The 53,233-nt window shown below is 49.1% G+C and carries 36 protein-coding genes; 17 read left to right on the top strand and 19 right to left on the bottom strand.

Annotation, left to right across the window (positions count from 1 at the left end):
* Nucleotides 1-1,271: 1,271 nt before the first annotated feature.
* From AS151_RS10480 to AS151_RS10470, 3 genes are all read left to right on the top strand, one after another.
* Entirely contained in the window at nucleotides 1,272-1,472 is a 201-nt protein-coding gene (locus tag AS151_RS10480) for a hypothetical protein (RefSeq protein ID WP_071517000.1), read from the top strand.
* Between the two features lie 579 nt (nucleotides 1,473-2,051).
* Entirely contained in the window at nucleotides 2,052-4,355 is a 2,304-nt protein-coding gene (locus tag AS151_RS10475; protein ID WP_071516999.1) for an adenylate/guanylate cyclase domain-containing protein, read from the top strand.
* Between the two features lie 3 nt (nucleotides 4,356-4,358).
* On the top strand, nucleotides 4,359-5,180 hold the full coding sequence (locus AS151_RS10470) for an MBL fold metallo-hydrolase (RefSeq protein WP_071516998.1): 822 nt from the start codon (nucleotides 4,359-4,361) through the stop codon (nucleotides 5,178-5,180).
* A gap of 26 nt (nucleotides 5,181-5,206) precedes the next feature.
* Here the strand turns inward: AS151_RS10470 and AS151_RS10465 are convergent, their stop codons facing one another.
* Nucleotides 5,207-6,175 carry a GNAT family N-acetyltransferase gene (locus AS151_RS10465; RefSeq protein WP_071516997.1) on the bottom strand — a complete coding sequence of 323 codons (969 nt, stop codon included), beginning with the start codon at nucleotides 6,173-6,175 and terminating at the stop codon, nucleotides 5,207-5,209.
* A 344-nt stretch (nucleotides 6,176-6,519) separates the two neighbouring features.
* Here AS151_RS10465 and AS151_RS21515 point away from each other — a divergent pair, with 344 nt between their 5' ends.
* A complete protein-coding gene (locus tag AS151_RS21515) occupies nucleotides 6,520-6,756 on the top strand; it encodes a hypothetical protein (protein WP_139240609.1) in 237 nt (78 codons plus the stop codon).
* Between the two features lie 564 nt (nucleotides 6,757-7,320).
* On the opposite strand, the gene AS151_RS10460 is transcribed toward AS151_RS21515, so the two are convergent.
* Nucleotides 7,321-7,629 carry an RNA-binding protein gene (locus AS151_RS10460; protein ID WP_071517006.1) on the bottom strand — a complete coding sequence of 103 codons (309 nt, stop codon included), beginning with the start codon at nucleotides 7,627-7,629 and terminating at the stop codon, nucleotides 7,321-7,323.
* Between the two features lie 255 nt (nucleotides 7,630-7,884).
* Nucleotides 7,885-9,393, bottom strand: a complete 1,509-nt coding sequence (gene crtD / locus AS151_RS10455; RefSeq protein ID WP_071516996.1) for a C-3',4' desaturase CrtD — start codon at nucleotides 9,391-9,393, stop codon at nucleotides 7,885-7,887.
* 403 nt (nucleotides 9,394-9,796) lie between these two features.
* Between crtD and AS151_RS10450 the strand changes: the two genes are divergently transcribed.
* From AS151_RS10450 to lnt, 6 genes are all read left to right on the top strand, one after another.
* Nucleotides 9,797-11,176 (top strand): hypothetical protein, encoded by a 1,380-nt coding sequence (locus AS151_RS10450; protein ID WP_139240608.1) that lies wholly within the window; start codon nucleotides 9,797-9,799, stop codon nucleotides 11,174-11,176.
* 150 nt (nucleotides 11,177-11,326) lie between these two features.
* Nucleotides 11,327-12,697 carry an NAD-dependent succinate-semialdehyde dehydrogenase gene (locus AS151_RS10445; protein WP_071517005.1) on the top strand — a complete coding sequence of 457 codons (1,371 nt, stop codon included), beginning with the start codon at nucleotides 11,327-11,329 and terminating at the stop codon, nucleotides 12,695-12,697.
* Between the two features lie 53 nt (nucleotides 12,698-12,750).
* A complete protein-coding gene (locus AS151_RS10440; RefSeq protein WP_071516994.1) occupies nucleotides 12,751-14,388 on the top strand; it encodes an acetolactate synthase large subunit in 1,638 nt (545 codons plus the stop codon).
* Nucleotides 14,389-14,463: 75 nt separating this feature from the next.
* Entirely contained in the window at nucleotides 14,464-15,249 is a 786-nt protein-coding gene (gene xth, locus AS151_RS10435; RefSeq protein WP_071516993.1) for an exodeoxyribonuclease III, read from the top strand.
* Nucleotides 15,250-15,306: 57 nt separating this feature from the next.
* Nucleotides 15,307-16,191 (top strand): SDR family oxidoreductase, encoded by an 885-nt coding sequence (locus AS151_RS10430; protein WP_071516992.1) that lies wholly within the window; start codon nucleotides 15,307-15,309, stop codon nucleotides 16,189-16,191.
* 16 nt (nucleotides 16,192-16,207) lie between these two features.
* Complete coding sequence (gene lnt, locus AS151_RS10425; protein ID WP_244532970.1) at nucleotides 16,208-17,884, top strand: apolipoprotein N-acyltransferase; 1,677 nt, start codon at nucleotides 16,208-16,210, stop codon at nucleotides 17,882-17,884.
* On the opposite strand, the gene AS151_RS10420 is transcribed toward lnt, so the two are convergent.
* Nucleotides 17,841-18,593 carry an FkbM family methyltransferase gene (locus tag AS151_RS10420; RefSeq protein ID WP_170861367.1) on the bottom strand — a complete coding sequence of 251 codons (753 nt, stop codon included), beginning with the start codon at nucleotides 18,591-18,593 and terminating at the stop codon, nucleotides 17,841-17,843. The two genes, lnt and AS151_RS10420, sit on opposite strands and share 44 nt — an antisense overlap.
* A 197-nt stretch (nucleotides 18,594-18,790) precedes the next feature.
* Here AS151_RS10420 and AS151_RS10415 point away from each other — a divergent pair, with 197 nt between their 5' ends.
* Nucleotides 18,791-19,744, top strand: coding sequence for a hypothetical protein (locus AS151_RS10415; RefSeq protein WP_211517570.1), 954 nt, complete (start codon nucleotides 18,791-18,793; stop codon nucleotides 19,742-19,744).
* Between the two features lie 145 nt (nucleotides 19,745-19,889).
* Nucleotides 19,890-20,951, top strand: coding sequence for a M28 family peptidase (locus AS151_RS10410; RefSeq protein ID WP_071516990.1), 1,062 nt, complete (start codon nucleotides 19,890-19,892; stop codon nucleotides 20,949-20,951).
* 55 nt (nucleotides 20,952-21,006) lie between these two features.
* On the opposite strand, the gene AS151_RS10405 is transcribed toward AS151_RS10410, so the two are convergent.
* The 4 genes from AS151_RS10405 to AS151_RS23080 form a co-directional block, all read right to left on the bottom strand.
* On the bottom strand, nucleotides 21,007-22,017 hold the full coding sequence (locus AS151_RS10405) for a hypothetical protein (protein ID WP_071516989.1): 1,011 nt from the start codon (nucleotides 22,015-22,017) through the stop codon (nucleotides 21,007-21,009).
* Between the two features lie 18 nt (nucleotides 22,018-22,035).
* Nucleotides 22,036-22,806 (bottom strand): hypothetical protein, encoded by a 771-nt coding sequence (locus tag AS151_RS10400; RefSeq protein WP_139240606.1) that lies wholly within the window; start codon nucleotides 22,804-22,806, stop codon nucleotides 22,036-22,038.
* 363 nt (nucleotides 22,807-23,169) lie between these two features.
* Nucleotides 23,170-23,832, bottom strand: a complete 663-nt coding sequence (locus AS151_RS10395) for a hypothetical protein (RefSeq protein WP_071516987.1) — start codon at nucleotides 23,830-23,832, stop codon at nucleotides 23,170-23,172.
* 40 nt (nucleotides 23,833-23,872) lie between these two features.
* Nucleotides 23,873-24,007, bottom strand: coding sequence for a hypothetical protein (locus AS151_RS23080; RefSeq protein ID WP_275527984.1), 135 nt, complete (start codon nucleotides 24,005-24,007; stop codon nucleotides 23,873-23,875).
* A gap of 22 nt (nucleotides 24,008-24,029) precedes the next feature.
* Between AS151_RS23080 and AS151_RS10390 the strand changes: the two genes are divergently transcribed.
* Nucleotides 24,030-24,293: a hypothetical protein gene (locus tag AS151_RS10390; protein ID WP_071516986.1), complete on the top strand. Its 264-nt coding sequence runs from the start codon at nucleotides 24,030-24,032 to the stop codon at nucleotides 24,291-24,293.
* An 11-nt stretch (nucleotides 24,294-24,304) separates the two neighbouring features.
* Here the strand turns inward: AS151_RS10390 and recF are convergent, their stop codons facing one another.
* From recF to lipB, 3 genes are all read right to left on the bottom strand, one after another.
* Nucleotides 24,305-25,462, bottom strand: coding sequence for a DNA replication/repair protein RecF (gene recF, locus AS151_RS10385; protein ID WP_071516985.1), 1,158 nt, complete (start codon nucleotides 25,460-25,462; stop codon nucleotides 24,305-24,307).
* A gap of 87 nt (nucleotides 25,463-25,549) precedes the next feature.
* On the bottom strand, nucleotides 25,550-28,390 hold the full coding sequence (locus AS151_RS10380) for a cation-translocating P-type ATPase (RefSeq protein WP_071516984.1): 2,841 nt from the start codon (nucleotides 28,388-28,390) through the stop codon (nucleotides 25,550-25,552).
* A 171-nt stretch (nucleotides 28,391-28,561) separates the two neighbouring features.
* A complete protein-coding gene (gene lipB / locus AS151_RS10375) occupies nucleotides 28,562-29,224 on the bottom strand; it encodes a lipoyl(octanoyl) transferase LipB (RefSeq protein WP_071516983.1) in 663 nt (220 codons plus the stop codon).
* Between the two features lie 679 nt (nucleotides 29,225-29,903).
* On the opposite strand from lipB, the gene raiA reads away from it, so the two are divergent.
* Nucleotides 29,904-30,554, top strand: a complete 651-nt coding sequence (raiA, locus tag AS151_RS10370; RefSeq protein WP_071516982.1) for a ribosome-associated translation inhibitor RaiA — start codon at nucleotides 29,904-29,906, stop codon at nucleotides 30,552-30,554.
* A gap of 39 nt (nucleotides 30,555-30,593) precedes the next feature.
* Here the strand turns inward: raiA and AS151_RS10365 are convergent, their stop codons facing one another.
* Entirely contained in the window at nucleotides 30,594-31,475 is an 882-nt protein-coding gene (locus AS151_RS10365) for a DUF5895 domain-containing protein (RefSeq protein WP_071516981.1), read from the bottom strand.
* Between the two features lie 81 nt (nucleotides 31,476-31,556).
* Here AS151_RS10365 and AS151_RS10360 point away from each other — a divergent pair, with 81 nt between their 5' ends.
* Together AS151_RS10360 and AS151_RS10355 are read left to right on the top strand one after the other, a co-directional pair.
* Nucleotides 31,557-32,486: a WD40 repeat domain-containing protein gene (locus AS151_RS10360; protein WP_071516980.1), complete on the top strand. Its 930-nt coding sequence runs from the start codon at nucleotides 31,557-31,559 to the stop codon at nucleotides 32,484-32,486.
* Nucleotides 32,487-32,534: 48 nt separating this feature from the next.
* Nucleotides 32,535-32,927: a hypothetical protein gene (locus AS151_RS10355; RefSeq protein ID WP_071516979.1), complete on the top strand. Its 393-nt coding sequence runs from the start codon at nucleotides 32,535-32,537 to the stop codon at nucleotides 32,925-32,927.
* A gap of 6 nt (nucleotides 32,928-32,933) precedes the next feature.
* Here AS151_RS10355 and AS151_RS10350 read toward each other — a convergent pair whose 3' ends face one another.
* The 6 genes from AS151_RS10350 to nifJ all read right to left on the bottom strand — a co-directional run bounded on the left by AS151_RS10350 (nucleotide 32,934) and on the right by nifJ (nucleotide 45,861).
* Nucleotides 32,934-33,629 (bottom strand): A/G-specific adenine glycosylase, encoded by a 696-nt coding sequence (locus AS151_RS10350; RefSeq protein ID WP_071516978.1) that lies wholly within the window; start codon nucleotides 33,627-33,629, stop codon nucleotides 32,934-32,936.
* Between the two features lie 214 nt (nucleotides 33,630-33,843).
* A complete protein-coding gene (locus AS151_RS10345; protein ID WP_071516977.1) occupies nucleotides 33,844-36,174 on the bottom strand; it encodes a tetratricopeptide repeat protein in 2,331 nt (776 codons plus the stop codon).
* 79 nt (nucleotides 36,175-36,253) lie between these two features.
* Nucleotides 36,254-39,499 carry an efflux RND transporter permease subunit gene (locus AS151_RS10340; protein WP_244532968.1) on the bottom strand — a complete coding sequence of 1,082 codons (3,246 nt, stop codon included), beginning with the start codon at nucleotides 39,497-39,499 and terminating at the stop codon, nucleotides 36,254-36,256.
* A complete protein-coding gene (locus tag AS151_RS10335; RefSeq protein WP_211517569.1) occupies nucleotides 39,496-40,764 on the bottom strand; it encodes an efflux RND transporter periplasmic adaptor subunit in 1,269 nt (422 codons plus the stop codon). Before AS151_RS10335 ends, AS151_RS10340 begins: the two co-directional genes overlap by 4 nt.
* A gap of 314 nt (nucleotides 40,765-41,078) precedes the next feature.
* Nucleotides 41,079-42,098: a dihydroorotate dehydrogenase-like protein gene (locus AS151_RS10325; RefSeq protein WP_071517001.1), complete on the bottom strand. Its 1,020-nt coding sequence runs from the start codon at nucleotides 42,096-42,098 to the stop codon at nucleotides 41,079-41,081.
* A gap of 127 nt (nucleotides 42,099-42,225) precedes the next feature.
* Nucleotides 42,226-45,861: a pyruvate:ferredoxin (flavodoxin) oxidoreductase gene (gene nifJ / locus AS151_RS10320; RefSeq protein WP_071516974.1), complete on the bottom strand. Its 3,636-nt coding sequence runs from the start codon at nucleotides 45,859-45,861 to the stop codon at nucleotides 42,226-42,228.
* 1,969 nt (nucleotides 45,862-47,830) lie between these two features.
* Between nifJ and adhE the strand changes: the two genes are divergently transcribed.
* Nucleotides 47,831-50,521: a bifunctional acetaldehyde-CoA/alcohol dehydrogenase gene (gene adhE / locus AS151_RS10310; protein WP_071516972.1), complete on the top strand. Its 2,691-nt coding sequence runs from the start codon at nucleotides 47,831-47,833 to the stop codon at nucleotides 50,519-50,521.
* Nucleotides 50,522-50,608: 87 nt separating this feature from the next.
* Here the strand turns inward: adhE and AS151_RS10305 are convergent, their stop codons facing one another.
* Nucleotides 50,609-52,885, bottom strand: a complete 2,277-nt coding sequence (locus tag AS151_RS10305; RefSeq protein ID WP_071516971.1) for an amino acid permease — start codon at nucleotides 52,883-52,885, stop codon at nucleotides 50,609-50,611.
* Nucleotides 52,886-53,233: the final 348 nt, after the last annotated feature.

The raw sequence follows: 53,233 nt of genomic DNA, 5'->3' as shown, positions 1-53,233 counted from the left end.
AAATGGGGCTAAAGCCCCACGAGGCGCTTTTCCTCCCCGCGCTAAAGCGACGGGGATTCCAAGCTACCGAAAGTTTTACTTGAGCCGCTTCGGACGAGAAGCGGAGAAGAGCAACCAGGAAAATGGCACCGGTGGGATTTCCTGGTAGAGGAGCTATCCTGGGGGATAGGAGTCGCTATTTGGCCGCCCAATTTCCCGCTGCAAGAGCAAATGGGAAATCTTGTTGCCGTTTAAAGACCCTCTCAGTTGCCCATCCATTTCTGAAAAACAATGCTTTTCTGGCATTGGCCAATTTTCCGGTTAAATTTGTCTCGCGATGTGCTCTACAAAGATATCCTAATTATTTCTTGCAAATTTTTAAAGAAATGCTCCGAACTCCCCCTCGCTGCCATTGACCGTAGATTGACTAAGATTATAGCTAGGGGGGCTTGATTTTATCGGTAAAGAGCCTGGGAATTTGTTCAATTCCGTGTTATATTAAATGTCAGAGACATTCCTACAACTGCATAACCGAAAGTGGGTTCGAGGAGCGGGTTCCCAAAGAGCCGCGCACTTGCCCTAACTTCGCATAGCTTTGTAACGATTCTCTTAGGGAGAAACTTGTTCGGTCCCTCAGAGGAACTTCTCACCACCTCATCTAGGTAGCTTTGCTAGAGCAGCCAAACGACCTTGGCGAAGAGAATAATACAGTTCTGAGCTCGCCTCGGTTCGTCAGCTTTCCCATGGGGGTTTGGCTCAGCTTCTCCGCATCTGGGTCCCTACTTCGATTTTGCTTCGCTGTTTGTCCGCTCTTACATACAAAATCTAGCTGACTTATGACATATACACATATGCACCTCATGATCCCAGTCTTAGCCACTGCCTATCTACTTACCGTTTATTTGTTGCTGACCCTGGCTCGGCGTCGGAATACCAAAGATTCGTCTACGGTATAGGGCTTTTCGCAATTCTCCTAGCGAGAACGTCGCGCCACCTGCAACAGCTTGGCATAGCTTCCCGATCGCGGATTTTCCGAAAAGGGGAGCTATTTGTTTGGGCGACTGGTCAACTCGTGCCCAGAAGCTACATCAAGGGTACGGAATGGGAAGGATGATTCGTGGCTGCCGCGCCCATGTCCGGAAACTCTTGTGCCAGGGGAATTGCTTAAGAAAAATATTAAGTTTTATAAAAAAAGTACGTTTCGTAACATCAGATACAGAATATTTTTGATATATTATTCCTAGAGATAGAAAAAAACCATAAAATCTCAAGCAATACGGAGGATATTTACCATGTCTGCTGAAGAACGCTCTCGCGCTTTAATGACCCGTCACCATCACATGATTAAAAACCGCCAGCAATCTATGTTGCGTCGTACCACTGCTTCCATGGGCATGCCTATGGAGGAAGAAGAGCACTGGAATACCATCCAAGGCAAACCCTATGCAGACAGCTCCCGTGCTTACGATCGCAGCCGTTCGGCTATGAGCTAGGTAGGGCAATTGCAGCTATTGTCACCAAGCGATCGCTGCGTAGCTGTTCCAGGGAAACACGCAGAATTTTAGAATTTCGACTTCAGGTAGATTTGAGGGATAGCTCCCTAAGGGAGCTTCCCTTTTTTTTTAGATAGAAATGGCGAGCATGAGGTTTGCAAACAGACTCCTATATCATGCCCACCTGGGAAGCATCGTTCAATGACCCCCACTTACTTCGTGAGGTGGGGGAGTATTGCTTGGCCTGGTTTGCTGCTTGGGGTTGCTAATAGGAGCAACAATCGGCCCGTAGGTAGCAGGATGTAGAATAGCTAGCAAAATGGATGCTAGATTAGGTAGAGGAAGTAGCAGACCCACGGTCGAGCAACAAAAGTTCTCCTTTTGTCCGGTTGCAAAACCAAGTCTTTCTTGTCACCCTCTCAATCCATATCCAAATTTCCTTATAAAAGGTATCTTTAACAATAGCTCAGTAAAATTCCTAATTTGGGATGCGGGGACCATCCCATCCATCGGCACCAAAATGGTTCCTGCAACGCCAAAAACCCCGTAAAGTTCAGCATATCTCGCCAGCGCCTTTGAATGTGGAAATGGAAGCAGATCGATAGGTTTGGTCGTCGTCAAATTGGTATTTGGCTGACAGCACCTAGCATAGCTGCCGTCGTTATTGGTTTGCGTGCAACTGGATTGTTACAGTCTTGGGAGTGGGCTGCTTACGATCGCTACATGCACTGGCAACCCATCCCCAGCAACGTTCGGGAGACCTTGCCCGAAGACAATCGCAGTCGCGTAGCCATTGTGGGCATTGGCGAACAGGATATTCAGCGTTTGGGGCAATCCATTCTTTCCGATCGCACTTACGCCAAAGTATTGCGCCGGCTAAAAGAACAAAATCCCCGTGCCATTGGCTTGGATATTTACCGAGATGTCCCCGTTCCTCCCGGTCACGAAGAGCTGACCGAGGTTTTCCAAAACACAGACAATCTCATTGGCATTCAAAAAGTCGTTGGCGATCGCCAAACCGAAGCCGTCGCTCCACCGCCTATCTTAAAAGAAAAAGAACAAGTGGGTGCCAACGATTTAATTATCGATGCTGACGACCGAGTGCGTCGGGGGTTGCTATACTTACGCGACAGCGAAGGCAACATGGTGTACAGCTTTGCCCTCTACCTAGCCTTGATGTATCTCCAAGAAGATAACATTCAACCAGAACCCATCCAGGGGACCCAAAAGTGGCGGCTGGGCCAAGAAACCTTTCAACCCTTGCAACCCAACGACGGCGGTTACGTACGTGCCGATACCGGTGGCTATCAAATTTTAATCAAATACCGCGGTTCTACGGAATTTTTCGATACCGTTTCCCTCACCGATGTTTTGGAAGGTCGGATTCCTGACGATTGGGCAAGCGATCGCATTGTCTTAATCGGTCGCGTGGGCGAAAGCTTCCAAGACGCCTTTTTTACTCCCCTCAGCAGCGGTTTGCTGACTTTATCCGAACGTATGTCAGGAGTGGAAATCCACGCCAACCTAACCAGTCAGATCGTCAGTGCTGCCCTCGACGACCGTCCCCTCATCCAAACTTGGTCGGAACCGGTGGAGTGGCTGTGGATTCTGCTGTGGTCGGGAATTGGTGCAACCTTAGCTTGGACGGGGCGGCTGTCTCCGCAAAAACGTTGGATCTCCCTGGTGCGACTTGCCGGCAGCTTGCTGGCTGGGGGGAGTTTGCTGGTGGGTACCTATGTCGCTTTGGTAGGGGGGTGGTGGATTCCTGTGGTGCCACCTTTTCTGGCTTTGGTGGGTTCTGGTATCGCCATTACCGGATACATGGCTCATCAGGCGAAGGAAATCCGCAAAACCTTCGGACGCTATCTCAGCGATGAGGTGGTGGCCACCTTGCTAGAAGACCCAGAGAAAAGGAAACTGGGAGGACAACGCCGTCGGGTCACCATTTTAACCTCCGATTTGCGCGGGTTTACTATGCTTGCCGAACGTCTTTCGCCAGAGCAAGCCATCCAAGTCTTAAATCTTTATTTATCTTGCATGGCTGATGTTATTTCTGAGTATCAAGGCACCATTGATGAGTTTATGGGAGATGGCATCTTGGTGATGTTTGGGGCTCCTACCAGCCGCCACGACGATACCGAACGGGCGATCGCTTGTGCGTTACAAATGCAATTAGCCATGGAAAAAGTGAATACGCAAATGCAAGCTTGGGGGCTGCCCAGCTTGGAAATGGGCATTGGTATGAACACCGGCGAGGTGGTGGTGGGCAATATTGGTTCCGAAAAACGGACCAAATACGGCATTGTGGGCAGTCAGGTCAATTTGGCTTTTCGGATCGAATCCTATACAGTAGGCGGCCAGATTTTAATTTCCGAATCGACCTGGGAAGAAGTGGCAGATCGAGTGAAAGTACGGCGCATGGAAGAAGTTTATCTCAAAGGAGTACAAACCCCCGTTACTGTATATGAAGTTAATGCCATCCAAGGAAAATATAATACATCGTTACTCAAAGAACAAGAGAAGTTATATTGGATTCGCGAAGCCATTCCTTTACAGTATTCCATTTTAGATGGCAAGCATGTCAACAATACTTGTTATTGGGGTAGCTTGGTCAAACTATCAGTCAAGGAAGCAGAAATTGCGGTAGACAATGGCTTTCAAGCTTGCATTCCATCACCTTTAAAAAACATCAAAATTAATTTCTTTTTTGCTAATGATGGAGAAACCCCCAGATACGATGTCTATGCCAAAGTTTTAGCTTGTAACACCCAACTAGCCACCGAAGCGAACCATGCTTCTAGATTCCACGTTCGCTTTACTGCCAAACCCCAAGAAATTCATACCAAGTTAATGGCTTTATATCAATCTGTTCGGAAAGATTAACGAATGAAACTACTATTTTTAGGTTCTGGTTCGGCTTTTACCGTCGGCGACAATAATTTTCAAGCCAATTTACTATTAATCGACGATAGCAATAATAAGTTATTGCTCGATTGCGGCAGCGATATTCGTTGGTCGCTCCATGCCAACGGATACTCCTATCGCGAGATCACGGATATTTATATTAGCCATTTACACGCCGATCATGTGGGCGGTTTGGAATATATTGGCTTTAATACCAAGTTTGATTCCCAATGCATTCGCCCGCGACTGTATCTGAGCAAAGATTTGGCTGGTCAACTGTGGGAAAATACCCTATCCGGAGGCATGCGTGCCCTTCATGGAAACGTTGCCGATTTGCATACATTTTTTGATGTCTGCGAAGTTCCCCAGCAGGGATATTTTACCTGGTCGGATATTTGGTTTCAGTTGGTACGGGTCATCCATGTGGATACGGGATATTTTATTATGCCCAGTTACGGGTTGTTTTTCCAGATACGAGGAACCAAGATTTTTCTAACCACAGACACGCAATTGCATTTAGAATCTTTGGAAAAATTCTACGACCGAGCGGATATTATTTTTCACGACTGCGAAACTTCTCGCTCGCCTTCTCCTGTTCACGCCCACTATCGCCATTTACGAAAACTTCCTCAAAAATACAAGCAAAAAATGTGGCTGTACGGCTACCAGCCAGGACCGGTTCCCGATGCGAAGGCAGATGGGTTTTTGGGGTTTGTCAAACCGGGGCAGATATTTGACTTTCCCCTTGCCAGTAGGGATGCTGAAAGGTTGGTTTGGGAAAAAGATGGGGAGATGGGAGGATAATGGGTGTTTTTCCATCTCCCGTATTTTTATAGATATAAAGCGTTCGTATAGGAAATCCAGGTTTCTAAAGGTTGGAAGCCAACGGATTGATACAAGCTCATGGCTTTGGTGGAACTGTCAGCATCCACGCTTAGTTTTACGGCTTCGACGCCTTTGCTGTAGAGTTGCCGCATGGTGGCTAGCAGCATGGTTTTGCCCAAGCCACGGCGGCGGAAGTTGCGTCGGGTTCCCAACCACTTAATCCAGCCGACGTTTTCCCCCGTGCGAGCGTTTTCTTCTGGGTTAATATATCCGTATCCCAAAGCGGCGAAATCTCCTCGAGAGGAAACTGCAATCAGGTTGAGATCGGATTGGTTGTGGGGGTTAGAAAGCCAGCGTTGTAGGGTCGCTTCGTCGATGTCGTGGTGGTTCCAATGATCGCAAAAAGATTGGTTGAACAAATCCACCCAGGCTTTGATGTCGGCTTGGTTTTGGGATACGGAACGTAGGGTAAAGCCTTCCGGCATGGGTCGCGATTCTAGGGTATTGGGGGTGTCGTGTTTCATGGTTACGAAGGCCCGATCGCGATGGAAGCCGTGGCGTTCTACCCAAGCTTGGCGGCTGAGGGTATCGTCACGAACGTCAGTATGCAAAACTGCGGGCAGTTGCTGTTCGCGACCCAACCACCGCATGCGACGTTCTGCCCAATCGATGATTTCCGATTCCAAGCCATCGCCACTTACTTGTGGGTGGGTAAAGAAAATCAACCAGCCATCAACGGTTTCTGGGGTATGAAAAACCAGCAGTTGTCCGAATCCTACGAGGTTGCCGTTGGCGTCTTCCCACAAGCGAATGTTGCGAGAGTTGTCCGATTCGGGTTCTGCGAGCATGGCTGGCAGTTCGCAGACGGAGGTGTCTCCGTCGAGATATCCGGTGGGGTTGGAAACTTCTACTAAATTGGTAATTTTACTTAAATCTTTGGCACCTAAATACGGGCGCGTCATTATCGTAGCCATAAAGATCGCACTCCCACTTTCGGAAGTGTTCCTCCTAAAATCTCAGCAAACTTGAATCTTCGACAGCTTGCGGTTGGCATGGAAAGTTTGCCGAACCACATCGGTTGGTGGAATTTACAGAAGCGATCGCTTTCTAACGGTAAGCAAACGATCGCGTTATGTCAATCCCGAGCAACCAAACAGGAAAATCTGGCTTTCCGGTGCAATTAAAAGTTTCCCAATGGGTTGTTCGAGTTTTTTTTTACTGGAAATCTGTTCCTGCCCTGGCATCTCTCAGGGCACGACCAAGCTGCGATGACAAAATTTCGGAACGGTCATAATTCTTGGTTTGCTATTGGTTTAATATGACTCCGGTCTCAAACTGGTACGGCCATTCCCGCCAAGCGATCGCGCTGCTGGCAACCTACGACACCGAAGTCCAGATGGGGTCGGCGACTCTCTGCATAGAAACGTATCCTGTAGGTTTCCCCCGACGGGGAAATCGCTCCTGCATACAAATGGGAATGAATGTTTGGCGACCGTTACTAGATTGTGTGGAAAAGCTTTGCTACGTCCAGGTGATAAAATTCACCCCCAATTAAGCGGTAGTATCTCTTTGACGCTCTCACGAATAGAATTTGTGAGATTCTCGCTTCGTTGGGTGTGCCTAGATGGACTCGCGAAAAGAGCTAGCCCATCCCCGGCGAACAGGGACCCTCAGCGAGCGTTTTCCGCCCTGCGGTGGACGTACTTTAATGCAAGTGTAGCACATTTTGACGGCGGCGGGGCCGCACGGGTTGCTTTTCATCCCTGCTGGGAAAGAGGCAGGGCCTTCAAGCGCCCATTTTTTTTTTCGTAACTGCTTGAAGTTTCCGTGTATGCGTACCTTGTTTCCCTATCCCAATCCATTGTACCAGAATCCACACCAAAGATCCGTAGCTCCAAGGATTGGTGGAATACATCCGGGTCAAACCAGGTCGCTGTTGTGTATCAATAATGGTAGTGTAGCAAAGGAATGTCTGCTTAGCTGTTTGTTTAGCAAAATTTTCAAATTTTGGGTTTTCCCGGTTGGGGGCCTAAAAAAAACCTCCGAGAAACCAACAGCTGGTTGCTTCTCGAAGGTTGTGCGATCGCAGGATTGCCAAGATAGGGATCCCCTCTAGAGATTAAAAGCGATCGCGATAGCCACCGCGGTTGTTGCGGCGACCGCCACCAAAGTTGGATTTGCGTTCTTCTCTTGGGCGGGCTTTGTTCACCCGCAGCTGCCTGCCCATCCACTCTGCTTCGTTGAGGGCTTCAATGGCCTTGTCTTCGGCGTCCACTTCCCACATTTCCACAAAAGCGAATCCCCGCGGACGGCCGCTTTCCCGATCGACGGGAATGGAAATATTTTTAATCCTGCCATAATCGGAAAAGACGGATTCCAGGTCAGCTTCGGTTGCCTGGTAAGATAAATTGCCAATGTAAATCGTCAAAGTTCTAGCCTCTTGCAAATACAAAAAATACGAAGAAATTTCTCTGTAGCTAGGGAAGTAGGTTGAGTACCTTCTTTCAAACCGCGCCGTTACCCGGAATGAACTTCCGTCTTTTCCTCAATGGAAACTTAGAACCTTTGCACCAGCGTTGTTGCGAAGAAATTCTTCCTAAATCGCCATAGCTATTGAGCCTATAGTTTTACATTAAAGCCTCCCAGACGCAAAGCTGTCAAGTCTCAAAGCGCAATCTTGCTACTAGGATTGTTCGATTTGGCGTACGGCAGTGAGGGCAGAATAGCTGACACCAGCGGTTCCTTCGCCGGGATGGGTAGAATCGCCCACCAGCCACAGGTCGGCTATGGGGGTTCTGGTTGCCAGAGCAAACGGACCGAAGGTGGATACCCGCTGCCCCACCCCACCGACCATGCCGTCTTCGCGGGCGGTAAAGCGTTGGAAGGTACGCGGGGTGGCTGCTTCTACGTGAACGACGGTCTCTTGATTGAGATGGAAATAGCGTTGCAAACGGGCGATCGCATCTTCGGTGTAGCGTTGTTTCAGTTGGCGGTACTCCTTGCATCGACGCCAGTTACGTACGTCGGTAAACGAAGAAGCGGTAATGGTGGCTTGACCCGTGGGGGCGCGACCGTCGCCTGGGTGGCTGACCGAGACGAACAGGGAATTGTTTTCCGCTACTTCCCGGTTGCCGTCATCCAAAAATTGCAAGTGGGAAGGGCAACCGGGGGGAATGGCGTCTTGGGTAACTCCCAGATAAACCACAAAAGCGCCAGAAGCCAGGGGCAACTTATCGATGCGTCGTCGGTAGCCGGCAGGGGCTTGTTCTCCCAATAGTTTGACCAAATTGGGGGCGGTAACGTTGGCGACGATGTGTTGGGCTTCGATTCGGTGGGTTTGGCCGGTTTTTTGATGGCATACGGTAACGGCAGTGGCTTTTTTTTGGTTTAGATGAATGCGTTCTGCAGTATGGCGCATGTAAAGCTGGCCGCCGTAGCGTTTCAAAGCGGTTACCAAGCGATCGCTGAGGGTTTGCATGCTACCGTGGAGGTGATACAGGCCGTAGGGTTCTTGGGACAATCCCAAAGCTGTAGCGGCGTACAGCAAAGCCGTTTCTTCGCTGTCTACCTGGGAATACAGTTTCAACTGCATATCTAAAAACGTTTTTAACCGGCGATCGCTTGCCAAACCGTATCCCCGCAACGCATCGGCGACGGAAAGAAACGTATAGGGCAAGGCGATCGAGGTTCGGGGTCGTATAGCTTGCAGCAGCTGCCACAAATCCCATCCATTGCGCGGCGGCAAAACCGGGTCGCGTCTTTGAAAGTCCAAACTGGCATCAAACAGGGTTTGGATGAGTTTCCAGAAGGGTTCGCTGCCGGGGAATTGTCTTTGGCGTTCCGCCTGCCATTGGGACCGTTGCCGCCACACGTTGATGGGTTGGCTTTCCTGGGGCAAGTAAACGCTGCAAGCGGGGTCGATGGGGGTGGCTGGGGGCAGTTCGGTTTCTAGTTCCGAGAAAATGCGGTGGTGGATGCCTCCTGGTTCCAAGCCGGCGACTTGAGTGGCCCCAACGTCAAAGGTGAACCCCCGACGCTTGAAGGTGGAGGCGCATCCTCCCGGTACGAAGGCTTGGTCGAAAACCAGAACGCGATACCCCCGTTTGGCTAGCAAGGCAGCTGCGGTCAAACCACCGATGCCAGCACCGATAACGACAATTTGAGTTTGGGTGGGATGGGTAAGAACAGTCACGGTCGGAAAATTTTTACATTTCTTAATATATTAATTTTATGGTAACGCGATGGCGCGATCGGTGGCAATGCTTGTCATATCGGGATTTTTGGCCGCCATCGTTCTCAAAAAGAGCTACTGACAGTTTTGGCGGTCGTGGGCCAAAATAAAAGCAACCCAATCCCAGATTGGCTAGAGAAAAAATATCAAACAAAAGGGGCATCCTGGCACTGGGAGAAAACGCTCTGTTTTTTAGGAAATTCCTAGAAAAAATATCCAGCAATGGCGATCCTAAAGAATTGCTAAAGATATGTTTCTCATTAGTTTTTTTTTAGGTTTGCGATCGCCCTTCCCGCATACCCAAGCATCAAACAGCCATATAATTAAGCGAATCCATCAATCCCCCTATTTTTTCGGTTTCATTATGATTTGGCACTCTCTAGGTGAAGGGATTTTCCGGGCAACTTGCTTGCCAGATTGGTATCAAAAGTCTTGGTGGGCTTTCACCGCCATCGGTAGTATTCTCCTGGCAACCACTGCCCAGGCAGGAGAACTAGACGCAGACAACAATTTAGAATTTCAACTCCAATTACAAACGGACGATTGGCAGCCAACACTGCAACTGGACTATCGCCGTGGCAATACCAATTACGGTAGCAATATTCACATTAACGATCGCGGCAATTTAAATTTTGGTTTTGATATTGAAAGGGTGCAAGAAAATATTCGCTACGGCGGGAAAATTGGTATTGATGTAGAAGGCAATTGGCAGGTAAAAACCAAATTTGGCGAAGAAGCAGAAGAACTTGCTTACGAAACTGTTTTATTGCTAGAAACGGGCGAAAATACGGCGGGATTTTTAAATTTAAACAACCTACAATGGAGTTTTGATGTAGAAAGTACTTGGCGCGGCGAAAACCACGAGTTTATCTGGAATAGCAGCCTCAACCATCAAGGGCAAGTAGACGGCAGTTGGGAAGCAGAATACAGCGACGAAACCGCGCGTTTTAGCGGTACGTTAAATGGCGATCGCTTTCAAGGAACTTGGGAAAGTGTGGAAGAAAACCGGGAATACAGCGGTGAATTGGTTGTGGATTTTGGCGATAGTTGGAAGTTACAAACCAACTTAGAAGGAACGGAGGATAATCTTAGCTACAGCGGCAGTTTTATCCTCAGCAGCGGTAGCGATCGCCAGGTGGCTTGGCAGCTAAGCTGGGAAGGAGAATATCAAGAAGTTCACGGAGAAGCAGAAGATAGAAATACGCGCTTGCACTGGACCACAGATTTGGGCAATGCCGCTGGATTTACCAGCGAATTTTTAGCAGAATATACGGCTCCCTACTCTAGTATAGAAGGAAGTTTTCACTTGCACAGTGCCGATTGGAAAATGAAGGGAAAAACGCAATTGGTTCGGGAAGAAAATACGACCGTTCGTTTAGGAGGAGAAGTAGGCAGCCAGCGGGGATACCAACTCCAAGCCAGAGGTTTGCGGGAAGATAGCAGAAACAAACTGGAAAGTACCATCCAACTAACCAACGGAGAGTGGGCAATTGAAAAACAAATTACCTACGCGGATCAAGATACCAACATTGATTTTCTTGCCAATTTAGAAGCAGCGGGTTCTTGGGAAGTGAAACTGGAACGGGAAGCCGATAAAGAATATCCCGATTTTCCGGGTACTTTTGCTTACGAAGCCAGTCAAGAAGCTGGCAACCAACAGGGGTTTACCATGGATACGGATTGGGAAATTCCGGCAGCTATGGGTCATTTTTCTCCCCTTTCTCCTAGCATTTCCAGCGAATAACAACAAGAACTTCTCCTTGGCAAAAAGAGTGATGGTATGGAGAGATACAGGGAGATGGCTGGCGAAAATGCATTTTTCACGGCCCTAAAGACTGGAGAAATTTTGCTATTTTGGATGGGAAAACAATTGCTACCACCAGGAAATTTGTTTATGGCGATCGCAAGCATCAATCCCACCACCGGCGAAACTCTGCAAACCTTTACCCCCCACAGCGATGCCGACATTGAAGACAAGCTAGCCGCGGCGCAAACGGCTTTTGAACGGTATCGTCGCACATCACTCGATCGACGCGCCCAGTGGATGCGTGCTGCTGCCGATCTGTTAGAGTCAGATAGTGGCAAATTTGCCCGTCTCATGGCTTTGGAAATGGGCAAACCCATCCAAGCTGCCGTGGGGGAAATTAAAAAATGTGCTTGGGTGTGTCGCTACTATGCAGATGAAGCCCCCAATTTTCTCACGGATGTATCCATCGATACAGACGCCCGTCACAGTTTTGTGCGCTACCAGCCTTTGGGGGCAATTTTGGCAGTGATGCCGTGGAATTTTCCTTTTTGGCAGGTGTTTCGATTTGCTGCCCCTGCCCTGATGGCGGGCAATGTGGCGGTTCTCAAACATGCTTCCAACGTTCCCCAGTGCGCGGTCACAATTGAGAAAATTTTTCAAGAAGTGGGCATGCCGGCAGGGGTCTTTCAAACCTTACTCGTAGAAAGCGATCGCGTGGAAAAAATCGTTGCCGACTCCCGCATTCAAGCGGCAACCCTCACCGGTAGCGAAGCCGCCGGCAGCAGTTTGGCAGCCACCGCTGGCAAGCATATCAAAAAGACGGTTTTGGAGTTAGGGGGTAGCGACCCCTTTATTATCATGTCCAGCGCTGATTTAGACAAGGCGATCGAGACCGGAATTCAAGCTAGAATGCTCAATAACGGGCAATCCTGCATTGCTGCCAAACGGTTTTTGGTAGCCGATGCCTGCGCCGATGAATTTCAACAAAAATTCCTGGAAAAATTTCAGACCATACAAATGGGCGATCCCCTGCTCGAAGATACGCAACTCGGTCCGCTTGCCACGCCGCAAATTCTCCAAGATTTGCACTGGCAAGTCCGAGAATCGGTGGAAAAAGGAGCCAAAATTTTATGCGGTGGCAGCCCCCCAAATGACAGCCAAGGCAATTTTTACCCGCCTACTATTTTAACCGATATTCCGATAGATAGTCCCGCCTATCGAGAAGAATTTTTCGGGCCGGTGGCTTTGTTTTTCCGCATACCGGATATCGACACCGCGATCGCAGTGGCAAACAGCAGTCCTTACGGTTTGGGGGCAAGCGTTTGGACCCAAGAAGAAACGGAAATCGAACGCTTTATTAACGAATTATCAAGCGGGTCCGTTTTTGTCAATGGCATGGTGAAATCCGACCCGAGATTGCCTTTTGGCGGTGTCAAACTTTCTGGATACGGCAGGGAGTTGGGCAGGGAAGGCATTTGGGAATTTGTTAATATAAAAACTGTCTGGATAGGCGAGTAAATACCCAGAATAGATTGCTAACTGTTTGAACGAAAACACAGGAGAGTTCAATCGTGAATACTGCCGAACTTTTAATTCAATGCCTAGAAAACGAAGGAGTGCAATATGTTTTTGGACTCCCCGGAGAAGAAAACCTGCACATTCTAGAAGCCATTAGAAAATCTCGGATTCAATTTGTTACCACCCGCCACGAACAAGGGGCAGCCTTTATGGCAGATGTATACGGTAGGCTAACAGGAAAAGCCGGGGTTTGTTTGTCCACATTAGGTCCTGGCGCGACCAATTTAATGACCGGCGTTGCCGATGCGAATTTAGATGGGGCACCCTTGGTAGCCATTACCGGTCAAGTGGGAACCGATCGCATGCATATTGAATCCCATCAATATTTGGATTTGGTGGCTATGTTTGCCACAGTTACCAAATGGAATGTGCGATTGGTTCGTCCTAGTATTGTGACAGAAGTGGTCCGCAAAGGATTTAAAATTGCCCAAAAAGAAAAACCCGGTGCCGTACACATCGATTTGCCAGAAAATATCGCCGCCATGGAAGCTAAGGGCAAACCGTTAAAACGGGATAAAAAAGAGAAAAATTATGCTTCCTACGAAAGTTTAAACGAAGCAGCAGCAGCAATTTCCCATGCTAAAAATCCTTTAATTTTAGTGGGCAATGGTGCTATTCGCAGCGATGCCAGTTCTGCCGTGACCGAACTAGCAACGCGGTTGAATATTCCGGTGGCAAATACCTTTATGGGGAAAGGCGCTATTCCCTATACTCATCCTTTGGCTTTGTGGTCGGTGGGATTACAAGATAGGGATTATATTAGTTGCGGTTTTGACCGTACGGATTTGGTAATTGCGATTGGCTACGATTTGATTGAATACGGTCCCAAAAAATGGAATCCCGACGGTACAATTCCTATCGTTCATATTGGCGCGACTCCGGCAGAAATTGACAGCAGTTATATTCCTACGGTAGAAGTTGTGGGAGATATTTCCGATTCTTTGACGGAAATTTTGCGCCGCTGCGATCGCCAAGGGAAACCAGACCCCTATGCAATTGGTTTGCGTTCGGAAATTCGTTCCGATTACGAAGAATATATTAACGATGAAAGTTTTCCCATCAAACCACAAAAATTAATTTACGATTTGCGTCAAGTTATGGGACCGGATGATATTACCATTTCCGATGTGGGGGCGCATAAAATGTGGATCGCGCGTCACTACCATTGCGATCGCCCCAATACTTGTTTGATTTCCAATGGATTTGCGGCGATGGGATTTTCTATTCCTGGCGCGATCGCGGCCAAATTGGTATATCCAGAACGCAAGGTAGTAGCGGCAACGGGAGATGGCGGTTTTATGATGAACTGTCAGGAATTAGAGACGGCTTTGCGCATGGGAACGCCTTTTGTTACTTTAATTTTTAACGATGGTGGCTATGGCTTGATTGAGTGGAAGCAAAAACATCAATTTGGCGATGCTTCCTTCGTTCATTTTGGCAATCCCGATTTTGTGAAGATGGCAGAAAGTATGGGATTGAAAGGCTATCGTATTGAGAAAACTAGCGATTTGGTTCCCATATTAGAAGAGGCGTTGGTTCAAGAAGTTCCGGCAGTAATTGATTGCCCCATTGACTATCGGGAAAATTTATTTTTAAGCGAAAAAGCTCAAAATATTCACTGTCAAACTTGAAATTGATGTACAATAAGACTATGGGTGGGCAGTACCCACCCGACAAATTCTGAAGGGATAAGCTTTTTCGTTTTTATGCAAATTGCCACTTGGAATGTGAACTCAATTCGCACGCGCAAAGAACAAGTTTTGCAGTGGTTGCAATCCCATCCTGTGGATATTCTATGCTTGCAGGAAACCAAAGTTACCGACGATTTGTTTCCGCGATCGCCTTTTGAAGAGCTAGGATATTATGTATACGTTTCCGGACAAAAAAGCTACAACGGCGTAGCCATTTTGAGTCGTTCGCCGCTGGAGAATGTAGCTACGGGGTTTGCCAATTTTTTAGGAGAATCGGTTGCCGAGTTTGACCGTCAAAAACGATTTTTAACCGGAACCCTAGACAACATGCGCATTGTGAATTTATACGTTCCCAACGGCGGCGAAATTGATAGCGAGAAATACGACTATAAACTCAAATGGCTGGCGGTTTTGTACGATACTTTACAAAAATGGCTGCAGGCGGAAAGCAATATTTTGGTTTGCGGGGATTTTAATATTGTATTGGAAGCGAGAGACGTACACGACCCGGATGTGATTGGCAAGCGAATTATGGCCTCGGATGCGGAACGAAAAGCATTGCAGCAATTGCTAGATTTGGGGATGGCAGATGCGTTTCGTAAATTTACCAGCGAGGGAGGTCATTACAGTTGGTGGGATTATCGTGGTGGCAGTTTTCGCCGCAACCGGGGATGGCGGATTGACCACCACTACCTCACCCCCAGTTTGCACGAACGGGCAACGGCTTGTTCCATCGATATCGAACCCAGGCGGCAGGAGAAACCTAGCGATCACGTTCCAGTAACTGTGGAAATTTCCTAGCAAAACACCTACAATGAAAGCGAATATGAGGAATCGTTTCTCTATTTTGACAGATATATGTTTTTAGTGACTGGAGCTACTGGAGGACTGGGTCGTCGGATTGTCCGCCAACTACGCGATCGCGAGTTACCCGTAAGAGCTTTCGTACGCCTCACTTCCAACTATAGCGAATTGGAACAACGCGGCGCTGAAATTTTTATCGGCGATTTAACCCGAGAACGGGACTTGCAAAGGGCCTGCCGCGGGGTAAAATATATTATCAGTGCCCACGGTTCCAACGAAGCCAGCGGCGGCGCAGCGGAATTGGACTATCGCGCCAACATAGACCTGATTGATTTTGCTAAGGAAGCATCGGTGGAACATTTTGTTTTTATATCGGTTTTAGGCGCGGACCGCAACTTTGAAGACTCGCCAGTTTTCAAAGCCAAGCGGGAAGTGGAAAAATACCTACAAGCCAGCGGTTTGCCATATACCATTTTGCGACCTTCTGGTTTTGCTTCCAATTTACTTCCTTTAGCAGAAAGACAAAGGGATACTGGCTTTTATTTGCTACTGGGAGACCCCAAAAATCGCACTTCCACGGTGAGTACCGATGATGTGGCGAAAATCGCCATTGATTCGGTGATGGTGGAAGCTGCCAAAAATCAAATTTTCCCCGTGGGGGGTCCAGAAATTATGACGCGCGAAGAAACGCCGCAAATTTTTGGTCGGGTTTTCCAGCAGGAACCAATTGTGGTCACCGTTCCCTTGTTTGTTTTTGATGGAATTCGCGATGCGTTTGGCATTGTCAATCCCGACTTGCAGAAATCTTTGGGAACCCTGCGCGTATTGCTGGCGAATGAATTTTACTGTACCCAGGAAGAAATAGAAACTTTAGAGTCTACTTTTAACATGAAGATGGAGTCTTTGGAGTCCTTTGTTCGTCGGTATCTAGGCAGTTAGAGGTGTAGAGAACATTTTGCTGCAGAAGCTACGCGAGTCTATCCCGCAGGTATTGGCGGGGTCTTTTTCTCCCGCTTGGTGGGGATGGGTTTTGGTTGGCGGGTTGGCTATGGGTCTGACGCCATCCCCGTTTGACTGGTGGTGGTTGGGATGGGTGGCGTTGGTTCCTTTGTGGCTGGCAATTCGCTATGAAAGCTGGCTGGTTGAGAAAAATTATCGTTTGGGTGGCTGGCGTTTTTGGCTGCGTTGCGGTTGGCTGGGGGGAATTTGGGGAGTTGGGTTTTACGGAATTGCTTTATTTTGGATAACGGGGGTTCATCCTCTGACCTGGATGGGGGTTCCCTTTTTTCCTAGTTTGGCGATCGCGATTTTTTGTTGGGTTAGCATTACCCTATGGGGAACGATTTTAGCAGTTCTTTGGGCAGGATGGCTGGCGGTGGGAGAAAGCGTTTTGAGAAGAATATTGCTACGCCAGAAATCCACCATCGCCGCTACGGTTTGGCGGGTTTTGCTGGCGGTGGCTTTGTGGGTGAGTTTGGAACATCTTTGGTCGCAGTCTCCTTTATGGTGGAGTTCCCTGGGATACAGCCAAAGTCCTCACAATTTGCCGATTTTGCATTTGGGACAAATTTCCGGTCCTACTATGGTAACGGCCGCGATCGCGACGGTCAATGGATTGCTAGCGGAAGGGATTTGGGAATTTCGCTGGGGAATTGCCAATGTACCGCCAAAACAACGTTATATTTTGATTGTAGCCCCCGCGATCGCACTTTTGGGATTTCACCTGCTGGGATGGCGTTTGTATGTCACTCCCCTCGTCAATACCAACGGCGAAGCTATACAAGTTGGTATCGTTCAAGGGAACATTCCCAACGAAATTAAATTAAATTCCCAGGGAGGCAGGCTGGCTTTACAAGGCTATACTAATGGATACCACCGGTTGGTCAAACAAGGGGTGGATGCGGTTTTAACGCCAGAAACGGCACTACCTTTGATATGGACCCATTCTAATCGCCAGAACAGTTCCTTTCAACAAGCAGTAAAAGCAGAAAAGGTGGTGGCGTGGTTGGGAACGTTTTTCCCGAAACCTTCCGGCTATAGCAATAGTTTGCTGACGCTAACCGGCGATGGGGAAATTTACAGCCACTACGATAAAGTGAATTTGGTTCCTTTGGGAGAATATATTCCCCTGGAAAATTGGTTGGGAGAATTCATTTCTCGCCTGTCGCCTTTAGAAGCCAAATTAAAACCGGGTTCGCCGCAGCAAATTTTCCATACTCCCTTCGGCAAAGCGATTGTGGGAATTTGTTACGACTCAGCGTTTTCCGAACATTTTCGCCGGCAAACTGCAAATGGGGGCAAATTTATTTTAACAGCTTCCAACGACGCTCACTACGCACCTTCCATGCCGGCACAACACCACGGTTTGGATGTGATGAGAGCAATCGAAAGCGATCGCTGGATGGTACGCGCTACCAATACTGGTTATTCTGCTTTTGTGGACCCCCACGGCAGAACCTTATGGATTTCACCATTGAACCAGTACGCTTGGCACTATGATACCATTTATACGCGCCAAACGCAAACTTGGTACGTCCGCTGGGGAAATTGGCTGTTGCCTGTCTGGTGGCTTTTGCTGTTGGGAACGACTACATACATTCTTTCCGAATCGCCACGATATTTTGAAACCTAAAAATTTCGCAAAGCAAAGGTTCGTAGGGTTCTAGGGAAACCAGACCGCCATTAGGTAATATCCGAAACAAGCAATAGCCTTTTAAGAGATTTTGGAAATCTTGGAAAAATACGCGCGTGAAGACATTCATGGAGTTAAACTCAAATTGAATCATATCGATCGCTCTGTTACGGATAGCTTCCTGACAGCCTAAGAGAACTTTAAATTCATACCCTTCGGTGTCAATTTCCATGAGGTTAATTTGGGTGATATTGCACTCTTGAATAAAGCGATCGATGGTAGTGCTTTGAATTTCCCAAGATTGTACGTTGGGTTTGTGGTGGATTTTGTCGATCGCGCCTTCACATAAAGAAGCCAATTCCGAACCTTCCTCAGAATAATCGTAGAGATTGAGGTTGCCTTCCACGTCGCTACAAGCTACATTTTTAGCTGTGTAAGCATATTCGGCGGCGGCTGTTTGTAGATGCTGAAATGTTTTGGGATGCGGTTCAAATGCGTAGACGGTAGCATGGGGATAGAGCTTTTTTAAGCGATTGGCATATTCTCCCATATGGGCACCAATATCCAGGAAAACTGGATATTCGCTTTGGGAGACAATCTTTTGAACCCATTTGCTTTTTAAAAAGGCTGCTTCGCCGCTAACTTTGATGTTTTCATAGTTATGAACGCCCAGACTTCGCAATACAAAAAATAAAGCGGTTGTATTCAACTTGTAAAAAATTGGTCTGCCTAGCAAAAATCTGTGGGTGTTTTTTACAAGTCCTTTAACAGAAGTTGTTGGAAGTTGAACTTTGGTTTTAGCCATTGTATACAGCTAGGTATTTTTTTATTCGGACAATAGCATACTCTGCTTGGGCTGGCAAGTATACGACCGATAGGGGAATTATCTACGGGATAGGGATTTGCGTGGCAAGGTTGCGAGGCATCAATAATAATTTTTGTGAAATTCTGTCGCTATCGCACTGGTTTTTCGGGATATCTCCGGTTTTAATGGAAGTGGAGAAATATGCGCTCATGATGGAGGTTATCATGGATGATAGCAAAAGCGATCGCGAAGATATTGCTATTTCTCAATCTTGGCTGCGAACTTTCCATATCTTGACCATTACGTTGGTAACTCTCTTCGGCGCGTTTAGTTCTTGGCAATCCCAGCAAATCAACCAAAAAGTACAACAACTAGAGCAAAAATACGAACATTCAAGAGAATTTTCCACACAAGTTCTGGACTTAATTGAAATTCTTTCCCAAACGCAAACGGAAGCTGAAAAACGTAAAGCCAGCATGGCATTGATTGGGTTATATCCCCTAACCGAAGCAGACCAAGATAAAAAACGATTGTTGGTGCATTTGGCAGCAGCTAGTCGCGAACCTACTCTTATTCAAACTTTGGATAGCATTCTCCAAGCAGATGAAAAAGCCAGGGAAATTGCCAACTCGCCAGGCATTCGTCCTCTTTTGCTTGCCTTTGCGAACGAAAATGAACGGGATACTACTATTCCTGAAAGCAACCAACCCAGTGCAGATATCGATAACCAGCCGAACAGAAATTCTGCCATCTTACAATACGTAACTACTGAAAAACAAGATGGCATGATGTATTTAGGAAAAGTGCGATCGGGAAATAATATTTTAGAAGATTGTGGTATTGAACCGAAAACGATTCCCCAAGCTGGAAATGAAGTAATAATGACAAGGAACACCCATTTACGAGAAGATATTCTGGGAGAAATTCTTGGTGTTGTTTCTAAAAACTCTAAAGTCAAAATTTTAGATAATACCAAACAAGTCCCAATTGGCAATACGGAATATAATGCTGTTTGGGTAAGCGTAGAAATTCTATCCCAAAATTTAAGCAGGTAACCCAATTTTCTTAAAAGTTTGCAAGAAATAATTGAGGTTTTATTGCAGAGGCGCTTCGCGAAGTAACCCCGCCAGGGCAATTAGAAAATTCCAGAAAATCATTGTTTTTCAGAAATGGTACGATACGATCTGATACGGAGGGAAAATCGTGAAACTACCGGTTCAATGGATTTCCCAAGCAGCGATCGCGCGTTTGGCCATTCTAGCTGGCATAATAGGAATGGCGATCGCATTACCATGGTTTGTTATGTTGCGCATGCCGGGAAAAAGCTACCAAGGGGAATTACCGCCGCTGACGTCGGCACAAAGCGACCTCGCTGCCGAGTTGCGGCAGGATGTTATCATGCTAGCGGAGGAAATTGGCATTCGCAATTATAGCGATCGCGAGGGATTGAACGCCGCTGTCGAATTTATCGAAACGGAATTTCGCCAGGCAGGATATACCGTCGAACGTCAACAATACCAAATCGATGGCAAACCATTTTCTAATCTAATTGTTGAAATTCCTGGAACCAAGCATCCCGACGAAATTGTGGTAATTGGCGCGCATTACGATTCGATTTATGACTCGCCGGCAGCCAACGATAACGGATCGGGAGTAGCGGCAACGCTGGCATTGGCGCGTCGGTTTGCTGAAGTTCCCAGCGATCGTACTTTGCGGTTTGTAGCATTTGTCAACGAAGAACCGCCATTTTTCCAAACCGAACAGATGGGAAGTCTGGTTTATGCCAAAAGATGCCGGCAGCGAGAAGAAAATATTGTCGTCGCCATCAGTTTGGAAACCATCGGCTACTATTCCGATGAAGCTGGCAGCCAGCAATATCCGCCACCGCTAAATTTATGGTATCCCAGCCAGGGAAATTTTATTGGATTTGTGGGCAATATAGATTCTGGCGATAGGGTTCGCGAAGCTGTGGGAACTTTCCGCGATCGCACTCAGTTTCCTTCGGAAGGCGCAGCTTTACCCAGCGATTTACCTGGTGTAGGTTGGTCCGACCACTGGTCGTTTTGGCAGCAAGGCTATCAAGCGCTGATGGTGACCGATACCGCACCATTCCGCTATCCTTACTATCACACCATCGAAGATACGCCAGACAAAATTGATTATAACAGATTTGCGCGGGTTGTGGATGGGTTGGTTCCCGTGGTGGCTGAGTTCGTCGGCGTATCGCCAGCGGAGATGGAAAACCGGGAATCGAATTTTTGAACGACCGGTACAAAATCCGCCATCGAACAATCCGTCTGCATTTCCCACCGGGTTGCTACAGCAAATCCCGATTGCGCTTTAACGCCTCTTGCAGATATTTTATCGCCTTTTTCAGGTTTTCGATTTTCTCTTTGTTTTTCTTCTTATCAACCAGCAACTCATCCAGTTTATCTTCCAAAGAACGAATGGCTTGTCGTTGTTCCTTGATAATTTCTTGCGCCTTGCGGATATCCTGTTGTACGTCAACCAACTCTTTCATCACCACTTCCAGTTTAGCAGCTTGCGTCAGTGCTGCATCCGGCGATCGCGCCAACAAAGAACCCATACCAGCGCCAGCGCCACCGCCTAAAATCGCGCCACCAGCCACTAAAACAGCAAATCCGCCAGCCATGCCAAAACCTCCCGCAGCAATCGCGCCACCCCCCAGCGCCGCCAAAACGGCCGATACAGCCGCCGCACCCGACAATCCCGGTGCTAAAATAGGAGCTAACAATGCTGCGATCGCCGGTGTAAAGAAAGCCGTAGCCACCACCAAAAGCAAACCGCCAACCAATCCCCCACCTAGCAAATTGGTCCATTGACCGCTAATGCCTTCCATAGCTTTTTTATAGTTCTCTTGAAAACGTTGAACGCAATCTGGGGGTAATCCCATGGCTTTGGCGAGGGATTGGCAGTATTTGTTTTTAATATGGGAATCCGATAATTTTAGCTTTTCATATTGGCTGTCTTGGCTGGATTGCAGGGAATAGTAAGGAACAAAAAGGGTTACTTCCAGCAAAATAAACAGTTTGGTGAGTTGACTGCCTGGCGTTTTCTTTATATTACGTACCCGATTGAGGAGGGTTTCGGTATCGGTAATGAGATGGCAGTCAAAACTTGGTTGCTGTTGCTGTTTGGCTTGGTTGGATAAAAAGAGTTCGGTGGAATTTTGAAAGGATTGCAGCCATTGCTTTTTGATATTTTGGTATTTGCGATCGCGCGTATCGCGAACATCTCTTAAAGTCAAGAAATATTGCAAGCTAAACATCAACCGAGTTTCGTCTAAATTGAGTCCAAATTCCTCCATACTTTTGCTTCTCCTCCTTCATTGATTCCGCAATTGTTCTAAGTCAGCCTCTATTTCTAAATCCCGAAACTTCAATTCGGTTGCGTTGAGTCCATAGGAATCTAGTAATAACTGAATTTTATCAACTCCTTCTAAATTGGGTGTGTTAGAAAAGATATCGATTAAACGCTTGGTAGAATGAACGGTGGCAACAATTGTTAGAATCGGCGCTGAGGCTGTTATTGCACTTATGGCAGCTGGACCCACGACCGGTGTTATTGTAATGACTGACATCCCCCCGACAATAACAGATGAAATTACCCCAGCTTCGATCGCTTGGGAAAGAGTATCTTGAAGTCCTTGCTCAACCGTTTTCTCTCCTCTTTGAATGGCAACCAAATTTTCTAGTCCGCTCAATCCCCCTTCAAATAAAAAAGCCATTCCGCCAGCTTTCGCTGAGTTTTGAATGATAATTGGTGTATAACTATAATAAAAATTTCGCTGTACTTGGCGAACAACGCTCACATCCAAAATTTCCTTGGGGATTGTATTTTTGCCCCTGCGAGTTTCATTGAGTAAAGTGCGTTCCCCATTACCGTTCCAGATGGAAGAATTGCTTCCATTAGATTTTGGTGGCGGCATACGGAGGTTTTGAGCGGCAAACCCGGCATTTTGGGAATTATCTGGAAAAGTGCGATCGCTGGTTCTATGGGAATCTTTATAGGTCGCTGCTGAAGAATTGCTTGTCAAGCGATGGATTTTTTGGTATAGTTGTTCTAAAATATTGGCTATATTTTTTTTAAAATACACTGTTTCCCCATCGAGGCTATCTTTTGGTGCTTTCTCGATTTTTTGCTGGAACCAAATGGCTACGATCCTAGCACCATCTTGATTTGTGGCATAAAGGTGTTTGCAAATAAATTGCACTTGTTGGTGAACTTCGCTCTGTTTGACCACGGAACTTGACTGCTGTTGCCATTGCCGGCGTTTTAAATTTACGTAGCGTTGGAGTTTCTTGAGTTTTACGGTGGATGGAGAGGGAGAAGACATCACGCAAATGTGCTGGAAACGTTGGTTTATTGTAGCATTTTGGATGCTTTTTGCCAAAAATCTTGACTTTATTGCGTTGCAGGTGTTTTTAGGAACAAGCGATCGCCTTTTTGCTCCTATGGTTTATTTGGTAGCCTGGGAATTTTCTGCATTTTGCCGGGCGTATTGTAGATATTTCTGATACTCTTTTACTTTTTCCTGTGCTATTTCGTGTTTGTCGCTAGAGGAAGGAACGGATTTCATCCCCGCGATCGCTTTTTCCCATAAATCGGCTACTTGGCTCCACTGTTGTGGGGTTTCCGCCGTTTGCGCCTGTTCGGCTGCTGACATGGCATCGTTGACCGCATCGCGGAAGGAAGGTTGAGGAGATGCCTGGGAAGTAGATTCTGACATTTGGGGAACTGATTCCGGGGTTGGTGTTGCCAGACGCTGTTGGTGGTATCGACCCAAATAATAGCTGCCCACAGAAAGGGCGATCGCTAAGAAAAATAAGCTAACATACAGTACCATGGAGCGTTTGGCAAAACTTTTTTGGGCACCTTGCTGCAAAAAAGCCAAATCTTTTTCTTTTTGGTCGGTAGCGTTCCCATTTGGCGCGCGTAGAGAGTGGAGTTCTTCCTCAAGTTCCCTTTGCTGCCAGGAGTGTTCGTCTTCATCATCCGAGTGGGAACGTAAGGAAAATAGCTGCTGTTGGGAAAGCATAGGTTTGCCTTTGCGATTGGCAACCATCCAATAAAACAATCCCGTTATAGCGGCTAGCAATACCAAAATACCGAAAACTGACATGAAGTCACCCTACCTACCAACTTGGCTATGCTACTTTCCTTTAGAATAGCAGTTTTGGCTGGTTGGCGTAACGTACTTTCAAACCAACCGAACCGCGCTTGTGTGGATTCCCCAACTGCTTGGTTCCCTGCAAACTTGCCGCTAGGAACGTTAAAATCTTAATAGAAGTTAACAAAACACCATAGCATTCTCAGAAAATGTTGAACCTTATCGAAGCTACTAGAAGGTATTGGAAAAAGCTCGACGATTTGGAAGCAGCCTACAAACGCGGTGAAGTTTCGTTGGAAGAAGTAGATGCCAGAGTCGAGGAACTCATGCAAGAATTGGGGCAAGAACGTCGGGAAAGCTTCCACGTTCTCATCGAAGGTAGCAAACATCTGTGGTACCAGCAGCGGGAATTGATTCTGGGTGTTGCTTTTGTAGGAATTGTGGCTTACGCTTGGCTCCTACAAACCCTGTGAGCTTGCCTTCCCTAGCAAGATTGGGGGATGGAAATTTCACCGGCATCAACTTTCAGAATTTGCGACGTCTGCAACCAATGAGCGTCAAAAGCTTCTAAGTGGGTGGCGGTAACCAGAGTTTGGAACCGTTCCTGAATCGCTTCTAAAAGTTGGTGCTGGCGGTTGGGGTCTAGTTCTGCCAATACATCGTCTAGCAGTAACAAAGGAGGTTCCCCCACCACTTCTTCAATGAGTTGCAGTTCGGCTAATTTGAGGGATAGCACCAGAGTTCGCTGCTGCCCTTGAGAACCAAATTGTCTCACTGGCATCCGGTCGATGGCAAATGTAACCTCATCGCGATGGGGACCAACTAGAGTGGTGCCTTGAAATTTTTCCGCGATCGCTTTTTCTTCTAGCTGGTATAGAAACTGTTTTTGAATTTCTTCTGGGGATTCTACCGCCGCATTATCGGATTTAACATTGGGCGTATAATGAATTTCTAAATTTTCTTGACCGCCACTGATGGCATGATGCCATTTGCTAGCAATGGGCGTCAAACGAGACAAAGCTCGAGCGCGCCTGCGCATGACTTGCGTACCTGCTGCAGCAAGTTGGGCATTCCACAGGGCAATATTTTCGTTACGCTCTCCTTGGGGATGGATTTCGCCACTGGTTAGTTGCTTTCTGGCTTCTTTGAGTAAAGAGTTGCGCTGCCGCAAAATTCGTTCGTAGCGATCGCGGATATGAGCGTAAAAAGGCTCCAACTGTACTAATAAATTATCCAACCAATGGCGGCGCTGGGCAGGGCTACCCCGAACCAAATCCAAATCCAAACTAGAGAACTGCACCACCTTTAAATAGCCTAAAAACTCCCACTGGCGGCGCAAATTGGTACTGTTGACCGCCACCGTACGCCGGCTGTTGGCACGCAGGGTTACTGCCAAATCCACCTGGGAAGCATCCCGTTGCACCTGCGCCCGAATTTTACCCGTTTTTGCCCCTTCGCACACCAATTCGCGATCGCGGGTACTGCGATAACTTTTCAGCAACGCTAGAAAAGCCACCGCCTCCAGCAAATTTGATTTTCCCTGGGCATTCGCTCCCACGAGAATGGTTTTTGGTGCCGAAAAAGTCACCAACTGCTCTTGGTAGTTGCGAAACTGCCGTAAATACAAAGTTTGTAAGTACATTGTTAATACGTATAATCCCGGAGGAAGTAGCGGTGGTGGGGAAAAAGACCAACCGCTTGTTTTTCAGCCAGTTATAGCGATCGAGGGCTAGGTTTTGCGCCATCGCAAATAGATACGGCGTACGATTTTTTCCAGTTCGATCCAGACAAACATTAAAGCACTGAAGCCAAAGCAAATGGCCAGTTCCGTAGGATTGAGCCATTCCGTACCGAAGAAATCGCGCAAAGGCGTTATGTAAATCAGCATTAGCTGCAACACCGTCGTCAGCAGCACCGCCCCCAGCACGTATAAGTTGGAAAAAGGATTGGTCTCCAAAGTAAGTCGGTGGGAACGAACCGCGATCGCGTGCCCCATCTGGGCAATACACAGCGTGGTAAAAACCATGGTTTTCCAGCGTTCCGGGTCGCCGGATACCTGAGCGTGGTAGTATGCCCATCCCATAAGCGTTAGCGTCAAAATGGTAAAAATCACGCCAATGCGCACAATATAAAAGCCCAACCCGCGGGCAAAAATGCTTTCGCGGGGGTCAAAAGGCGGTCGTTCCATCACCCGGGGTTCCGGGGGTTCCAAAGCCAACGCCAGCGCCGGCAAGCCATCGGTGACCAAATTCATCCACAGAATTTGTAGGGGAGTCAGGGGCACATCAGCAACCGGGAGCAGCAAAGGTGCCGCCGCCACGGTAAACACCTCGCCAATATTGGACCCGAGAATATATTTAATAAAACGGCGAATATTGGTGTAAACCACCCGACCTTCTTCCACCGCTGCCACAATGGTGGTGAAGTTATCGTCCAGCAATACCATATCGCTGGCTTCCTTGCTCACATCCGTACCAGTAATGCCCATGGCAATGCCAATATCTGCTTGCTTGAGCGCCGGGGCATCGTTAACCCCATCCCCAGTCATAGCCACAATTTGGTCCTGTTTTTGTAGGATTTGGACGATGCGCAGCTTGTGTTCGGGTGCCACGCGGGCACATACACTGACACGAGCAATGTGTTTTTCTAATTCCTCCGGCTGCAGGCGGGCAATCTCTTGTCCGGTTAAGATTTCATCCCCAGGTTTGTAAATCCCTAGCTTTTGCGCGATCGCTACAGCCGTAAGTTGATGGTCGCCAGTAATCATAATCGGGCGCATCCCCGCATGGCGGCAGCGATCCACCGCATCTTTTACTTCCAAACGCGGGGCATCCAGCATCCCCACCAATCCCAGCCACACCAGTTCTTGTTCGGCAGTCTCTTCCTGTTCGGGATTGGGCATTTCCGACAGCCACTTATAAGCCAACCCCAGAACCCGCATGCCTTCAGTCGCCAGTTGGTCGTTGCCCTGAAGAATTTCTTGCTTCCACACATCTTTGAGGGGTTGTACCCCTGCTTCCCCACCAATATAAATGCTGCCGCAGCGTTCCAGCATCAGTTCGGGGGAACCTTTGCTAAGCATAATGTATTCCGAACCGGCGCTGAGAAATTTTGCCAGTTGGTCGTTGCCCAATTTTTGCGGTTCTTGTGGTTGACAGATAACGCTCATGCGCTTGCGTTCGGAGGAAAAAGGAAATTCCGCCACTCTGGGGAGCACCTGGTTGAGGTCGTTGTATCGGATGCCGCCTTTTCCCGCTAGGGAGAGCAGGGAACCTTCGGTGGGGTCGCCGAAAATTTTCCATTCCCCCGCTTCTAAATTGAGAACAGCATCGTTACAGGCTACCCCAGCAAGCAGCAAAACCGGTAGGGTGGCTTCTTTCTCCGGCTTGACTTCCACGCCATCGTCTGCGCTCAAAAATTTCCCCTCGGGTTCGTAGCCTTGACCGCTCACCTGCAAAGAACTGGTCGCGGTGCGTATCCGTTGGGCAACCATTTTGTTTTCCGTGAGGGTGCCGGTTTTGTCGGAGCAAATGCTGGTCACCGAACCCAGGGTTTCTACCGCTGGCAGTTTGCGAATGAGAGCCTGGCGGCGCACCATGCGTTGGGTGCCCAAGGCAAGGGTGACGGTAATCACCGCTGGCAGCCCTTCGGGAACCACCGCCACTGCCATACTGAGGGAAATTTCCAGCAACTCGCGGAAGGCAGCAATTTGCCAGATGGAACCGCCCACAACAACCAGGGCAACCAGAATCATGGAGCCAGTAACGAGTACGTTGGCAAGTTGGTCCATACGCTGTTGCAGAGGAGTGGCTTCCGCTTGTACCGACTGCAACATGGCGGCGATACGCCCCAGTTCCGTGCGCATGCCGGTGTTGGTGACCACGGCTTTGCCCCTGCCCTGCATGATTTCTGTGCCTTGGAAGACCATGTTTTTGCGATCGCCGAGGGGGGTGTCGGCTTCTAGCTGGATATCAGCTTTTTTGCTGCTGGGGTTGGCTTCTCCGGTTAAAGCTGCTTCGCGCGCTTGCAGGTTGGAAGCTTCTAGCAACCGGGCATCGGCAGCTACCTGGGCACCGGCTTCCAGCAAAATAATATCTCCAGGAACCAGTTCCCTGGAGGAGACTTCCATGATTTGACCGTTGCGAATGATACGCACTAGAGGAGCAGAGAGGCGTTTGAGGGCAGCGAGGGCTTTTTCAGCACGGCTTTCCTGGAGGAATCCCAAAATGCCGTTTAAGATGACGATGAGCAAAATGGCGATCGCATCTTTGGGAAAATTCTGGGCTTGCAGGTCCAAACTTCCCGAAATTAGGGCAACGGCGATCAGCATCAGCAACATGATGTTTTTGAACTGATCGATGAAAATGGTGAGGGCACTACGCCCTCCCGCTTCTTGCAGTTCGTTGGTACCGTAATTGCGCGTGTAGGTTTGAACTTGACTTTGGGTTAATCCATTGGTGCCATCGCTGTTGAAATGGGAAAGCACATCTTTGGGGGATTGGCTGTGCCAACACGGTTCGGTTTCTGCCAGCGGCGCTCGGGAAGGAGGCATTTGGGCACTAGAGGTCATGGGTGATTTCTCGTAAGCGGCTTCGTTCCTTATTGGTGACCGAGGTTCGGTGGGGTGGTTTGGCTGTGAACCCCGCGTTCGAGGTGGGTTCATCCTAAACAAAGAAAGCGATCGAGACAAGATGGGTCGCCCCAGTTGGAACAGATGCAAACTGTGGCTGCCTTGTCTTCTTTACCTATTGTCGCTAGAAATGGGGGCACTAACCAACTGCATGTCAAAAACCCTAGCAAAATGATGGGCAACTTGCTGGCGTACTTGGTTTAGGGAAATATCTGGAATCCATTGTGCCAAAGAACCCACCGGGCGATCGGTAATACCGCAAGGGACGATCGCTTCAAACCCCCACAAATCGGGGCATACGTTGAGGGCAAAACCGTGCATGGTCATCCAGCGAGTGACTTTAATGCCAATGGCTGCTACTTTGTATCCTTCCACCCAAACGCCGGTGTATCCTGCTTCGCGATGGGCAGAAAGTCCGCAATCTTCTAAAACCCGAATGAGCACTTCTTCGAGCTGGCGCAGGTACCAATGCAGGTCTTGCCGGTGGTGGCGGAGATTGAGAATGGGATAGCCCACCAGTTGCCCGGGACAGTGGTGGGTTACCTCACCACCCCGTTCGGTGCGATACACTGGATAGTAAGTATGCTGGTGTATGAAGTCCGGATTGGATCCGGTGCCTAGGGTGTAGACGGGGGGATGTTCCAGCAAAATGAGCACGTCGTCTAGATCTGGGTTTTGCTGGCGTTGTTCCAAAAGTTCTTGCTGCCAGCGCCAAGCCTCTGGGTAGGGGATTTTTCCCAGTTGGTAAAGCCAACAACGTCGTTTTTCGAGCATGGAAATGTACGAGGGCGATCGCTATATACAATTAAGGACAAAAAATCAAGGGGAAATTTTACATATGGGACAAAAATTTCCTAAAAAAACATAACAAAATCTCAAGGAATGAAAAGTATTTTAAACACACCAACGGAGGCTTTGTTTTCTACAATACAAGGTGTTAGGGTAAATATAGGATCGATTTCAGGGCACGGATCGAACTCGCCATCAAGACTTGCTCCCTTTTGATAAAGGAAGTTTTATGACAGGAGATTGATGTTCGAGGCGATCGCGCTCGCGTACTTTTTGTTAGGAGAGTAGCCGCTTTAAAAAAGCATCTAAAGAACTATTTTTCCAGTCAAAAACCTGCACTGCCCCTGGCATTTGACAGTCAACGGGGAAAGGTTTTTATACTCTTTTTTTGCTTCTAGCAGAAAAACCATCGTACAATACTTGAATTGCAGGAGGGTTGTGGCTGGAAGCACTCTCCAAATTTCGGCACCGTTTGTTGGTTTCCCCCTGGCACGGGAAAAAACGGGCAAATGAACCAAGTGTATAGGGAAGCGGCAACACCCGCCCCGCTCTCCCCCCAGGTTAACCGCTGGATTTGAGGGAACGAAGCGTTGGCACGCTTGGCTTGTAGCCCACCTCAGCCACCGTTGGTAACAAATGGGTTGTTTAGCGGGAGGATTGATTTATGAAGCTTGTTATTCACGGCAAAAATATCGAAATTACCGACGCTATTCGCGAATACGTGCGTCAAAAGCTAGAAAAAGCTGTTAACCATTTCCAAAACATTACCATGGAAGTGGACGTGCATTTGTCCGTAGCACGCAATCCCAGCATTAACAACAAACAGACGGCGGAAGTGACAATTTTCGCCAACGGCACGGTTATTCGCGCTGAAGAAAGCAGCGAATCTCTCTACGCTAGCGTCGATCTCGTCAGCGATAAGATTGCCCGACAACTGCGCAAGTATAAAGAAAAACGCAACAGCAAGAAAAAGAAACACCACCAACCCAAAACCAGCGAAATGCTTCCCGATCGCCCTGTGGAAAACGATCTAGTTGGCGATCGCGCGCCGGAGCTGCCAGAAAGTGTGGTCCGTACCAAATACTTTGCCATGCCTCCCATGTCCGTACAAGAAGCTTTGGAACAGTTGCAACTGGTGGACCACGATTTTTATGTTTTCTGCAACCAGGAAACCGGCGAAATCAACGTCATCTACGAACGCAACCACGGTGGCTACGGTTTGATACTCCCCCGGAAGAACAACAACGGCGCTCAGAACGGTTATTCAGCCAGCCAAGCTGAAAAAAGCGATGCCTCGTCAGTAGCGAACAGGTAAAGGTGCCCGTCGGGTGGGGATGCCCCACCCGATACCACTTTAATAGGGAGGTTCGCTATAAAGATCCTTCGCAAAAGAATAATCGTAGGAACTGGAATTGTCAGCGAAGGAACCTTCCTCGTCTCGCTCTTTACTGGTATCCTTGGCATCTTGCAGGAAATCTTGGTACTCTTCAAACGCCTGGCGCAGCACTTGCGAGGTGGGCGAGTTGGAAGGAATTAAATAGTTTGTAATATTGCTCCCGGTGGGATGCTCGAAATCCACCGTGGTTGCCACCAAAGCTCTGGCACTGCCGCTGCCTTTTTCTACTGCATCGAGGAACGGACAGAAAATGCCATGTGCGTGAAATAGAGCGCTTTTCGGCATGTAGGGTTGACCCCGAAATTCGGCATAAGCCTGTTCTAACTCGTGCGTAAACCCTTCTCCTTTGACGCCTTGTCGGTAGCCGTAAGCAATACCAAAGCTTGCACCAGCCGCACCGCTGAGGGTCATGCGCAAAGGTTCCTGATGTAGGAGTTCTTTGTTTTCTCCCACCAGAAAAATTAAATAGCGGGTAAACGGTTTAAACCGTTGGCGATCGGCAAGAAAATCTTCATAATGGTCTGATAAGCGCCCCACGGTCATGCCAGTTTCCCGTTCTTTCAGGGAAATGGGTCCGCGATGCAAAACCAACAAACGCGGCGTTGTGGTCATGTGCAGTTTGACAACTTCCCCAGAGCTAAATTCGTACTCCACTTCTTCCCATTCGTCTGTTAGCTTCACCCGAGCCGCTTTCTTATTCTCTTCGGAAATCGCTAATCCGTAAGGTTGAATTTCCCCATGACGCACCACAGGGTTAATCATTTGGCACCAAGGCAACACCGCTGATGGGGGCGCGTTAAACTGTTCGTCTTCAAAGTCAAATTCCAAGTTGGTAGCCATTATCTTCCCACCTGCAATCTCGTTGGCTCTCAGCTTAGTATAGGATTTTAGGGGGAACCATTTTATAACAAAATATAAACAATGAACCAGATCCAAAACACCTGGCCGTGCCAGCATACCTTAGAAGCACACTCAGCCGCTGTTGTCTCCTTAGATTTCAGTCCCGATGGTCGGTGGCTGGCAAGTAGCAGCATCGACGGCACGGTACAATTGTGGCAACTACCAACGACGCCATCAGAAACCTTTGAAGAAGGTCCGATTTTGGTGGGTCACGACGATTTCGTCAATGCCGTTGCTTTTTCTCCTCAGGGTGACTGCATTGCCAGTAGCGATTCTGAAGGTAGAGTCAAGGTTTGGGAGTGGGAAACGGAGTCGGGAGAGGAAATTGCCACCCTAGCCGTTCACCAAAAACCTGTAGAAGCGATCGCATTTCACCCTCAAGGAAAATTCCTGGTCACCGGTAGCTGGGATAAAACCATCAAACTCACCGAACTCAAAACCGGCGAACTGCAAGCAACTTTCACCGGTCACCGCCAACCCATTGTTTCGGTGGCTTGTTCCGCTGACGGTCAAATGCTCGCTAGTGGTAGCTGGGATTTAACGGTGAAATTGTGGAATTTAGAAACTGGCGAAGCCACGGCAACCCTTTCCGGTCACCAAAATCCCATTGAAGATATTTGTTTCCATCCACATCGGGACTTGTTGGCTAGTGCGAGCTTAGACGCTACGGTAAAATTATGGCACACCCAAACCGGAGAACTCGTCCATACCCTCGCCGAACATACCGATGGCGTTCGCGGTATTGCTTTTTCTCCCGATGGTCGGTGGCTAGCTAGTGCCAGCGTGGATAAAACGAGCAAAATTTGGGATATGTCGGCAGCCGAACCAACTGTGCAGGCTACCTTATCCGGTCACAACAGCTACGTGTTTGCCGCCGCGTTTCATCCCCAAGGGCATTTGTTCGCTACAGGGAGCGACGATAATTTGGTAAAACTTTGGCAACTTGTTTGAAGCTTTACTATCAAAATTTACAGAAAATATAGAGTTTTCAGAGGAAGTTTGAACGCTAACGGCACTGTTTTTGCTTCCCTAGCAAAATCCGCCTACCCAGTTTCGGAAACAACAAGCTACGACTTCGTTACTCTGGAAATACAGGTAGCAGTCGAACTTCAGATACAAAAAGGTAAGGAGGTTTTGGTGACTTTAGAAACCAATGCCCTATCGCGATTTAAAACTCTGGCGGCAATTCCGGAAGACTGTCAGTTGGAAAGACGCATGGTACAAGAACAACTGTGTTTGTTTGTGGATTGCCCCGATCCGGATACGGCTGACAATCTCTGGCGCAATCCCTACAAGTTGGCTGTTCCGCTGAAAACCCTGGGGTTGGCACAAAAGTGCGTGATTACCTATCGGGGTAGGGTTTGGCATCCGGCGTTTCGCGACCAAATGTAAGTGGCTTTAGCGGGATGCTGGCGGTGGTGGCGCGATCGCTTTTTCTGGGGATTTTTGCCAGGCACAGCACTGTTCTTGTAGCGGGCAACTCCCACAGGCAGGGTTTTTGGCGGTACAAACCAAAGCACCAAAATCCATGACGCTAAGATTCCAATGCCCAACTTCTGTCTCAGGTGCGACCTGTTCGGCTACATGCCACAGTTTTTTGCACCTGGATTTGACTCGTTCTCCCTGGATACCAAAAAATCGCTCTAAAATCCGCGCTACGTTTGTATCCAATACGGCAACGGGTTGGCAATAGGCATTGGCTAAAATCGATCGCGCTACGTAATTGCCTACCCCGGGCAATTCTAGCAATTCGGTTTCTGTGCTTGGTATTTGCCCATCCCAGCGATCGCGCACCTTCACCGCTGCTTGTTGCAATCTGGGGGCGCGAAATGCCAATCCCAACGGTTGCAGCAAGTTGGTGAGTTCCTCTAAGTCGGCGGCTGCCAAGCTTTCGATGGTGGGATATGTCGCCAAAATTGTCTCGTAAACAGCAACGGCTTGTTGGGCACCGGTTTTTTGCAGCAGGCATTCTGCCACCAAGACGGCGTAGGCATCTTGGGTACGCCGCCACGGAAAATCCCGCCGGTTCTCTGTTGCCCAAGCAATTATTTGCTGCTGGAACCAGGTAATTTTCTCTGTTGGCAACGATTCCATATTGGATGGTGAAAATTTTTTTGGCGGTTGGGGATTGATTTTTGGCGGCGGTTGACCTATAATTTAAATAATGGGAATAGTGCCTTTTATTTGAAAATCGCGTCTATTCCCATTATTTAAAAGTGTCTACTAATAAAATACCACATTTGGGCAAGTTGTGGCAAAAAATTTCACTTTTTTGTAGGGGCAATTCGCGATCGCCCCTACCCAGAAACTATCCTTCCAGAATTTGCTGGAACCAATCATCCTCCCAAACTTCATCAAAATTGGGGTCAGCTTGGGCAATTTCGCGATAGCGCGGGTCGAGTTCCACCGCTTGCTGCAAGCTTTCCAATCCCGGGTCGATATTGCCTTGCAAAACCTGGCAGGTAGCCTTGTTGTAATAGGCACTAGCGTAATCGGACTTGATTTTGATAGCGCGGTCGAAGGATTCTATAGCTTCTGGATCGCGTCCTAAATTCATCAAAGCATAGCCACGCTGGTTCCAGGCTTTCTGAGATTCGGGGTTGAGACTAATGACTTCGTCGAAAGAAACCAAAGCATCTTCGTAGCGTTCCAACTCCAGCAACGCCAATCCCCGATTTAGCCAGGCAACGGTATCGTCGGGTTGTACCTGTACCGCGCGGTCGAAGGATTCAAAAGCTTCCTGGGAACGTTCCAACGACCCCAAAGCAACGCCGCGATTCACCCAAGCTTCCCGGTAATCGGAATTGATTTCCAAGGCGCGGTCAAAAGATTCGATCGCTTCATCGTATTGACGCAGGCGACCCAAGGCAATCCCCCGATTGCACCAGGCTTTGGAATTTTCCGGCTGCAACCTGGTAGCGCGATCGAAGGCGCGTACGGCTTTATCGTACTGACGCGCTTCGCTGAGGGTAATGCCGCAATAGTACCACGCATCCACGTTTTCGGGATTGATATCCAACGCTTGCTCGAAGGCCGCGATCGCATCGGCGTAATTGCGATCGCTTCTCAATTGGTTGCCGCGATCGATGTAATCCTGGGCATTGTAAAATAGCTGCGGCTGGTTAGTTTGCAAGGTTTCCAGCATTTGGGAAAGTTCTTGCAATTGCTTCTGAACATCAGTAGTGAACGAATCCGCCAGGTATTGCGGCGACAGTTCCCCGAGTTCTTTGAGAATGGCTTCTTTGCGGTTTTGCGCGTCCGATTCCAACGTTTCCAGACGGTTTTGTAAGTCGTTTTGTAGCTGCTGGAACTGCTGGTTGGTGTTTTCTTGCTGCTGTTTGGCGCTGGTTTCCAGTTGGGAAAGCTGTTCTTTAAACTGCGATTCTAGAGGTTCTACGCGATCGCGTAAAGACTGTTTTTGATTTTCCGCTTCCGATTGCAACTCTTCCGCCAGGCGGTCTGCCATGGGTTCCAACTCGTCGATGCGTTTTAAGATTTCATCGCGACGGTTGCCAGCATCGGCTTGAACTTCTTGTAAGTGTTGGGTAAAGTCCGAAACCGATTTTTGGATCGTTTGCCTGGCTTTTTGCTGTTCCTCGCGAACCGAATCGGCAATTTCGGAAAACTGCTGGGAAAAATCGTCCGCCAGTTGTTCTAAATTTTCCAGGGTAGAATCCCGTTTGCCTTGTACGATGGACTGCAATTCGGAAACGCGATCGCGAAATTGCGACAGAGACTGGGAATACTCTTTGAGAGTTTCGTTCTTTTGTTCGCGGACCTGTTCTCCCAAATTTTCCAGTTCTTGGGAAAGTTGCGATTCTGTAGATTGCAGGCGTTCAACAATTTCTGCTTGTTGCTGCTTCACCTGTTCTTGCGTCTGCTGCTGCCATTGTTCCAGTTGTGGCTGCAGCTGCGATTGGGTTTGTTCCAGTTGCGTGAAAAATTCTTCTTTGCGTTCTTTGGCTTCTTGATTGAAATTGGAAAGTTCGCTGTTGAGGTCTTGCTGGCGTTGCTGGAGGCTGGTAAGAACTTCTTGTTTTTGGCTGTCCACTTCCTCTTTGACCGCTTCCATTTGTTCGTTCAACGCCGAACGCGTACTCTGCAAACTTTCTTTAGCCGTTGCTAGCAGCGATTCCAGTTCCGATGTCGTCTCATCTTTGCTGCGGTTGAGTTCCGAACGCAACTGTTCGATGGTCTCTTCGCTGTTTTTAACTTCTTGTTCGAAATTTTGCGATCGCTGCTGTAGCTGTTCGTACAGTTCGTCAACCGCATCCAGTTTTTGCTGGGTGGTGGAAGTGATTTTTTCGATTTGCCCTTCCAAATCTTCCATCTGGTTGAGATGGGATTTAACCACTTGCGCCACTTCCCGAATCACCGAACGCCGCAGCAGCCACAACACAATCACCATGGCTGCCAACAACAGCACCAATACGCCTAATAAAACATTTAACAGCGTCGTTGCCCGTTGAAAGGCCATATCGCTGCTTGGTTGGGAGGAGGTGTTGGGACTGGGTTCGGACGTTTCTTGGGTATCGGTGGTTTGTGCTAGTGTGCTCGTTGCTACAGCGTTTTGCCCCACCGCCGCTAGGGTGAAAAGCAATACCAACCAGGAAATACGAGCAGGACTCCTTCGCTTCATCGATTCCGTTCGCGATCGCTTATCTTCTTAGGCTAACACTATTGCACGCCGATGGCGCAAGTTCCTTAATTGTAGCAGGCTATGGTTCCCAATCGGCTTGTCCCGAGTGGGTAGAAGGATAGGTCTTGGTTTGCGATTGATAGATGGCTTCCCATTTTTGGGGGTCCATTGCTGCTTTGGGAGAACGAAACAGATCGTGCAGCAACGTATAAAAACAGGGAATAATAAACAGCGTCAACAGCGTTGCCAAAGACAACCCGGAAAACACTACCACACCCAAAGGTTGTAGAAATTCCGAACCTTTCCCCAATCCCAAAGCCAGGGGAAACATCCCCAAAACCGTAGTAATGGTGGTCATCAAAATCGGTCGCAAGCGTTGGGGGGCCGCTTGTAACATGGCTTGGTAACGGCTAACATTCCCTCTGGTATAAATTTGGTTGGCAAATTCCACCATAACGATGGCATTGTTCACCACGATGCCTACCAGCAACACCGCACCTACCAAAACCGTGGCACCTACCGCCGTATTGGTAATATAAAGTCCCACAATGCCACCGGCAAGTGCCAGGGGAACCGTTAGCATAATGACCAACGGGTCGATGAAAGAATTGTATTGAACGGCCATCACCACAAACACCATAAATGCCGCCAAGCCTCCCAGCAGTTTCAAGGCATTTTGCAATTGTTGGTTGGTTTGTTCGGCGGAACTGGGGGCAATGCTGACCCCTTCCGGGAGTTCCAGTTTGGTAATAACCGATTTGGTTTGTGCGATCGCGGCATCCAGACTCGCCCCTTCTACCACATCTCCCTCAATAATATAGACTTGGCGCTGGTTGAGGCGTTGAATTTCAGCAGGGGCCATGCCATAGCGAACGTCGGCAATATCTTTTAATTTTAAAGATTGATTCTCCCCCACCAACAGGGGCACTTGTTCTAGTTCTGTTACCGAGGTCAGCGTAGCATCGGGTAGCTGTACGCGAATATCTACCAAGCGATCGCCGCGTTGCAATCTGGTGGGAACGGCACCATCCACAGCTGTTTGTACGGCTTCCCCAATTTCATTCACAGTTAAACCAAATTCCGACCCCCGTTGCCAGTTTGGTAGAATTTGTACCTCTGGCTGGGGAGGTTCCGGATCGGGTCGAAAATTGGCAGCGGGAACATCGCGATCGAGGGCATCGAGTACTTGTTCGCCAGCTTTTTGCAACTGACTGGTATCATCTCCCTGCAAAATTACGCTCACATCTTCCCGGGTGGGAGAATTATTAAAATTAATCCCGCGCACATCCTGGGGAAACAGGGCAATCCGGGTATCCACCAAATTCAACCGGTCCAATTTTGGTTGTACCCTGGCAATGTAGGCTTCCACATCCACTCCCGACTTGAGTTCGATGGTACTCGACCCACCCAAAACATCTGGGGAAGTACTCGTTCCAAATAAATAGCCACCAGCGGTGGTAAAAGTACTTTTGGTGCCCGGTTGTTTTAATAATGTTTCATCAATCAACCGCATCACTTTCCGGTTCTCGGTCAAACTCGTTCCTGACGGAAACTGCACGTACATACGCGCTTGCCCGGTATTGATTTCCGGTAAAATTTCCTGGGGTAATTTTCCTGCCAGCCAAAAACTACCGCCCCCTAAAATCAAAAAAGCACTAGCAATGACCAATATCCGATGGCGCAGCACTGGTTTGAGAACCTGCTGGTAGCCGCGCGTAGCCGATTGGAACTGTTCGTTGAAGCGACGCAAAAACCAAAAATGGGATAAACCGCTGCTACGGGGAATGGCTAACAAGCGAGACGCCAGCATGGGAACCACGGTCAGTGCAATAAGCATGGAAGAAGCTACGGCGAAACTGATAGTGAGGATAAGTTCGTTAAACAGTAGCGAGAAAAATCCCCCAATCAGCAAGAAAGGCACCACCGAGACTAAGTTGGTACTGGTGGCTGCCAGCAAGGCAGATTCGATGTTGCGGCTGCTATTTTCCGCTTGTTCGATAATATAATTTTTCGACCGTCGCTGTTCGACAGCAGGGGAACCTGGGGTCATCCCCGCACCTTCGGCGATGGTTTCCAACATGACAATGGCGTTATCAATGACAATCCCCACGCCTAACGCCAATCCCCCCAAACTAAAGACATTCAAGGAAATATCAAAGCCGCGCATGAGCAAAACGGCGGTGAAGGTAGCTAGAGGAATGCCCACAACAATGATAAAGGTCTGCCGCAGCGATCCCAAAAATAGGAGTACGGCGACGGCTGCCAAAGTTGCACCAGTAATCCCTGCCACGGCCACGTTTTGAATGGAATCGCGAATGAAGACCGACTCATCTAAGGTGGTGACCAAGGTCATTTCGTCGGGGAGGGTGCCCACTTCTTTTAATTGGTTGATACGCTGTTTGACCCGATCCACCACCTGTATCGTGTTGGCGGTGGGTTGTTTCTGTACGCTCACTTTCACTGCCGGATCGCCGTTGAGGGTGACGAAAACGCGCTGTTCGGCGGTGCCATCAATGATGTTGGCAAACTCGGTTATGGGAATGTCAGCACCTGCTACGGAAAAAGATACATTGCGAATTTCTTCGGCGCTGTCGAATTTGCCTACGGTTCGCGTCAGGGGTTCGCTGTCTTGTCCGGATAAGCGTCCGGTGGCTACATCCACATTGCGATCGCGCAGTTCGTCCAAAACATCAGTCAATCCCAACCCCAAGGCTTGCAAGCGTATGGGATCGATTTCCACCCTGACTTCTTCGGTTACGCCACCGGAAACATTCACCGAAGCCACCCCAGCAACGATGCTTAACTCTCTGGCTAATTCTTCATCGGCAAAGACGCGCAAGTCTACATCTTGCAGGGATTCCGATTGCAGCCCAAATTCGTACACTGGCAGTTGGGAAGGTTCAAATTTAAAAATGCGCGGGTCTTCTACAATATCAGGCAGCCGCCCTTGAACTCGGTTAAACGCAGCGGTGGTCTCGTTCAAAGCCTGGTCCACATCCTCTCCAGCTTCAAAATATAAATCCACCTCCACTTCCCCTTCTTCCGTTTCCGAGTACAGTTGCACTACACCTTCCGTTCCCCGCAGGGCTTCTTCTAAGGGTTTGGTAACTTCTTCCACTGCTACTTTTGGAGATACGCCGGGGGCACTGAGTTCTACTCGAATGCGGGGGTAGGTGATGGACGGGAGTAAGTTTACGGGGATTTGAAACAGAAAGAGCGTTCCCAGTACCAAGACGGCTAGGGTGATGGCAATGGTGCCAATATGCCGGCGAATGGCGATCGCACTGATACTAAATCCAGCCATTGGTTTTTGCTGATTTGTCATTTTTGGTTCGTATTTCCTGAAAGAGCACTCAAACGCACGGCATCGCCAGAATGTAAAGGACGGCTGCTGCGCACCACATAACGGGTTTGCGGGGCTAGTCCCGATAATATCTCCACTTCATTGTGAGCGCGATCGCCAATTTTTACGGTTTGCGCCCTGACCGTTGGCGGTTGGGTTTGAGCATTCAAGACAAATACAGTTGCCGTTTTATCTTCGTTTTCCTGATGTAAAGCCGTTTCTGGAATAACAACTCGTTCGGTAGTTTGCCTGGGAAAAGAAACTCTCGCCAGCAAACCACTAGCAATACGCCCCTGCGGGTTGGGAAGAATCACTTCCACAGGCACCTGTCGGGTTTCGGCGTTGGCAGCCGGAGAAATGCGGCTAATCCGCCCGGTGTAGGTTTCGTTGGGAAAGGCATCCAATCGCACTTGGACTTGCTGCCCTTGACGAATATCCGCCAAAGCCAGCTCAGAAACAGAAACCCTCACTTTGACATTGCGAAAATCCCCAATGGTTAAAACTTCATCTCCCGGTTGAATTAAGTTTCCCGGGTCGGTTACCCGTTCCAAAACTACGCCGGTAATGGGAGATTTCAGCGTGGTATAGGAACGGCGTTCTTGGGCTTGGGCGATAATAGACCTTTGGGCACGCACTTGTTCTTGTGCGGTTTCTACAGCATTTTGTTCGATTTGGATTTGTTCCCGGGCGGCGCGGACTTGTTTTTGGGCAACCACGGATTCGGTTTGGGCTAAATCGGCATTTTGTTCGGGAACTACGCCTTTTTCTGCTAGGGCCTCTAAGCGTCGGGCATCGGCTTGTGCTTGTTCGGCTTCGGCTTGTGCTTGCTCTAGTTGAATCTTTGCGCTTTTGACTTGATTTTGGGCGCGGCTGACTTCAGCGAGGCGACTGGCTAGTTCGGCTTCCGCTTCGGTAAGATTGGTTTTAAAAAGGGTATCGTTGAGTTGTGCTAGAACTTGTCCTTGTTGGACGGAGTCACCCACATCTACCGTTAGGGTTTGCAACTGTCCTTCTGCTTGCGATCGCAGGGCGACCACCTGTTGCGGTGCTGTGGTTCCTTGGTAGATAAGCGGCTTTTTGAGAATTTTTTGCTGCGCGATCGCGCTTTGTACTTTCGGCAGAGAATTGTCTCGGGCGCGCTCTTCAGTTTGTGCTTGAGTGGGGGCATTCCAAAAATTACCACACCCATTCAGTAGGGGCACCAAACCGCTCAGTAGAAACAAACTAAGGGAAATTTTTCTAGACACTGAAGGCTTGCGAAAAGGAAAATTTTGAAAAACCATATGGGGGGGAAATATACAGCAACGATCTCGGTGCTTATGCTGAGGTGGACCGAGAGGGCTTGCCCTAAGGGGTGTTTCGCGAAACGCCCCGGCGGTCGTTGGATGGAAGCAAAACCGAAAATAAAAAAATTAGGAAGTACCCCCTATGGTACTGAGAATCTTAAAATTGTCAACTTTTGTAAAACCTTCCTGACAGCCTATGGCAAATACCTCCTAATAAAAAGAAAGGGCAAGCACCGTGGCTTGCCCCTCCAGGCATGGCCATGTTTTATCAACGGTTACGAAGCATGGTGGAAGGCCGTTTCGGGATGGTAAGTTTGAATGGCTTTCATGTACTGCGCCCGTTCGTAGGAAGATTCGTCGGGGCAGTGGAGTTGGCTCATGCTCCCTTGCATGAGTTCAACAGAATCGTATTCGTGTTCTTCCATCCAGTGAACGACTTCCCTCTCCAACGTTTGAATGTAATTAATGCCATGGCGCAGCAAAGCCGAACAGACGTGGGTAACCTTTGCCCCTGCCATGAGCATTTTCAGAATATCCGTACCGTGCTGGATACCACTGGTAGCTGCCATATCCGGGCGAATGCGACCGTATAGCAAAGCAATCCAGCGCATAGGTAGGCGCATGTCAGAAGCACTACTGAGCAGTAAGTGGGGATACACCTCTAAATGTTCGATATCGATATCTGGCTGGTAGAAGCGGTTAAACAGCACCAAACCATCGGCACCAGCTTCATCCAAACGCTTGGCCATGTGGGCAAAGTTGCTGAAGAAAGGACTGAGTTTAATCGCCACAGGAATAGAAACTTCCGCTTCTACTTCCCGCAGGATATTCACGTAGTTGTCTTCAACTTGATGGCTGGTAACGTCTGGGTCAGTGGGAACGTAGTAAACGTTTAGTTCGATGGCATCGGCACCAGCTTGCTGCATAGAACGGGCATATTCTACCCAACCGCCGGTAGAATAACCGTTCAAGCTGGCAATAATGGGAATATCAACGCTTTCTTTGGCTTGGCGAATGTGTTCTAGATACAGTTCCGGACCCACGTGGAATTCGTCGGGTTCTGGAAAATAGGTCAGTGCCTCGGGAAAGCTTTCGGTGCCGTACTCCATGTGGTGGTGGAGTTCAAATTTTTCCCGCAGCAATTGTTCTTCAAACAAGGAGTGCAGTACAACTGCCGAGGCACCGGCATCTTCCATTCTTTTGATATCGTCAACTTCTTCCGATAAAGGGGCGGCGGAAGAGGGAACGATTGGGGTTCTCAGTTCCAGCCCCATGTAATTCGTGCGTAAATCTATCATGTTGGAATGCTCCTTATTTTGTATCCATTGCTGTTGCTTGAGTGGGAGGAGGGGGAGGAGGGGGAAGATAATTTCATACCCCCATACTCGGTATGCTCGGTAGCTCCCTACTCCTTAACTGGCTCTAAGAAGAGGCCTGGCTTTGCTGTTGGTTTGAGCTTTGATTGCCGCTTTGCCCTGAGCTTTCCGAAGAATTTCCTTCGTGATGGTGACCGTTTTCTTCTAGCTTGCGATTGGCTAGATATTGGTACATATCCCAACGAGCGTTGACATCTTCTTGGGCTTCCTTGAGCAACCGCTTGGCTTCGGCGGGTTTGGTCTTGGTGAGCATCTTGAAGCGGTTTTCTTTGTACATGGACTCCCGTACGGGTTTCTTGGGCGATCGCATATCGATATGCAAAGGATTTTTGCCCTCCTTCACCAAATCGGGATTGTAGCGATACAGCATCCAACGACCGCTATCCACCAACTCTTTCTGGTGGTGCATCGCCGTAGACATATCGATACCGTGGGCAATGCAGTGGGAGTAGGCCAAAATCAAAGAAGGTCCGTCATAGGCTTCCGCCTCTAAGAAAGTGCGCAGAGTGTGTTCGTCGCGCGCCCCCATAGCAACGCTGCCTACATAGATATTGCCGTAGGTCATAGCAATCATGCCCAGGTCTTTCTTGGCAGAAGGTTTGCCGCCAGCAGCGAACTTAGCAACAGCCCCCCGTGGGGTAGCCTTAGACGATTGACCGCCAGTATTGGAATAAACCTCAGTATCCAAAACCAGCACATTCACATTTTGACCGCTGGCGAGAACGTGGTCCAAACCGCCAAAGCCAATGTCGTACGCCCAACCGTCACCGCCGACAATCCAGACGCTCTTCTTCACCAGATAGTCAGCCAGGCTCATCATTTGTTTCGCCTCTGGGGTGTTGAGGCCTTGCAGGATTTTCTTCAGATGCGCCACCCGTTCGCGCTGTTCGTAAATATCGGCTTCTGTGCGTTGTTCCGCTTGCAGGATTTGCTGCACCAAATTGTCTCCCACCTCACCGCTGAGGCGTTGCAGCATTTCAGCAGCAAATTGGGTGTGTTTGTTGAGCGACAGGCGGAAGCCCAAACCAAATTCAGCATTGTCCTCAAACAAGCTATTGGACCAGGCAGGACCGCGACCTTCCGCATTGTGCGCCCAAGGGGTGGTGGGGAGGTTGCCGCCGTAGATAGAAGAACAACCGGTGGCGTTGGCGATAACCGCGCGATCGCCGAATAGCTGGCTCATCAGCTTCAAATACGGCGTTTCACCGCAACCAGCGCAAGCACCAGAGAATTCAAACAGCGGTTCCTGCCACTGTTGCTGGCGCACCCGTTCGTTATTCAACTGCCGGCGATCGGGATTGGGCAAGCTAAGGAAGAACTCCCAATTTTCCCGTTCGGACTCGCGGATAGGCGGTTGTTCCGTCATATTGAGAGCTTTGCGCGAAGGCTTGCTTTTGTCCTTAGCAGGGCAAACATCCACGCAAATGCCGCAGCCAGTGCAGTCTTCCGGGGCTACCTGAATGGTGAACTTCTGGCCGGAAAATTCTTTATCCTTCACATCGGCGAATTTGAAGGTTTCCGGCGCATTCGCCAGTTGCTGTTCGTCGTAGGGCTTGCCGCGAATGACGCCGTGGGGACAAGCTACAATACATTTGCCGCACTGGATGCAAATATCCGGTTCCCAAGCCGGAATGAATTGGGCGACATTGCGTTTTTCCCACTTGGAAGTGCCGGTGGGGTAGCTGCCATCGCAGGGCAGTTTGCTCACCGGTAGCTGGTCGCCTTCTTTGGCTAGCATTTTGCCTTCCACTTCCCGCACGAAATCGGGAGCGCTTGTTGGTACCGCAGGCACCGTATGGCGATCGCTGTTGGGTTCGCCCACGGGTACCTCAAACATGCGTTCCAAAGCTTGGTCTACCGCACGCAGGTTCATGCGGACAATTTCTTGCCCTTTCTTGCCGTAGGTTTTTTCGATGGCTTTTTTGATTTGCGCGATCGCTTCAGCGCGGGGCAGCACACCAGAGAGGGCAAAGAAGCACACCTGCATGACAGTGTTAATGCGCGAACCCATCCCCACTTCCCGCGCAACCTTATAAGCGTTGATAGCGTAGCATTTCAGCTCCTTGCGCACCACTTGCTCTTGGACCTCAGCGGGCAAATTATTCCAAACCTCGCCTGGGTCGTCGTAGGGAGCATTCAGCAAGAAAGTAGCACCGCGTGAGGCCGACTTGAGAATATTGAACTTCTCTAAAAACTGCCACTGGTGGCAACCCACAAAATTGGCTTGGTCGATGAGATAGGTACTGCGGATGCGGTTGGGTCCGAAGCGCAAGTGGGATACAGTCACCGCACCGGATTTTTTGGAATCGTAAACAAAGTACCCTTGGGCAAAATTGCTAGTTTCTTCACCAATAATCTTGATAGAGTTTTTGTTGGCACCCACAGTTCCGTCCGACCCCAAACCGTAGAACATGGCACGCACCACATTGTCAGGTTCCGTGGAAAAGCTGGGATCGTAGGGCAGCGAAGTTTTGGTAACGTCGTCTTCAATGCCGATAGTGAAGTGGTTTTTGGGGCTGGCGGCACGTAAATTGTCCAAGACCCCCTTGACCATAGCTGGGGTAAATTCTTTCGAGGATAAGCCGTAGCGACCGCCCACTACCTTGGGAGGGGCAGTTTCCCAAAACTCTTGAACGGCGCTGACCACATCCAAATAGAGGGGTTCGCCGTTGGAACCGGGTTCTTTGGTACGGTCCAAAACCGCGATCGCTTTGGTGGTATCTGGCAGAGCTTCCACCAGACGTTCAGCGCTGAAGGGACGGTACAGACGGACTTTTAGAACCCCAACCTTTTCTCCCTGTTGTTGGGTGAGATAGTCTACAGTTTCGTGAGCCGTTTCGCAGCCCGACCCCATCAAAACCAACACGCGCTCAGCATCGGGGGCACCGTGGTATTCAAAGATGCGATACTGACGACCGGTACGTTCGGCGAATTGATCCATCGCCTCCTGCACGATTTCGGGGCAAGTGTTGTAGAACGAGTTGACGGATTCCCGGGCTTGGAAGAAGACGTCGGGATTTTGGGCAGTGCCGCGAACCACGGGGCGGTCTGGGGTTAAACCGCGCTGCCGGTGGTTGAGAACGCAATCGTCGTTAATAAGCGATTGTAGGTCTTCTTCTTCTAGAAGTTCTACTTTTTGAATTTCGTGGGAGGTACGGAATCCGTCGAAGTAGTGAATGAAGGGTACCCGCGACTCTAACGTAGCGGCTTGGGAAATCAGGGCAAAGTCATGGGCTTCTTGCACGGAAGCCGAACACAACAAGGCAAACCCGGTGGCGCGGGCTGCCATGACATCGCTGTGGTCGCCAAAAATGGACAGTGCCTGGGCGGCTACCGAACGCGCTGCCACGTGAATGACTGCGCTGGATAGTTCCCCAGCAATTTTGTAGAGGTTGGGGATCATCAGCAACAAGCCTTGGGATGCTGTGAAGGTGGTGGTCAGCGACCCGGTTTGGAGCGACCCGTGTACGGCACCGGCAGCACCGGCTTCGCTTTGCATTTCGTATACGGAAGGCACGGTGCCCCATAAGTTGGGTCGCCCTTCGCTCATCCAGGAGTCCGCCCATTCTCCCATGGGAGAGGCTGGTGTGATGGGATAAATGGCGATAACTTCGTTGAGACGATAGGCTACCCGCGCTACCGCCTCGTTTCCGTCTAGGGTGGCAAACTGTCTGTTTCTCATAAATCCTCTCGGCATGTCGAACTCGAAGGGCAGGCACGGGGGCACTGCCCCTACATATCGTTATTGGTAGCGGTAATGGGTTTTGTAGCCCTTTGGTCAGGGGCAGGCACGGGGGCGCAACGCGTGAGCGCTGCTACCCCTAGGTATCGTTGTTGGTTGTTTGGTGTGTATAACTGGGCGGGTTTTGACCCCATTAAGAAACCAAGACCAAGAACCCAAAAAGGACAACGTTTAGGTTGTATATTGGCAAATTTTCTGTTGGTTTCTCATTGTCAGAACGTAATTTTTGTTCCTTCTATTTGACAAGGGCTACCATCCTCAAACAAACATATAGAAGCCCGAAAATTTGAGTTGCTTCTGGGAAGAAAATGAATGTTCTGACTACCCAGGGGTTCACCTTCTTATAGTAAAACCTTCTGCCGATTTTGTGGGGATTTTTATCCTTTTTTAATATCGACTACGAACCCACCTTTTGTGCTACTATAAAGGAATAGTTATTTTTTAAATATCGGCAGCCAAGTTTCTTAAACTCATGTAAAAAATCTTAAAATTGACCGTATTTCTTGAAAATACCTTAGTAAAGAGAAGGGGATTTTGTATGGAAAACTCCTGTGGGGCATCCATGCTCTTGGAGGTGGCGACTCCTGGGAAGATTTGCCCGCGCGTAAGTCTCGTCTATTGCAATGAAATCGCACCATAGGGTTTGTTGCTGGCTTCTCCTGTTGTGAGGCTGGCGTAGAAACAGTTGCGGTTTGCGGTTGAAGACAATGTGTTAAGGAATGTAAAAGATTGAAACTAGTGGCTATCTGGCGGTTGCTTGCTGGTGGCTAGCGGTAAAAGATATCAGGTAAAAAAAGAGAAAATTTTTGCGTTCGCGAAGCGTCTGGTGAAGGAGAATTGCTTTTCGATCTGAGTAGTGTTATTTGCAATACATTTTTAAGGTTTTCTAAATGTTTTGTCGCCGTTGTGACAGATTTCTTTTGGCTACTAGGAAGGAAAACGATTGGTAACAGATATCTAAAGAGATATTGGGATTTTCGCTACTTTCGATACGTTTGCTGGCGTCGATATCTGCAAGAAGCAAATGGTGGCTGGAATGCCCCTTGTGCGATAGGTACAAACAATCGTTGGGGCAGTAATTTTCATTTCTTATAATAGCATACAGATTTACTTATCTATTGACGTATCCATGACACTACAGGTAGCGATCGCCGGCCGGACAGCGCTATCATAAAAGCAAGCCAGGACACCAACCCAGCAAGCAGTCACTGAGCTGGGCCAGCCTTCCAGCCGGAAAAGGGGCGAGCCAACCAATATGTTTGCACTTGCTTTCAGTGCCGCGAAAAATTGACGCCTTAGAAATAATAACTGGCTATTACAATTGGCAGGCGATCCCAAAGTATCCCCAAAATTTTTCCTAAGGAAAAAAGTGGCCTTGTATAATGTTCTTATGGAGGTTGGTGTTGGCTGCGATGGTGCCTACCGCACCGGTCCTTCGGACAATCGAGCGGTTTTTTTTCGTTCGATATTGTCCATGGCTGGGAGATTTTACCTCGAAAAAAAACGAGTTGCTGCAGGTAAAAATTCCCGTACAACCGTTTCCAGAAAATCTTCAGAAAATCTTTGCTTTCTTAGCGGACATTTGCCACCACAGATATTACGCTAGTTTTTAACAGGAGAATCCTCCTGTACTTTTCCCAACAGCGAACAAAAAAGACAACTCGCAGTATTGGGGCAGCGATCTTCTTGAGGGCGCGATCGCTTTGTACTAACCAGATCCAAACCACGTATTCACCAGAGATCCCTTTCCCATTGCACTAACTCACCATCAGTGGTACAACAGGGCGCTCACGCGTTGCGCTCCTACCCAAAACCTTGCTCTTTCCCCTGAGCCTGCGTGAGGGGTTTGAGAAACTTGTCTTTTTGAGTTCGAGAAAAACGACGTTTGTCCATTTGCAGGAGGTTCCTAATGCAAGTTACATCCCCCAAAGTCACCAACCATCAAGAACTAGAAGCCCTCATTGGTAGGGTCAAAGAAGCCCAAGAAAGGTACGCCACCTTCACCCAAGAACAGGTGGATAAAATCTTCAAACGAGCTGCCCTCGCCGCCAACGCCGAACGCATTGCCCTAGGCAAAATGGCGGTAGAAGAAACCGGCATGGGCATTATCGAAGACAAAGCCATCAAAAACCACTTTGCCTCAGAAATCGTCTACAACAAATACAAAACCGAAAAAACCTGCGGCATCATCGAAGAAGACAAATCTTTTGGCTTTCAAAAAATCGCCGAACCCATCGGCCTCCTAGCCGGCATCATCCCCACTACCAATCCCACCTCCACCGCCATTTTCAAAGCCCTCATTACTCTGAAAACCCGCAACGGCATTATCTTCTCCCCCCACCCAAGAGCCAAGCGATGCACCATTGAAGCTGCCCGCATCGTTCGGGATGCCGCAGTCGAAGCCGGTGCCCCTGAAGACATCATCGGTTGGATCGATGAACCCACTGTGGAGTTATCCCAGGCGTTGATGCAACACCACGACATCAACATGATTCTGGCAACCGGCGGTCCTGGGATGGTACGGGCTGCCTACTCTTCCGGACATCCCTCCTTGGGGGTTGGCGCCGGCAATACTCCCGCTGTCATCGACAGCAGCGCTCACATCAAAATGGCCGTTTCCTCTATTTTGCTCAGCAAAACCTTCGACAACGGCATGATTTGTGCCAGCGAGCAATCGGTTATCGTGGAAGATAGGATCTACGAACAAGTCAAAGCCGAATTTAAAGAACGGGGCGCTTATTTCTTGACCCCCGAAGAAAAGGACAAGGTTGCGAATATTCTGCTGAAAAACGGCCGCATTAACCCCGAAATTGTGGGGCAATCGGTGGATCGAATCGCTGCAATTGCAGGCATTTCTATTCCCGAAGGTACCAGAGCCTTGATTGGGGAGGTTGATGTCATTGGTGCGGAAGAACCTTTTGCTTACGAAAAACTCTCCCCCGTACTATCTATGTATTGGGCAAAAGATTTCCAAGAATCTGCCCAAAAAGCGCACGAATTGGTAGAGTTTGGCGGTCGCGGTCATACTGCCGTGCTGTATACGGCACCCGATAACAAAGAACACATCAAGGAGTTTGAATATCGGGTGGAAACGGGTCGCGTTCTCATTAACACGCCTTCCTCGCAAGGGGCGATTGGTGATTTGTACAATTTCCGCCTGGATCCTTCTTTGACCCTGGGTTGCGGTACGTGGGGCGGTAACTCCGTCAGCGAAAATGTGGGACCCCACCACTTGCTGAATATCAAAAGTGTATCCCAACGGCGGGAAAATATGCTTTGGTTCCGCATTCCGCCGAAGGTGTATTTTAAATATGGCTGCCTCTCTACGGCTCTGAAGGAATTGTCGGACAAACAGCGGGCTGTGATTGTTACCGACAAGCCTTTGTACGAGCTTGGGGTCACCAACAATATTGAAGAGGTATTGGAAGAACTTGGTATTAAGTACGATGTCTTCTATGATGTGGAACCCGATCCGTCTTTGGATACGGTCAATCGGGGTGTGGAGTTGATGAATAAGTTTGGTCCCGATGTCATTATCGCTGTAGGTGGCGGTTCGCCTATGGATGCGGCGAAGGTGATGTGGCTGATGTACGAACATCCCGAAACTGAGTTTGAAGGGTTGGCAACTCGGTTTATGGATATTCGCAAGCGGGTGTACGAACTGCCGCCTTTGGGCGAGAAGGCAATGATGGTGGCGGTTCCTACTACGTCGGGAACGGGTTCGGAAGTGACGCCTTTTGCGGTGGTAACGGATGAGAAAACTGGTATTAAATATCCCCTGGCGGATTATGCGCTGACGCCGAATATGGCGATTGTGGATCCGGAGCTGGTGATGCACATGCCTAAGAAGCTGACGGCTTATGGGGGCATTGATGCTTTGACCCACGCTCTGGAGGCTTATGTTTCGGTATATGCTTCTGAGTTTACTAATGGATTGGCTTTGGAAGCGATTCGTTTGCTGTTTAAGTACTTACCCAGCGCTTACCGCAATGGTGCCCGCGATCGCAAGGCTCGGGAAAAGGTTCACTACGCCGCCACTATGGCAGGTATGGCGTTTGCTAACGGATTTTTGGGAGTTTGCCACTCTATGGCGCACAAGCTGGGATCTACGTTCCACGTGCCCCACGGTTTGGCCAATGCCTTGTTAATTTCTCACGTTATCCGCTACAACGCTACGGATGCGCCATTCAAGCAAGCGATTTTCCCGCAGTACAAGTATCCCAATGCGAAGTGGCGTTATGCTCGTATTGCTGATTACTTGAATTTGGGCGGCGAAACGGAAGAACAAAAGGTGGAAAAACTGGTGCAGGCTGTGGAAAATCTGAAAAAAGAACTGGAGATTCCGGCGACTATCAAGGAAGTTTTGCCGGAGGACGAAAAACAGTTCTACGAGCAAATTGAAGATTTGGCGATGCAGGCGTTCGACGACCAATGCACTGGTGCCAATCCTCGCTATCCGCTCATTCGCGATTTACAAGAGCTGTTTACTTTGGCTTATCGCGGTTGCCGAGTAGATGCTTCCCTGTTCCACCCGGAAAGTACGGAGGTAAATGGTAATGAAAGCAGCGATGAAGGGAAGGAAGTAGCGGCGACGAGCTAGACGTATATTGGTGTGGGAGATACCGAGCGTGGGAGATTTAGGAAATAAATTTATTTTTGTTTCCCATGCTCCCAGGTTCGGTATGCCCTATTCTTTACTCAAAACTTCGGAGAATGAAAAGTCGGGGGCTGCTAATACGAACAAGGTGGAAGGTAGGTTCGCGGTGCGACGGTGGAGGTCTTCGTAATATTCGGTGAAGTTAAAGCGATCGCTTGGGGGGGCCATTCCCAGGAAGATCAAATCGGCGTCTTGGGAGGTTTCGTGGAGAATCTCGTCAAATGTACGGGCAGTGCCCCCATGGTTGCCGCTCTGGGCAATAATGACGTGGGGATGGGCTTCGATGCGCATTTGAGCGACAAGGTTGTTGAGGTTGTTTCTGGCGGAGGCTGCTGCGGTTTGGTTGGGGACTACCAATTTGACGTTGACCTGGGCGTGGCGCCATTCGTTGCTGGTGCGCATTAAGTACGCAAGAATCATCATCAAACCGCCGTTGGCTTGCAAACCGCCCCACCATACATCAATGCGCGATCGCTTGCCAAACAAACGCTCCCGGTCGTCTCTGACAATCACCACATTGCGGCGGGAACGGTGGATGGTAGCAATGCTTTGGCAGTAGCGATCGCGTCGCCCCGCATCCTCGCTATCCCCCAAAATCACCGTATTGGGCACCAGCGGACCCAACCCATACACCTCCACCAACCGTTCCGTACCCGCAAACGGGTCTGGGGCTGCAATTACCCGCACCAAACAGTGAACCCCCTTTTTGGCCAGATATTCGTGAATCGTTTGTTCCAAAGCGCCCTGCTGGCTAATATCTCGCATCTGCGTCAGCACGCTCGCCACCGTAATCAAACCTCGGTTGTGGGTAAAAGCCGAAGCCAGCTCTACCAGAGGCCAGCGACGCCGGGGTGCCCCAGAAAGGACCAATACGTGGGGACGCCAGTTTTTGGCATCAACCTCCGCATCCAACCGGCGAATCCCCGCCCGGACCAAAGCCATCCAAATCCCCCGGCGGACATCTCCCCAAGCGCTTTCCAACTCCCGACGTTCTAACCAAATATAAATAGCCAGCACAATCGCCGCCGCCACCACAGTCGCCATGGCATCAATTAAAAACATCGCTGCACCGCAGCCAACTGCCCCCACCAAAGACAAGCTCCAGTGAACTGAAAACGAAGGGCGAAACGAAGGACTTTCTAAAAAAGATTCGATGCCAGCAGAAACATTCAGCACCAAATAGGTGGTTAGGAAAAACATCGTTAGCACCGGCGCGATCGCATTTAAATCGCCAATGGTCACCGCCGCAATCGCAACTCCCAAGGTCACCACTGTCCCCAAACGGGGTTCGTCATTGGGACCGCTACCGCCCCCGAGAGGTCCCAACCACCGCGGTAAAATGCCATCCCGTGCCAGCGCCTGCAAAACCCGGGGAGCAGCCAAAATACTTCCCAAAGCACTAGACAGCGTCGCTCCCCAAACCCCCAACTGAATTGCAGGACCGAAAAACGCCACCCGCTGCATCACCAATGGTTCGTTGATGAGGGTTTGTGCATCCACCCGCAGGGCTAACACAATTGGCAGCGTCATATAAATCAAATAGCCAGTTCCCACGGCTGCTAGAGTGCCCCAGGGGATAGCGCGGTCCGGATTTTTTAAATCCCCCGACATATTGACCCCAGCCATAATCCCAGTGACAGCGGGGAAAAATACAGCAAATACTTGCCAAAAACTAGCAGAACTCTCCGGGGGACTGCCGGTGAGCCCTAGGGGGGTTTCAGTAACAGGCTGCCCGAAAAATACTGCTATTAGAGAAAATGCGATCGCCGCCATGATCAAATACTGCGCCTTAATCGCTGCCTGGGCCGATTTAATCGCCAAGCCCGCAATGAGAATGGTAATTCCAAACGCGATCGCCGATTCTAGATGGGATAATCCCCCAAACGTCTCCACCACACTTTCCGCAAAACCCAGCGTATACAAAGCAATAGAAAGCGCCTGCGCCAAATACAAAGGAATCCCCACAGCCCCGCCAATTTCAATTCCCAAAGACCGCCCAATCATATAGTATGCCCCCCCAGCGCGCACCGTACGGTCTGTCGCGATCGCCGCCACCGACAGAGACGTCAGCAGCGTAATCGCAGTCGCCAGAGTTACAATCAGCAGCGTTCCCCCCAACCCCACATTGCCCAACACCCATCCAAAGCGCAAATACATAATCACGCCCAGAATGGTCAAAATCGAAGGCGTATACACCCCACCAAACGCATTCAAACCCGAACCAGCACCCGTCTGGCGATGGTTGGCACCGACTCTACCTCTACCACCATCGCGCTCTTGTCTGTCAGATGGGCGAAAGCGAAACATAGCATTCCCTCACGCAAAAAAATAATTGCTAAAAATACCAAGCCGCTCTTCAAGCTCGTACCAACCGCTACCGAATCCGGTCCCCCATAGAGAGCGGCTGACAGCACCTCGCCATCAGCCGCTTGCCTAAGCTGGCATTGCTTGAGTATTCCCCAGAAAACCTATCCTATTTCCACCAACTCCGGCAAGACACCAGAGCCGAAAGCCCCTGAAAAGCTTGCCCTGAATAGGGGGATTTCGCGCAACCCCCCTATTCTCGAAAGGGAAAACTGCTACTTCCTAATAGGTTGTTTACTGGACAATAATTGACTTTTATTGACTTGATAGTCGTAGCCATCTTTCTTAAAG

It is taken from the genome of Geitlerinema sp. PCC 9228 (genome assembly GCF_001870905.1).
Classification (GTDB): Bacteria; Cyanobacteriota; Cyanobacteriia; order Cyanobacteriales; family PCC-9228; genus PCC-9228.
The sequence above is the reverse complement of the archived record's forward strand: the minus strand, read 5'-3'. Positions and strand labels throughout refer to the sequence as shown.

Excerpts from the sequence above, each read along its gene's own strand:
- AS151_RS10305 (WP_071516971.1), bottom strand. The coding sequence starts at position 52,885 with ATGTTTCGCTTTCGCCCATCTGACAGACAAGAGCGCGATGGTGGTAGA.
- AS151_RS10340 (WP_244532968.1), bottom strand. The coding sequence starts at position 39,499 with ATGACAAATCAGCAAAAACCAATGGCTGGATTTAGTATCAGTGCGATC.
- recF (WP_071516985.1), bottom strand. The coding sequence starts at position 25,462 with ATGTACTTACAAACTTTGTATTTACGGCAGTTTCGCAACTACCAAGAG.
- nifJ (WP_071516974.1), bottom strand. The coding sequence starts at position 45,861 with ATGAGAAACAGACAGTTTGCCACCCTAGACGGAAACGAGGCGGTAGCG.
- AS151_RS10365 (WP_071516981.1), bottom strand. The coding sequence starts at position 31,475 with ATGGCTACCAACTTGGAATTTGACTTTGAAGACGAACAGTTTAACGCG.
- xth (WP_071516993.1), top strand. The coding sequence starts at position 14,464 with ATGCAAATTGCCACTTGGAATGTGAACTCAATTCGCACGCGCAAAGAA.
- AS151_RS10470 (WP_071516998.1), top strand. The coding sequence starts at position 4,359 with ATGAAACTACTATTTTTAGGTTCTGGTTCGGCTTTTACCGTCGGCGAC.
- AS151_RS10380 (WP_071516984.1), bottom strand. The coding sequence starts at position 28,390 with ATGACCTCTAGTGCCCAAATGCCTCCTTCCCGAGCGCCGCTGGCAGAA.
- AS151_RS10350 (WP_071516978.1), bottom strand. The coding sequence starts at position 33,629 with ATGGAATCGTTGCCAACAGAGAAAATTACCTGGTTCCAGCAGCAAATA.
- AS151_RS10475 (WP_071516999.1), top strand. The coding sequence starts at position 2,052 with ATGTGGAAATGGAAGCAGATCGATAGGTTTGGTCGTCGTCAAATTGGT.
- AS151_RS10430 (WP_071516992.1), top strand. The coding sequence starts at position 15,307 with ATGTTTTTAGTGACTGGAGCTACTGGAGGACTGGGTCGTCGGATTGTC.
- raiA (WP_071516982.1), top strand. The coding sequence starts at position 29,904 with ATGAAGCTTGTTATTCACGGCAAAAATATCGAAATTACCGACGCTATT.
- AS151_RS10465 (WP_071516997.1), bottom strand. The coding sequence starts at position 6,175 with ATGGCTACGATAATGACGCGCCCGTATTTAGGTGCCAAAGATTTAAGT.
- adhE (WP_071516972.1), top strand. The coding sequence starts at position 47,831 with ATGCAAGTTACATCCCCCAAAGTCACCAACCATCAAGAACTAGAAGCC.
- AS151_RS10405 (WP_071516989.1), bottom strand. The coding sequence starts at position 22,017 with ATGGAGGAATTTGGACTCAATTTAGACGAAACTCGGTTGATGTTTAGC.
- AS151_RS10360 (WP_071516980.1), top strand. The coding sequence starts at position 31,557 with ATGAACCAGATCCAAAACACCTGGCCGTGCCAGCATACCTTAGAAGCA.
- lipB (WP_071516983.1), bottom strand. The coding sequence starts at position 29,224 with ATGCTCGAAAAACGACGTTGTTGGCTTTACCAACTGGGAAAAATCCCC.
- AS151_RS10450 (WP_139240608.1), top strand. The coding sequence starts at position 9,797 with ATGATTTGGCACTCTCTAGGTGAAGGGATTTTCCGGGCAACTTGCTTG.
- AS151_RS10445 (WP_071517005.1), top strand. The coding sequence starts at position 11,327 with ATGGCGATCGCAAGCATCAATCCCACCACCGGCGAAACTCTGCAAACC.
- AS151_RS10480 (WP_071517000.1), top strand. The coding sequence starts at position 1,272 with ATGTCTGCTGAAGAACGCTCTCGCGCTTTAATGACCCGTCACCATCAC.
- AS151_RS10395 (WP_071516987.1), bottom strand. The coding sequence starts at position 23,832 with ATGTCAGTTTTCGGTATTTTGGTATTGCTAGCCGCTATAACGGGATTG.
- AS151_RS10390 (WP_071516986.1), top strand. The coding sequence starts at position 24,030 with ATGTTGAACCTTATCGAAGCTACTAGAAGGTATTGGAAAAAGCTCGAC.
- AS151_RS21515 (WP_139240609.1), top strand. The coding sequence starts at position 6,520 with ATGACTCCGGTCTCAAACTGGTACGGCCATTCCCGCCAAGCGATCGCG.
- AS151_RS10345 (WP_071516977.1), bottom strand. The coding sequence starts at position 36,174 with ATGAAGCGAAGGAGTCCTGCTCGTATTTCCTGGTTGGTATTGCTTTTC.